This window comes from Streptomyces sp. NPDC007945 (assembly GCF_042958885.1).
Classification (GTDB): Bacteria; Actinomycetota; Actinomycetes; order Streptomycetales; family Streptomycetaceae; genus Streptomyces.
Genome location: NZ_JBIBJV010000004.1, coordinates 336360 through 393734 on the forward strand (window position 1 = coordinate 336360; position 57375 = coordinate 393734).

The following is a 57375-nucleotide window of genomic DNA, read 5'->3' on the forward strand; positions in this document are numbered from 1 at the left end:
GACCTCGTACAGGTCGGTGGTCGTCACCTCGGACATGCTTCGAGCATGCGCGGCCGGACGGCGCCCCGCACGCCGCCGGGGAGCGGGGGCGGGCGCGGCCGGCTCTCGATCAGCGATCACCTTTCCTTTACAGTGGTGTAGAAGATCGCGGGGCCCGCCGGCCCGGGCCCGTTCGGATCACGTCCCGTTCGGATCACCACCCCAGGACGAGAAGGAGCGAGCGACCCGCAATGGGTGAGCCTCCCCGTACGCGCGCCGTGCCACCCCCCGCTCCCTCGCCCCGACGCGTCGAGCCGGGGGAGCGGCAGGTGGCGCGGGTGACCGAGGCGCTCCTCCCCCCACCCGCCCCCGCCCTCACGCGTGCCGCCCGCGTCGCGGTCGGTGGTGAGCGGCACGCCGGCCGAGCCGTCCCCGTCCGCGCCCTCACCGTCCCGCGCGTCGCCGGACGCCACCCGGCCGCCGTCACCGGCGCGTCCGGCACCCTCCTCCGCCACGTGACGATGGAGGGTGTCCTGGAGGAGGCGGCGGAGCCCGCCACCGTGTGACCACCGCCGGCCCGCACCGCGGGCCGGCGATCCCGTGCCGTCCGTCCCGTACCCCCGCCGACCGCAACCGTCCGCACCACGAAGGAGCCCCTGCTTGTCCGCCAGAACGACGCGTCCCGCCCGCCCGAAGGGACGCGACCGCCGATGAACGCCGCTCTCGGCCTGCTGGCCGTCCTCGTGCTGACCGCCGGCACCGGCTACTTCGTGGCCCAGGAGTTCGCCTACGTCGCCGCCGACCGGATCGCCCTCGCCCGCGAGGCGGAGGCCGGCGACACGCGCGCGGCCCGCGCCCTGAAGGTCCTCGGACGCCTCTCCTTCATGCTCTCCGGCGCCCAGCTCGGCATCACCGTCACCGGCCTCGTCGTCGGCTTCCTCGCCGAGCCGTCCGTCTCCGCCCTGCTGAAGCCCGCGCTGGACGGGACCGGCCTGTCGGACGGGGCGGTGTCGGCGATCTCCGTCGTCCTCGCCTTCGTCCTCGCCACCGTCCTCCAGATGGTCCTGGGCGAACTCGCGCCGAAGAACCTGGCGCTGGCCGTGCCCGAACGGCTCGCCAAGTCCCTGGCCCCCTCCACCCTCCTCTACCTGAGGATCGTCGGACCGGTGGTCCGCGTCTTCGACGGCGCCGCGAACAGGCTGCTGCGGAAGGTCGGTATCGAGCCCGTCGAGGAACTGCACCACGGCGCCACCCTGGAGGAGCTCAGCCACCTCATCGGCGAGTCCCACGAAAAGGGACAACTGCCCGCCGACACCGCCGAACTCCTCGACCATGCCCTGGAGTTCTCCGAGCGCACCCTGGACGAGGTGATGGTGCCGCGCGCCGACGCCGTCTTCGTCCGCAAGGACGCCACCCTCACCGAGGCCGTCGAGCTCATCGCGCGGCACGGCCACTCCAACTACCCCGTCCTCGGCGACCACCCGGACGACGTGGCGGGCGTCCTCGGCGTCCGGGACCTCGCCCGGCTCGCCGCCGACCGGTTCGACGCCCTGACCGCGGGCGAGGCCGACCGGGCGCCGCTGCTGCTGCCCGACACGCTCCCGCTCCCGCAGGCCGTGGCCCGGATGCGGGAGGCGGACGACGAGTTCGCCGTCGTCCTGGACGAGCACGGCGGCGTCGCCGGCATCGTCACCTACGAGGACATCGCCGAGGAACTGGTCGGCGACATCGCCGACGAGACCGACACGGTCGTCGCGCTCGCCGTCCCGGACGGGAACGGCTGGCGCGTCGACGCGGGACGCCGCCTCGACGAGATCGAGGACGCCACCGGCATCGCGCTCCCCGGGGACGACGACTACGACACCGTCGCCGGCCTGATCATCGACCGCCTCGGCCGCTTCCCCACCATCGGCGACCACCTCACCGTCGACGACGTCCGCATCGACGTCCTCACCCTCGACCGCCACGTCCCCGGACGCGTCCGCGTCGAGTACGTCCGGACCACCACCGCCGAGGAGGACCGGGCATGAGCTTCCCCATGGCCCTTTTCGTCACCGTCCTGCTCCTCGTCGGCAGCGGCTTCTTCGTCGCCGCCGAGTTCGCGCTCGTCGCCGCCAAGCGCCACCGCATCGAGAAGGCCGTCGCGGGCGGCCGGCGCGGCGCCAGGGCCGCCCTCGCCGGCATGCGGGAGCTCTCCCTCATGCTCGCCGGCGCCCAGCTCGGCATCACCCTGTGCACCCTCGGCCTCGGTGCCATCTCCAAGCCCGCCATCTCCCACGAGCTCGACCCGCTGCTCGTCAGGCTCGGCCTGCCGGAGGCGCTCAGCTACGGCATCGCGTTCGCCGTCGCCATGATCGTCGTGGTCTTCCTCCACATGGTCCTCGGCGAGATGGCCCCCAAGTCCTGGGCCATCGCCCACCCCGAACGCTCCGCCATGCTGCTCACGCCGCCGTTCCGCGCCCTGGTCAAGGCCGTACGCCCGCTGATCTGGCTGCTCAACAAGGTCAGCAACGCGCTCGTCCGCCTGTGCCGCGTCCAGCCCCGCGACGAACTCGCCGCCGTCCACAACCGCGAACAGCTCACCCACCTGGTGGAGGAGTCCGAACGCCTCGGCCTCATCAACAAGACCGACTCGCAGCTCATCACCCGCTCCCTCACCGAGCCGCAGACCCCGGTCGCCGCGCTCCAGACCCCGGCCGCCGCCATCGTCGCGGTCGACGCGGGGGTCGGACTCGACGCGATCCTCGCCCAGGCGTCCGAGGCCGACCGCTCCCGCCTCCTCGTCCGCGACGGCGACCGCGTCCTCGGCTCGGTCCACGCCCGCGACGTCCTCGTCGCCCGCACCCGCGGCAGGGAGCTGACCGCCGCGGCCCTCGCCCGCCCCGTGCCGGAGCTCGCCGACACCACCACGGTCGCCGACGCCATCGAGCACCTCCGCCGGCGCCGCGCCTCCCTCGCCCTCGTACGCGACGCGGACGGCGGGCTCACCGGCCTGGTCAGCCTGGACGACCTGCTGGTCCGGATCATGGGCCCGCAGACGGCGGCCTGACCCCGCGCGCCGCCCGGTCCCGCGCCACCTGATAACTTCTACAGAAATGTAGAAGTTGGGTTTCGCCCGGTCCTCCACCCCGTCGGCCCGGGCGGCCCCCCAAGCGCGTGAGGGAGTTCTCGATGGCTCTGTGGGACCGCATCAAGGAATCCGCGTCGACGATGCAGACGCAGCTGACGGCGAAGAAGAACGACCTCAAGTCCGGTGCGTTCCGGGACGCCTCCATGGCGATGTGCGCCCTCGTGGCCGCCGCGGACGGCACGATCGACCCCGCCGAGCGACAGCGGGTCGCCCAGCTGATCGCCGCCAACGAGGTCCTGCGGAACTTCGACGCGGCCGACCTCCGGCGCCGGTTCGACGACAACCTGGACAAGCTCACCGCCGACTTCGACTTCGGCAAGGTCAGCGTGCTCCAGGAGATCGCCAAGGCGAGGAAGAAGCCGGCCGAGGCGCGCGCCGTCGTCCAGATCGGCATCGTCATCGGCGGCGCCGACGGCGACTTCGACAAGACCGAGCAGGCCGTCGTCCGCGAGGCGTGCTTCACGCTCGACCTGCCGCCGCACGAGTTCGACCTCTGACGGCCGCCAGGGGAATCGACGGGATCGAACGGAGCATCGGGGTCGGTCTCGCGGCGACCGGCGTGGCGGCCCTGGAGCGGGTGCGAGGCACGCGCCTGGAGCGGTGGATCCGGGGCGCCGCCCTGAGGGGCGGTGCCCCCGTACCGCAGGACAGGGGCGCCGCCCGATTCATGGCCGACCCCGCCGGCACGTCACCGGCCCGGTACGACGGCGAGGAGTTCGGCGAGGCCCCGCCGGGTGGCGGCGACGACGACCCGGTCGCGGGACCGGAGGACGTAGCCGGGGTGGAGGTCCCACAGGAGCTGGGGGTCTTCGCCTCCGTGCGGGGTGGAGGCGAGGTCGGGACGGCGAGCGTCCGGTTCGGCGGTGTCGAGGGCGACGACGCGCCACGCGTTCGGGCGGAACGACTCGGCGACGGTGCGGCCTTCGAGCTGGGGGTGGCCGGCGACGAGGAGCGCGGCGAAGAGCAGCACCTTGCGTTCGACGGGGATGGCGCCGAGGATCTGTCGGCCCATCATGGCGCCGGCGAAGGCGGGGGCGGCGAGGTGGGAGACGCTGCGGCTGCGGGTGACGGCGTCGGGGTGGGCGGAGCGCAGGGTGCGGTAGACGGCGGTGGCGAAGTCGTCGTCGTAGAGCCGCAGGACCGTCCGCAGGTCGTCCTTGAGGGCCCGGGCGGTGAGGACCGCCTCCAGGTTGGTGGTGTCGGAGCTGGTGAGGGCGAGCAGGGCGTCGGCCTGGTGCACGCGGGCCGCGTCGAGGACGCCGTCCTCGGTGACGTCGCCGAGGATCACGGGGACGCCGAGGTCGCGGGCGAGGGGGATGCCGCGGGCGTCGGGGTCCTGCTCGACGCAGACGACGGGGACGTCGTACTCCCGCAGCCGGGCCAGGACGCGGGCACCGATCCGGCCCAGCCCGAGCAGCACGATGTGGCCGGACAGCCCCCGCGGCGGACGCCGCAGCGCGCCGGACGCGCGGAACGTGCCCAGCGCCTCCAGGCCCCCGGCCACGAGCAGGGGCAGCAGGGCGAGACCGACCAGTCCGGAGAGCAGTTGGAGGACCTGCCGGGTCGTCGAGTCGTCGAGCGCGGGGTCGTTGATCGAGAAGAGGTCGAGCAGCGTCAGGTACGCCGCGTGGGTGGGGTCGGCGTCGGTCAGGACGGCCGCGGCGGCGGTCAGGGCGAGGACCGCCGCCACGACGCCGGCGACCGCCCACCGCAACCGCGAGGAGAACACCTCGCCCAGCGGCGCTCCGCGCCGCGCGAGCCGCCGGGGCGGCAGTCCGGGCCCGGACCGGCCCACGGCTTCCAGGACGACGGTCCCGCGCCCCCGGGACGCCTGCACGCTCCGGTCGTCGGGAAGCAGCTCGGGTCCCTGCACGCCGCTGCTGTCGGAGCCTTCGGCCCCCGCGGGGTCCCCGGCGGTGGAGGACAGCAGGGCCAGGGTGCACAGGCCCGGGTCGGGCGCCTCGCCCCGGTCGGGAGCCGGGCGCTCCGCCGCGCGGAGCAGCAGTCCGTCGGCCTGGACGACCTTCCGGGTGTCGGCGATGGCGGTCGCCACGAGCGCGGGCGCGGCCGTGTCCGCGTCCGACAACACGGTCGTGGACGCGTCCAGGGCGGTCCGGTCCGCGGCGGACGCGGCGACGAGGGCGGCCTGGTCGAGGAGTTCCTCCAGGTGGTCGCCCAGCTTGCGGTTGTACATGCGGACGACGAGCCGCACCCCCGGGTTGAGCCGGCGCGCCGCGAGCGCCGCCCGCAGGTTCGTCTCGTCGTCCTCGTAGAGCAGGGCGAGCGCGGCCGCCCCGTCCACCCCGGCACGCCGCAGGGCCTCGCGCGTCGGCGCCGAGGCGGCCACCTCCCGGAGCGACGCAGCCGCCCCGGTACGGCCCTCGGCGGCCGGCTCCGTCCCCGCTCCGCCCGCCCGGCCGTCGGGCACGACGAGGACGACGTGCCGCCGGTAGAGGTCGCGCAGCTCGGCGGCCAGGCGGTGGGCGAGCCCGTCGTCGCCGCAGACCACCATGTGACCGTCGGTCCAAGGCCCTTCCCGGTAAGGCGGTGCGGTCATCTCTTCCCCTCCGTGGCCCCGGACGGACCGGTCCGTCGCCGTCCGACGGCGTGCGCGCCGCCTCCCCCGCGTCCGTCGAGCGTTCGAAGGGTGTCATGACCCGGGCAGCGCGTCGCCTGCCCGACTCCGGCAATCTCGTCGCCTCTTCGGTGCCGGGCCCGCCGGATTCCCGCCGGCCCTACCGGGCCGCGTCGCTCTCCGTCCGGGAGGGCAGCCGCCCCGCCGCGTCGAGCCGGGAGAGGCGCCGGTGTTCCCGGTCGGCCCAGCGCCGGACCCGGTCGGGTTCCAGTGAGGTGCCGTGGCCGACGTGGAGGCGGGTCGGGTTCAGGGCGAGCATTTCGCGCAGGCTCGCGAGGTTGCCCAGGCGATCGTCGTGGAACGGGGGGTTGGCGGGCCGGCCCCGGACGAGACCGAAGAAGGAGTTGGCGATCAGGTCGCCGGCGACCAGGTCCCCGTGGCCGGTGAGGACGGAGACGGAGCCGGCGGTGTGTCCTGGGGTGGGCATGATGCGGGCCGACACCCCGAAGTCCTCCAGGTCGGTCTCGCCGGTGACGAGGACGTCGGGTTCGAGCGGTTCCACCTTGAGGTGCAGGTTCCGGTGCCTGGCCATCAGGCGGCCCATGGGTCCGGTGGGCAGGTAGGGCTCGCGGGCCCGGCCGCTGCGGTAGGGACCGAGGTCGGCCACGTGCCCCGCCACGGGGGCGCCCGTCAGGCGCTGCAGCTCGGCGGCGGACCCGAAGTGGTCGATGTGGCCGTGGGTGAGCACGATCAGGGCCACGTCGGTGGGGTCCACCCCGTGGTCGGCGATCCGCTCGTAGATCCTCCGGCCGCTGCCGGGCGTTCCCGCGTCGACGATGACGGGGCGGCGGCCCAGCAGCAGATACGCGTTGATGTGGTGCCGGCCGATGACCGGGAGGGGGACGACCTTGGTTCGGGACACGGTTCTCTCCTTGGGCATGACGGTCCTCCGCCGCGCGGTGGGACGTGGAGCGGGCGGTGGGACGAGGGGGCGTGATTCAGTGGAAGCGGCGCCGGTACGCGGCGGGGGTGGTCCCCAGGCGACGCCGGAACGCCCGGTGCAGGCTCTCCACGGAGCCGAGGCCGCTGAGCGCGGCGATCTCGGGCAGGGTGTGGGTGCTGTCCTGGAGCAGCCGGCGGGCGGCCTCGATCCGGACCGACTCGACGTACGCGGCCGGCGTCGTCCCGGTGCGGCGCCGGAACAGCCGGGAGAGGTGGCGCACGCTCAGGTGCAGACGTGCGGCCAGCGCTTCGGCGGACAGGTCCTCGGCGGGGTGCTCGCCGATCCACGTCCGCAGGTCGTCGATCGGGTCGCCGGGGTCGGCGGGACGCGCGAGCGGGACGCTGAACTGGCTCTGGCCGCCCGCCCGTTTGACGTACATGACCATCGTGCGGGCCGTGGCGAGGGCGAGTCCGGGACCGTTGTCTTCGGTGACCATGGCCAGGGCCATGTCCATCCCCGACGCGATCCCGGCGCACGTCCACAGTCGCCCCTCCCGGATGAAGATGGGATCCGGATCGACGGAGACGAGCGGATGGTCGGCCGCCAGCCGCGCGGCGGTCCGCCAGTGGGTCGTGGCGGAAAGGCCGTCGAGCAGGCCCGCCGCGGCCAGCAGGTGCGCGCCCGAACAGACGGAACCCAGCCGGTGCACACCGGGGCCCACCGCGCGCAGCCAGTCGATGATCCCGGGATCGAGGACCGGTTCCACGTCCTGGTCGCGCACCCGGACGGCACCCGACACCAGCAGGGTGTCCACCTCGCCGGCCACCTCGTCCAGGGCGAGGTCGGCCATCAGCCGGATTCCGCTGGAGGTCGTCACCGGCTCGCCCCGGGCCGTCGCGATGCGGACGGTGTAACCGGGTCCGCCGCTGCCCGCGACCCGGGTCGCGACGGAGAACACCTCGGCCGGACCCGTGACGTTGAGCAGTTCGACGCCGGGGAAGGCCGCGACGACGACTCTGTGCGGTGGAAGCATGCGTCGATCATGTCCGCCCGCCGCGAGGGCCGCAATGACCAGGTTCTGTCACATCCGGCCCTGCGGGCGCCGCCCGCCCCGCGCCCCCGCCCGCCCCGAGCCCCGTTCTTCCCGCCCCCAGCCGGGGGCGCGTTTCCGGTCGATCGTCGAGCGCGGGGTTTGAGTCATTCCGGTGGGTCGGAGGCGGGTGAGAAGCGTGTCGTCAGGGCACCGAAGCGCGTATTACATACTATTGCGCCAATTGTACGATCCGTACATTTTCTGAAACGCATCGGGTCGAGGTGAGCGGCGGCGGCGGACTCGGCAGACTCGCGCTCGCCGTCCCGGCACGACCTGCCGGCCGGCGACACCCTCGAATCGAGCGTAAGGACGCACACCATGCGGAACACCGCGCGCTGCGCAGCGGCCCTGGGCCTGGCGGCCACCGCCGCCTTCGGCCCCCTCACCGGAGCCGCCACCGCGGCCCCCGAGACCTCCTCCCTGGTGCTGACCGCCCGGTACGGAGACACCTCCGTCACCCTCCCCACCGACCCCGCCGCCGGGTGGTTCAGCGAGGCCACCCTCACCTGTTCTCCCTCCGCCTCGGGCACCCACCCGAACGCCACCTCGGCCTGCGCCGAGCTGCGCCGCGTGAAGGGCGACCTGGACGCCCTGCAGCCCGCGCCGGGTGTGATGTGCCCGATGCACTTCGACCCCGTCGTGGTCACAGTCAACGGCGTCTGGGAGGGCCGGAACGTCTCCTATGAGCGCACCTTCGGCAACACCTGCGTGAAGAACACCTACGGCAGCGTCTTCGCGTTCTGACGGGCCGGGCGGCCGTCCCGGTCGTCCCCACCCCCCGTGGCCCCGCGTCCTTCCTCGGAAGGGTGCGGGGCCATCGGCGTACCCGGCGCCTTCCGGGTGGGCCACCCGGGCCCGCCCCCGCGTCCGGCGCGCCACGAGGAGCCCGAACGCGGTTCCGTCAGCTGCCGTTGTCCAGGTCGTCGGAGCGGTCGACCGTCCGGATGGGTGTGCGGCCCGGCGTGCCCACCGTCCAGGGACGGGCAGAGGGCGGGCGTCCACGCCGGAGAGCCCTCAGGCCCTCGTGCCGCTCACCGCCCACGATCAGGCCCGCGAGGAGGGAACCGGTGCACGGGGCCACACCGGTGCACGGGGCCACACCGGTGCTGTTCGCCGAAGAACGCCCGCACACTCCGGTGCTCTTCGCTCCGGCGCGCGGCATCGGTGCCCTCGGGGAGCGCCCGGCGGGCGCGGCGGAACGGGCCCTGACGGGACTCATGGGAGTGACCAGGGCCGCACTGCTCACACCACGCTCGAAGCACCCGCGTCGACGGTCGAGTCGAGCCGGCGGACCGGCTGGAGCAGCGCGACCGTGTCGTACCACCTCGGCATCCTGCTGCGGGCGGGTCTGGTCGATCGGCACCGCTGAGGTCGCCTCGTCCTCTACGCGAGAACCGACCTCGGGACAGCGCCCGCGACCTCGTCGGAGGATGCCCGGACGCCCCGCGCCGAGCGGCCGACCACGGCCTACCCCGGCAACGGGCCGCCGCCCGCCCCCCGCCGATCCCGCCACCCGGCCGGCCGTAGGCGGCGTCCTGCCGACGCCGCCCCGAGCCGGATGAGCGGCGAGCGATCGGGCCCCCGTGGCCAGGGACGGAAACCCGATCCTCCGTCTTCGCGGCATACGAGGGGTTAAGGGCCGAAACATGGGCAAGCGCGGACGGGAGGGAAAACTGAAGCTTCGATCGACCAGGAGGAGCCTTGAGTGACTTCCAGGAATCGAGCCGCCGACAAGACAGCAGCACGGCGGCGGTAGCGCAGACGGCCCAGGAGAAGGCGGGCGAGGGTGCCGCGCTGGTCGGCGGGAAGGCCGCCGAGGTGGGCGGGACGGCCAAGGAACAGGCGGCCAACGTCGTCGGCGAGGCCACCGCCCAGGCGCGGAGCCTCGTCGACGACCTGCGGGGCCAGCTCCAGGGGCAGGCGCGGTCCCAGACCGAGCGCTTGGCGGAGAACGTGCGCCGGCTCGCCCAGGAGCTGCGGGAGATGAGCGAGGGCGGCAAGCCCGACTCCACCATGGCGGGCGTGGCCCGCCAACTGGCGGACGGCGGTGAACAGGCCGCCGCCCGCATGGAACAGCGGGGCCCCGAGGGGCTGGTCGGCGATCTGCAGGACTTCGCCCGCCGCCGCCCGGGCGCCTTCCTGGCGGGCGCCGCGGTGGCCGGGTTCCTGGTGGGCCGCACCGGCAAGGGAGTGGGCGCGGCCTCCTCCACCGGCACCGGCGCCGCCACCGACCCCGGACGCGACGGATCCGCCGCCCCCGAGCGCACCGCGGGCGGCGTGGCACCGGCCGCCCGCTCCGGCGTGCCCGCCGGCTACGAGGACCTCACGGACACCTACGGCCAGTCGCAGCCCCCGCACGTGGTTCCGACGCCGCCGTCCTATCCGCCGTCCGGCGGCACGCCTCCGTACGGCGGTTCGCCGCGCCCGGGAGAGGGGAGGTGACCCGTGGCCACCGCGTACCAGGAACGGCCCACCCGTCCCGCACCGCAGCCGCCGCCGACGGCGGCGGAGCCGTCGATCGGTGAGCTGGTCAGTGAGATCGGCCAGGACCTGACAGGCCTGGTCCGCACCGAGATCGAACTGGCCAAGGCCGAGCTGAAGCAGGAGACGGCGAAGGCCGGCAAGGCGGCCGGGATGCTGGGCGGCGCGGGCTACGCCGGTCACATGGTGCTGCTGTTCGGCAGCCTCACCGCCGTCTTCGCCCTCGCCCACGTCCTCGACATCGCGTGGGCCGCGCTGATCGTCACCGGCCTGTGGGCCGCCGCGGGCGCGGTGCTCTACGTCCGCGGACGCGCCGGCTGGCGCAACGTCCATCTCAAGCCCGAACAAGCCGTGGAATCGCTGAAGGAGGATGCCCGATGGGCCCGACACCCGACGAGCTGAGGACCGACGCGGAGTACCGGCGCGCCCACCTGGCGCACCACGTCGACGCCCTCGCCGACAGGATGGCCCCGCGCAGGGTGGCACGGCGCAAGGTCGACTCGGTGCGCGACCGGGTCAGCGGAGTGAAGGAGCGTGTGATGGGAAGCGCACAGGGCGCGGCAGGCGGTGCGTCCGAGAGCCTGAGCCAGGCCACGGACAGCGTGACGGCGACCGCCAGAGAGCTCGGCGGAACGGTGGGCGAGGCCGTCCAGCAGGCCCCGTCGCAGGTGAAGCGGCAGACCCAGGGCAGCCCGCTGGGCGCGGGACTGATCGCCTTCGGCGCCGGCATGCTGGCCGCGGCCCTCCTGCCGACCACGGAGGCGGAGGAACGCGCGGGACAGAAGCTGCGCGAGCACTCCGGCGACCTGCTGGAACCCGTCAAGCAGACGGTCGTCGAGGCGGCCCAGGAGGTCAGGGAAGAGATGCGGGAGCCCGCCGCCCAGGCCGTCGAATCCGTGAAGGACACGGCCCAGGAAGCGGCGGACACGACCAAGGAGCACGCCCGGAGCGCAGGCCAGGAGACAGCGCAGGGCCTGCGCCAGGTGGGCCAGGACGCCGCCGAGGAAGTGCGGCACAGCCCGGGCGGCTCGGGTACGTCGGATACCTCCGGTACATCGGGTGGCCCCGGCATCTCCGGCACCTCGGGTACCACCGGAAACTCGGGTGCACCCGGTACGGCGGCCTCCTGATCACTCTCGGTTCAGCAACTCCGCCAGGGCAGGGGCGGGCCTCCACAGGCCCGCCCCTGCCCTGGCGCGTGGCCCCCCAGGGCGCGCCCGCCCCGCCGGCTCGCGCGGACGGCGTCTCCCGCATTCCGCCCCCGAGGACGCGGACTAACCGGTCCAGACGGTGCCGCGGGCCTCGTACTCCAGCATCGCCTCCAGGCCGAGTGCCGCGTCGACGCCCAGCTCGCGGCGGACCAGCCACAAGGCGAGGTCCAAGCCGGAAGTGACGCCGCCGGCGGTCACCAGATCGCCGTCGTCGACGACCCGCGCCTTCTTCAGGACGCCGCCCTGCTGCTCAAAGGCCGACCCTCCGTCGAGCGCGAGAACCGCAACGATGTGCATGCGTCCGAGGTCACGTATCCCCCGGACGAGCCCCGCGCGGCCGCCGCGCGACCCCCGGACAGCTCCCGTACGGCTTCCGCACGGCGCCCGCATGGCTCCCGACCCTCCTGCGCACTCCGCGCACCCCGGCCCTCCCGCGCGTTCCGCGTCCCCTCCGTGACCTGCCTCCATGTGCGGCACGGAACAACCCCTGCGGCGGGCATCCCACCGCTGGAGCTTCGTTCCCGCCCACCGAGGACGTACGGAGCGGGGGCCCTCACCGAGGGACGGGGGCCGGCGTGCGGGCCGCGTAACCCGTCCCGCCCGGAGGGCGTGATCGGCCGGAAACCGGATCTTCCTAACGTCGTCCCCATGGGAGAGTTCCCATGTCGGAGACGGTGTCGGTACCGGTGGGAGGGGTGCACGTGGGGTCGCCGGAAGCGGAGGACGGAGGGGTGCGTACGGCCTGCTCGTACTGCGGCGTCGGATGCGGCATCGTCCTCGACGTCGTGACGGACCCGGCGACGGGGCGCCGCCGGGCCGTGAAGGCGTCCGGGGACAAGGCCCACCCGGCGAACGCCGGCCGGCTCTGCACGAAGGGGGCCACGAGCGCCGACATGCTGGCCGCCCCCGGGCGGGCGACCACGGCACTGGTGCGGCCGGAGCGCGAGGCCGCACCGGTCGCCACCGACGTCGACACCGCCGTCGCCGACGTGGCGCGCCGCCTCCGCGCCCTCCTGGACGAACACGGCCCCGACGCCCTCGCGTTCTACGTTTCCGGCCAGATGTCCCTGGAGGCCCAGTACCTGGCCAACAAGCTCGCCAAGGGCTTCGTGCGGACCCCTCAGATCGAGTCCAACTCCCGTCTCTGCATGGCCTCCGCCGGAACCGGCTACAAGCTGTCGCTCGGCGCCGACGGGCCGCCCGGATCGTACGAGGACTTCGACCACGCCGACGCCTTCCTCGTGATCGGCTCCAACATGGCGGACTGCCACCCGATCCTCTTCCTCCGCATGATGGACCGGATCAAGAGGACCGGGGCGAAACTGATTGTCGTCGACCCGCGGCGCACCGCCACCGCCGACAAGGCCGACCTCTTCCTCCAGATCCGGCCCGGCACCGACCTCGCCCTGCTCAACGGCCTGTTGCACCTCCTCGCGGAGGAGGGCCGGCTCGACGAGGAGTTCATCGCCGCCCACACCGACGGCTGGGACGCCATGCCCGCCTTCCTCGCCGACTACCCGCCCGCGCGGGTCGCCGAGCTCACCGGCGTCCCGGAGGACGACATCCGGCGCGCCGCCCGCTGGATCGGCGAGGCCGGTGCCTGGACGAGCTGCTGGACCATGGGGCTCAACCAGTCCACGCACGGCACCTGGAACACCAACGCCCTGGTCAATTTGCACCTCGCCACCGGCGCGATCTGCCGGCCCGGCGCGGGCCCCTTCTCCCTCACCGGCCAGCCCAACGCGATGGGCGGGCGGGAGATGGGCTACATGGGCCCCGGCCTGCCCGGGCAGCGGTCGGTGCTCGTCCCCGCGGACCGCGCCTTCACCGAGGACCTGTGGGGCATACCGGAGGGGTCGCTCCGCGAGGACGCGGGCCGCGGCACGGTCGAGATGTTCGAACGGATGGCGGCCGGCGAGATCAAGGCCTGCTGGATCATCTGCACCAACCCGGTCGCCTCCGTCGCCAACCGCAAGACCGTCATCGCCGCCCTCGAAGCGGCCGAACTCGTCGTCACCCAGGACGTGTTCGCGGACACCGAGACGAACGCCTACGCCGACGTCGTCCTCCCCGCCACCCTGTGGGCCGAGTCCGACGGCGTCATGGTCAACTCCGAGCGGAACCTCACCCTCGTCCGGGGCGTCGTCGACCCGCCCGGCCAGGCCCTCCCCGACTGGCAGCTCATCGCCCGCGTCGCCTGCGCCATGGGATTCGCCGAGGCGTTCACGTACGCCTCCGCCGAGGAGGTCTTCGAGGAGCTCAAGCAGGCCTGGAACCCGCAGACCGGCTGGGACCTGCGCGGCGTCTCGTACGAGCGGCTGCGCGCCACCCCCGTGCAGTGGCCCGCCGCCAGCGCCGACGGCCCCGACCGCAACCCGATCCGCTACCTCAACGACGGCGTCAGCCGGACCCTGCTGGAGCGCCCGGACGGAACCCGCCCCCGCCTCGCCTTCCCGACGCCCGACGGACGGGCCCGCTTCTTCGCGCGCCCGCACCTCCCGGCCGCCGAACTCCCCGACGACGACTACCCGTTCGTCCTCAACACCGGCCGACTCCAGCACCAGTGGCACACCCTCACCAAAACCGGCAAGGTCGCGAAGCTGACCAAGCTGAACCCCGGCCCGTTCGTCGAGGTCCACCCCGACGACGCGGCGACCCTCGGCGTCCACGAGGGCGACCACCTGGAGATCGCCTCCCGTAGAGGCCGCGCCGTCCTGCCCGCCGTGGTCACCGACCGCGTCCTGCCGGGCACCTGCTTCGCCCCCTTCCACTGGAACGACCTCTTCGGCGAGTACCTCAGCGTCAACGCCGTCACCAACGACGCCGTCGACCCCCTCTCCTTGCAGCCTGAGCTCAAGGTGTGCGCCGTGAGCCTGACGAAGACCCCGGCGCCGCTTCCGGTGGCGGGGCGGCTTCCGGTGGCGGCCCTCCCGACTCCCGCGGCCGCCACCCCCGCGGCCGCCACCCCCGGGACCGCTTCGCAGCCGGCTCCGGGGAACGCTTCGGAGTCGGATCCCGGGAGGGACGCGGAGCCGGAGCGCGGGACGGACCCGGAGGCGGATCCCGGGACGGACCCGGAGTCGGGTCGTGGGTCCGCCTCGGAGCCAGGACCGGGGACCGCGCCCGCGGCCACGGCCCTCGCCGCCCTGTTCGGCGTCGCGGAGCTCGTACCGCCGCCGCTGACCGAGCCGGAGCGCCGCTATCTCGCCGGGTACCTCTCCGGGCTCGCCGCGGCCCCCGCCGACGGACGGGTCCCGGTCCTGCCCGCCACCGCGCCGTTCAGCTCCGACCACGGCCGCTGGGTCGACGGGGTCCTCGCCGGGATGTTCTCCCGGACCCGGCCCCGGCCCCGGACCCGGACGGACGCGCCCGCGCCGCTTCCGGCGCAGCGGGCCTCCTCCGCCCCGGTGGCATCGGAGGACCGAGCCCGGCAGCCGGCGCCCTCCACCCGCCGGCTCCTGGTCCTCTGGGCCTCGCAGACGGGCACCGCCGAGGAGTTCGCCGCGACGGCCGCCGCCCGGCTGGCCGAGGCAGGGCACCGGCCGGAGCTCCTCCCGATGGAGGGCGCCGACCTCGCGGAGCTCCGCCCCGAAACAGACCTGCTGGTCGTGACCAGCACCTTCGGCGACGGCGACGCCCCCGACAACGGCGCCGCCTTCTGGGCGGCCCTGAGCGCGCCCGAGGCCCCGCGCCTCCACGGCCTGCGCTACTCGGTCCTCGCCTTCGGGGACTCCGCGTACGACGACTTCTGCGGCCACGGCCGCCGACTGGACCAGCGCCTGACGGAACTCGGCGCCGGCCGCCTCCTCCCTCGTACCGACTGCGAACCCGACCACGAGGAGTCCTCCGACGCCTGGCTCACGGCCCTCCTGCCGCTCCTGACCACCGAGGAGGCGGAAGCCGCCGCACCGGCCACGCCCGCCGCCGAACGGTGCCGTACCGTCCCGATGCCCGCCGCCGGTGCGCACACCCGCCCCCCGGTGTACTCGAAGTCCTCGCCGTTCGCGACGCTCCTCGTCGGCAACCGGCTGCTCAGCCTGCCCGGTTCGCAGAAGGAGGTGCGCCGCTTCACCTTCGACACCCGGGGCGGCGAGCTCGCGTACGAGGCGGGCGACGCCCTCGGCGTCTGGCCGGCGAACAGCGGCGAGCTGGTCGCGGAGTGGCTGGCCCTCACGGGCCTCGACCCCGCCGAACTCGTCACCACGGGCACGGGAGCGGAGGCCGACACCCCCCTGCCGCTCGCCGAAGCCCTGCGAACCCGCCTCGACATCGCCCGCATCACCCCGGATCTGCTCCGCTTTGTCGCCGAGCGCACCGGAAGCCAGGAGCTCAAGCGGCTGCTCCGGCCCGGCCACAAGGACGAACTCGCCAAGTGGAGCTGGGGGCTCCAGGCCCCCGACCTGCTCGCGGCCCACCCGGTCCGCGCCTCGGCCGCCGAGTGGACGGGGGTCCTGAGGCGGCTCCAGCCGCGCCTGTACTCGATCTCCTCCAGCCCCCTCGCGCAGCCGGGCGAGGTCAGCCTCACCGTCTCCGTCGTCCGCTACGCCAACGACCGGGGCCGGGAGCGTACGGGAGTCTGCTCCGCGTATCTCGCCGACCACGCCGACGACGGCCCGGTGCAGGTCTTCGTCCAGCGCTCCCCGCACTTCCGCCCGCCCGCCGACCCCGCCGCCCCGCTCGTCATGGTCGGGCCGGGCACGGGCGTGGCGCCCTTCACCGGCTTCCTGGAGGACCGCCTGGCCCGTGGCCACACGGGCCGCAACTGGCTCTTCTTCGGCGAACAGCGCGAGGCCACCGACTTCTACTACCGGGAGGAGCTCGAAGCCCACCTGGCGACCGGGCACCTGGACCGCCTCGACACCGCCTTCTCCCGCGACCAGCGCGCCAAGGTGTACGTCCAGGACCGCATGCGCGAGCACGGCGCCGCCCTGTGGTCCTGGCTCCAGGACGGCGCGCACGTCGCGGTCTGCGGCGACGCCGCCCGCATGGCGAAGGACGTCGACCGCGCCCTGCGGGAGGTCGTCGCCCGCCACGGGCGCATGACCGAGGAGGAGGCGGCCGCGTACGTGAAGCAGCTGGCCACGGAGAAGCGCTACGTCCGCGACGTCTACTGACCCGCGCCCGTCACCGCGCGGTAGGGGGCTCGGGGGCAGCCGACGCGGGTGACGCCCGGGCTCGGCGCCTGTCCGACACGGCCGCCGGGGCCACGGGAGCCCCGTGCCGGGTCGCACCGCGCCGCGTTGCGCCGCGCCGCGTTGCGCCGGGCTGCGTTGCGCCGGGCCGGGATGGGTCGCGTCCGTCCCCGAGAGGGCCCGAGTTAACGATCTTGGGCGAGGCCGGTCACGGACCCGACGGCCCGGAGGGGACCCAATGCGCGGTCTTTCCCCGCAGCGGATGAATCGTTCAGCCTTTTCGCCCCCAGCCCGCAGCCCGGGCCGCTCCCGGACCGTTAGGACAGCAGGAAACCTCCTTCCTCAGCTCCCCCTCCCACCCCCCCGTACCTCGTCGCGCGCCCGCACCGAAGCAGTGCCCGGCGCAAGCGCCTCCGGAGACCTTCATGACCACCGCCCCGGCTCCCACCCGGGCCCGGATCGCGGCAGCCTGCCGCGCCGTGACCGAGGCCCCCGCCTTCTCCCTCGTCGTCCTGACCGCGATCCTCCTCAACGCCGTCCTCCTCGGCGCCGAGACCTACCGCGGCTTCGTCACCGACCACGCGGCCCGCCTGCACGGAGCCGAACTCGCCTGTCTCGCCTTCTTCACGCTGGAGATGCTGCTGCGCCTCGGCGCGCACGCCGACCGGCCCAAGGAGTTCTGGCGGGACGGCTGGAACCTCTTCGACCTGGTCGTCGTCGCGTGCGCCTACCTCCCCTTCGTGCGTGAGAACTCGACCGTCCTGCGCCTCCTCAGGCTCGTACGCGTGCTCCGCACGGCGCGGTTCTTCCCGCAGCTGCGCATCCTCTTCATCGCCGTCTCGCGCAGCCTGCCGGGAACCGTCAGCTTCCTCTTCGTCGGCGCCGTCATCCTCTACGTCTACGCCATGATCGGCTGGGTCTGCTTCGGCTCCCACGACCCCGCGCACTTCGGCTCCCTGGGCCGCGCGCTGCTGACCCTCTTCCTGCTGATGACCCTGGAGGGCCTCCAGGACGCCATCTACAACGGCCTGGCCCTCTCGCGCCTTAGCCTCCTCTACTACGGCTCCTACGTCCTGCTCGCCTCGTTCGTCCTGGTCAACGTCCTCATCGGGGTCGTCCTGAACAGCCTGGACGAGGCGCGCGAGCTCGACACCGCCGCGTCGGCCGCCGAAGGCAAGGGTCCCCGCGCCGGGGCGGGAAAGGAGGCGGGGACGGGGACGCGCGTGAGCGCGGCCGTGACGGCTCCCGAGGACCCGCGGCCGGCGGACCTCGCGGAACGCATCGCCGACCTGCGGCAGAGCCTCGACCTCCTCGAACGGTCCCTGGCCACCCCACACCGCCCCGCCGCCGGCGACAAGGACCGCATGGCGACGATCGCCTGACCGGCCGTCTCCCCTCCGGCCATCTCTATCTCCAACCTCTGTTGTCATTAGAATGGCCGGATGGAGGACATCGAAGCGATCGCGGCGTTGCAGGATCCGGTACGCCGCCGCCTGTACGAGTACGTGGTGGCGCAGGGCCGGGAAGTCGGGCGCAACGAGGCCGCGGAGGCGGCGGGCGTGGCGCGGACGCTCGCCGCGCACCATCTGGACCGCCTGGCGGAGGCGGGGCTGCTGGAGAGCGGCAGCCGTCGCCTCACGGGCCGCTCGGGCCCCGGCGCGGGCCGCCCCGCGAAGGTCTACCGACGGGCGCCGGGCGAGCGGTCGGTGTCCCTGCCCGCCCGCGACTACCGCACGGCGGCCGAACTGCTCGCCGAGGCCGCCGAACTGGCCGGCCTGGACGCAGGCCTCTGCGCGGCCGCCCGCCGTCGGGGCGAGGCCCTGCGCGAAGCGGCCGGGCCGTGCGGGAGCCTTGAGGAAGCCATGGAGCTGCTGGCGGCGCGAGGTTACGAGCCGCACCTCGAAGCCGCCGAGGGTGCGGCTGACGCTTCTGCCGAAGTCGCCGAAGGCATGGCTGACGCCCCCGTCGGGGCCACCGCCGTCGTCCGTATGCGCAACTGTCCCTTCCATGCCGTGGCGGAGCGCTTCCCGCCGCTCGTCTGCGGGATGAACCTGGCTCTGCTGGAGGGGTTGTTGGGCGAGTCGGACGTCGTGCGGGCCCGGATGGACGCCAGGCCGGGGGAGTGCTGCGTCGTGATCGAACCTTCTAAAAACGATGATCATTGACATAGAAATGGGTGCCGTGTTGGGATGAGCCCATGACCGCATCCCCGCGCCCGCCCGCCGGTGTCCACCACCTCGCCCAGCTCAACGTGGCCACGCTCCTCCACCCCCTCGACGACCCCCGCATGGCGCCGTTCGTGGAGATGCTCGACCCGATCAACACCGCCGCGGACGGCGCGCCCGGTTTCGTCTGGCGGTTCGTGGAGGAGGGCACGTCCGACGCCACGGGCGCGCGCCCCGCGGGCGAGGACGTCATCGTGAACCTCACCGTCTGGGAGACCCAGGAAGCGCTGTGGGACTTCACCTACCGCAGCGGGCACCTCGAAGTGATGCGGCGACGGCGCGCGTGGTTCCAGCGGCACGTCGAGGCCCACCTGGTCCTCTGGTGGGTCCCCGCGGGCCACCGCCCGACCACGGAGGAGGCCGTGGAGCGCCTGGCGGAGCTGCGCGCCTACGGTCCTTCCCCTCGCGCCTTCACCTTCGCCTCGGCCTACACCGCCGCCGAGGCGGAGGCGTCCGCGGCGCACGCCACGCCACCCCGCACGGAGGCCCCGACCACGGGGCCGCGTCGCGGCGGTGACGTCGACGAACCGTGAGTCTCAGGGGCGGGGGAGCTTCGGGGGAGTAAGCGCACCGACCGAGAGGACGGAGGGGAAGGGGCAGCGGATCGGCGCTGCGAGCCACGCAGCGGGATGACCTCACAGGATCTGGAGCGCCGCCCCGATCGCCTCGACGACGCCTCCGTGCGCGGTCGGCGCGGCCCGAACGCCGCGACCCACGGGTACGGGCGCCTGCCGCGGAAGCGGTTGAACCCCTCCCGGGAGCCGCACAGGGCCCGATCCGATCCAGGATCCGGGCGAAGTGCTTGTCGGCCGTCAGGACCACGTCGCAGTCCGACAGCGCGCAGAGCGACGCGGGCCCCGACCCGGTCGGCCCCGGTGGCGTCCTCGTGCCTCAGCACCGAACGGCGGCCCACGGCCCCCGCGTCGGGCACCGCGCGCACCCACTCGGCGCGAAGGCGTCATCGGACCCGTACGCCACCGCCACTCGGGGCGGCGGCGACGGCACTCCGAGTGGCGCTCCCCGCCCCCCGGTACGTGCCCGGCTGCGGCATGCTGGGGCCTGTGTCGACACCGTTCATCGTTCCCCGGATCGCCGCGAGTGACAGCCTGGTGCTGCGGCCCTGGCGTCTCGACGACCTGCCCTTGGTTCGGGAGGCGGCCGAGGACGCGTACATCCCCTTGGTCACCACCGTGCCCAGCCCCTACACCCACGCCGAGGGCGTCGCCTTCATCGCCCGCCAGGAGGACCGGGCGCTGAGCCGCAAGGGTTATTCGTTCGTCATGGCGGAGGCGGCGGGGGACCGTGGCCTCGGCATGATCGGCCTGTGGCCGGACGTGGCCGGCGAAGGACGTGCCTCCGTGGGCTACTGGGTGCCGGGCTCCGCCCGCGGTCGGGGCATCGCCACGGTGGGCCTGCGCGCGGTCTCCACGTGGGCGCTGCGCGACCTCGCCCTCGCGCGGGTGGAGCTGTACGTCGAACCCTGGAACACCGCCTCCCGCAAGACGGCCGTCCACGCGGGCTTCACCTATGAAGGCCACCTCCGCAGCCACCAGTCGGTGGGCGGTGAACGACGCGACATGCTGCTCTACTCCCGGATCACCGCGGACCTGACCGACGCCGACGGCTGAGCCGGCGGCGCCCTCACCGACCCGGAAACCGGCGCACGGCGAACGCCTCACGCGCTACAGACCTTCGGTGAGCACCCCGGCCAGCCGTTCGGCGAACTCGGTCAGCGAGTCCAGCCGCGGACCGTCACGGGCGACACGGAAGCCGTGCCGACGGCCCCAGAACGCCGCCTGGACGGCGTGGAACTGCGCCCATCGGCGCACCCGTTCCCGGTCCAGTTCCGCGGCCTCGGCGAAGACGTCGAGCACTCGGCCGGCCGCCCCGCGCAGGTCGTCCGCCCCGACGAGCGCCAGTGCCCGCGACTTCAGCAGCGTGCCCCCGTCGTAGGCGGGATCGCCCGCGTACCCCTTGGGGTCGACGGCCAGCCACGGCTCCCGTTCGGCACGCAGGATGTTCCGGGCGTGCAGATCACCGTGGACGAGGACGTCGGGCTGCTCCCGGCCCAGTACCCGTACGGTGTCCACGGCCGCGTCCAGCACGCTCCGGGGCATCGCGTGCGACAACCGCTCGGCGTCCTCGCGGAGTCCGGCCTCCCACGCCCCGGCCCGGGTGCTCAGCCGGGGCAGACCAGGCGGCGCGGGAACGGCCAGACGGCGATTGAGCCTTCCGGCGACCGCCGCGACCTCGTCCCCGTCCTCCACCTCCGCCAGGGTCGTCGACCGAGCCCGTTCCAACAGCATCGCGAACCGCTCGTCGTCGCGCTCGTACAGCAGCACGGCCCCGCGCCCGCCCCACGCGACGAACGCGTCAGGCTCATGGACGTTCCCGGGATGGGGGAACGACACCTTCACCACCGCGCTCTCCCCGGACCGCCGCCGCACCGGAACGATGACACCGACACCCCCGTGCATCACCTCGCCGTCCGGGACGCACCGCCACCGCCCCAGCAACTCCTTCACTAGAAGAGGCAGTTGGACGAGCCAGGCCACCCCGGCCTCGCCCTCGCGGTCGATGGTGCTGCGGGCGAATTCCTCCGGCACGACGATCATCCCGGCACCATACGCGCCCGGCACGTCAGCGACGAACCGGAGGCGGCCATCGCCGGCTGCTTCGGCGTCGGGCGGGGTGGAGAAAACGAACGCCGTGGGACTTCGTCACGCGGCACACCCCGACGCCCGCGTCCGAGCCCGGGTCCCGGCGCTCCTGCGGAGCCCGGCCACCCCTCGCGCCCCTCTCGACGCGGCGGTCCGCGCCGCCCTGCTCGTACTCGCCGGGGATGCGATCGGACGGGTGGGGCAGCCGTCTCACCCCGCCTACGAACACGACCACCAGCTTTCCGCGTTGCTTTGCTGGGAGAGAAGCTGATCCGCGACCGGAGCCCGTTCACCGGAGGCTGCGGTGCGTGCAGCCCGGCAGGCCGGACGGGAGCGCACCCCAGGTTCGCGTACGGCCGGTGACCGCTCTCCACCGCAGCCGACTCACGAGCAGCGCAACGCCCTTCAACCTGGGGGTGTCCGGCGGTCAGCGCTCCGCCACCACGAACGGATCGGTCAGGTGGGGGGTCGCCAGGTGGAGGGTGTGGGTGGCCCGGGCGCGCAGCACCCGCTCGCGTGAGGTCCTGGCCTGGAGCGGGTCCATCTCGTGGGCGTAGGGGAGTTCCGGGTGGAGCAACTGGATCGCGTGGACGAGCAAGTCACCGGTCACGGCCAGGAGTTCCCCGCCCGATTCGACGAGAACGCTCTGGTGGCCAGGCGTGTGGCCGGGCGTGGCGATCAGGCGCTCGCCACCGCGCAGCGTGGCCTCGCCGTCGAGCAGCCGGAGCCGACCGGCCGACCGCAGCGGGTCGATCACGCCGGCGCGCAACGGGGGGTTGATCCGGTCCAGGGCGTCGAACTCCGCCCGCTGGAGCAGGTAGTCGGCGTTCGGGAAGAACGGGCGGGCGTTCTCGCCGCCGACGACGGCCCACCCCACGTGGTCCGTGTGGAGGTGCGTGAGCACCACGGTGTCCACCTCGGACGGATCGATGCCCGCCGCGGCCAGCTCCGCCGGAAGCGCTCCGGGCACGGGTGCCCAGCCGGCCGCCGGGCTGTCGGCCGGCCCGATGCCCGCGTCGACCAGCGTCACGCCCCGGTCGCCGCGGATCGCGAACGCCCGGAACCGGAGCAACCAGCGTCCTTGGGCGTCGAGCGCACCGGGATCGAACCGGTCGGCGGAGGCCCACTGAGCGGCGGTGGCGTCGGGGAACGCCTCCGTCCTGGGGGAGAAGAAGGGACCTTCGCCGTCCGTGAGGGCGGTGACGGTGTAGGGGCCGATCTGGAGGGAGGGCAGCATCCCATGGATGCTGCCACGGCCGGCGGGCCGCAGGTCGAGCGGGGCCCTGCGACCTCTGGGCATCGCGTGGACCGCGGATCGATGAGCGTCGCGGCAACCGCCGTCACCGCCCTGCGTCCCCGTGCCCGCGGGGGTGTAGCGGGCCGGGATGCCCGCGCCTCCCGCCCGCGGCCGCTCCGCGAGCGTGCCCTGCGGTACGAGCTCGACCTCCAGTTCCCCGCTCAGGTACCGGCGGGCGAACTCCTTGTTCTCGCCGGCGTACGAGCTCGTCACCTGGGGATCCGGGCAATCCGGCCGACCGCCGGCAGTAGTTCGAGCTCATGAGGACGGATCCCTTCCCTCGGGCAGCCGGACGGCCTGGCCGGTCGGAACCGGTGCCGGTACCAGCGACGGGCACCGCCCCCAGGGAGCGGGTGTCGGTGGCGGCCATGGCTGTCGTCCGCACACCATGCGGCTCCCGTAGGGCGCACCTCGCCGCCCCCGCCCGCCGGGCCGGTGCCGCGGCGCGCGGCGGGGCGGGAAGGGTGGTGGTGGCGCCCACCGTACGGCGCGGGACGGTGGGCCGCGCAGCCATGTCGGGCGGCCCGACGGCGGCATAGCCTCCCGCGAGTCCGCTACCGACACGCCCCTTCCACCCGTCCCTCCCGCGCCTCCGTGACCTCGCTCGTCCGGCCGCTCAGGAGGGACGGGGACGGGCGCCCCCGAGCTCGGAGGTACGCACCCATGCGTCGTCGACCCACGTTCCGCGCCTCGCCACGCCCCAGGCGGCGAGGCGCACAAGCGGCCCTGGCCGTGGCCGCCCTGGCACTCACCACCGTCCCCGCCGCCGAGGCCGCCCCGGCCCCGGCCCCGGGAGCCCACTGCGCCCGTCAGGCGCAGCTCCGCGTCCCGGGCGCGGAGCACCAGCGGTCCGCCTGCCTCGACGAGCTCACGACGGCCGGCACCGTCGCCTCGGGCCACACCGATCCGGCCGACTGGGCGGGGCTCACGCCGAAGGACCTGGCCGTGCCCAGCGGGGTCCCCGGCATCCAGATCGACGGCTACTTCCCCGACACCTCCGCCACCAACACCAACCACGGCTGGCGGCACGACGCCCAGTTCGTCATCCGGCTGCCCGACCGCTGGAACGGCGGTCTCGTCGTCGCCGGCACGCCCGGCAACCGCGAGCAGTACGCCAACGACCGGGCCATCGCGGACTGGGTGCTGGCCCGGGGGTACGCGTACGCCGCCACGGACAAGGGCAACACGGGCCTCGCCTTCCACCGCGACGGAAAGGCACCCGGCGACGCGATCGCCGAATGGAACGACCGCCTCACCCAACTCACCCGAGCGGCGCGGACGGTGGTGGCACAGCGCTACCACCGGCCAACCGCCCGCACCCTGGCGACCGGCATGTCCAACGGCGGCTACCTCGTCCGCTGGCAGCTGGAGAACCACCCCGAGCTCTACGACGGCGGCGTCGACTGGGAAGGCACCCTCTGGCGGAGCGACGGCCCCAACCTCCTCGACTTCCTGCCGAAGGCGATGCGTGCCTACCCGGTGTTCGCCGCGGGCGGCGCGGGCGCGGAGGAGGCCCGCCGGGAGCTGCACGCCGCCGGCTTCCCGGCCGGCACGGAGTTCCTGTGGCCGTACCACCACCAGGTCTACTGGGACCTGACCCAGCGCATCTACCGCGAGGAGCTGGACCCCGGCTTCGACGGTCCGGCCGAGGCGGGCACACCGTACTGCCCGCCGGGCACGCCCGCGTGCGACGCCGACTACGACTACGCGACCCGGCCCGCCGAGGTACGGCAGGCCGTGCGGAAGATCGCCCTCACCGGCCGGATCGGAAAGCCGCTGATCACCCTGCACGGCACCCTGGACGCCCTGCTGCCGATAGGCCGGGACTCCGACGTGTACGCCCGCATGGTCCGCGAGGCCGGACGCGGCGCGCTGCACCGCTACTACCGCGTCGAAGGCGGCACCCACACCGACTCGCTCGTCGACGTCTTCCCCGACGGCGGGCTCCGGCCGCTCGCCCCCTGCCACCGCACGGCCTTCACGGCCCTGGAGGGCTGGCTCGCCGGCGGACACCGCCCACCCGCCTCGCACACCGTCGCGCGGCCCGTCGGCCAGGACGCGGTGACGCTGGCGAACACGTGCGCCCTTGACACCGGGAGGGCCGCCGGCGCTCCGTCCTGAGCCGTGCGGTCACCGGACAGCGGCGATGCATGGGGACCGACACCATGGGAGCGGCCCGCACTGTGGCGGACTCACCCATGTGCCGACCCCTGAGCCCTCCCTACTGTTCGGGCCATGACGCACACACTTCCCACCCCGGACCGGCTGCCGTCGCCCGCCGGCGCGCTCGACCTGAGCGGGCGCACCGCGCTGGTGACCGGCGGCGGCAGCGGCATCGGCCGCGCCTGCGCCCTCGCCCTGGCGCAGGCGGGGGCCTTCGTCCACGTGGTCGACCGGGACGCCGACTCGGCGAAGGCCGTCGCCGAGCTCGCCGGCGGCCGGGCCCACGTCGCCGATCTCGCCGACGCGAGCGCCATCGACCTGCTGCCCGCCGAGGCCGACATCCTCGTCAACAACGCCGGCCTCCAGCACGTCGCCCCGCTGCCGGAGTTCCCCCCGGACCGGTTCGAGCTGATCCAGAAGGTGATGGTCACCGCCCCGTTCCTGCTGATCCGCAGGACGCTCCCGCACATGTACGGCAACGGGTGGGGACGGATCGTCAACGTCTCCAGCGTCCACGGGCTCCGCGCCAGCGCGTACAAGGCCGCCTACGTCGCCGCCAAGCACGCCCTGGAAGGCCTCAGCAAGGTCGCCGCCATCGAGGGCGCGCCGCACGGGGTCACCAGCAACTGCGTGAACCCCGGCTACGTCCGCACCCCGCTGGTCGAGGGCCAGGTCAGCGCCCAGGCCGCCGCGCACGGCATCAGCGAGGGCGACGTGCTGGCCGACGTGATGCTGGCCCGCTCCCCCCTGAAGCGCCTCCTGGAGACGGAGGAGGTCGCCGCGGCGGTGCTGTGGCTCTGCGGCCCCCACTCCGGCTACCTCACCGGCACCTCCCTGCCCCTCGACGGCGGCTGGACGGCCGGCTGACCACGCCGCGCCCCGTCCCCTCGTCCTCCCGGGGACAGGGGCCAGGGGTCAGTGGCGCCAGGTGTCGTTCAGCGTGATCCTGCCGTCGGCGGGGACGGTGGCCGTGCGGTCGGCGCCGCTCTCCCAGGTGACGTTGCCGGAGGCGTCCTTGCGGATGTACTTGTACGTGAAGGACGTGCCGGCGGGCAGCTTCACGTCGAGCTTCCACACCGGGTAGGCCGCGGGGTCCAGTTTGAGGGCCGCGGCGGGCGCCCAGTTGCCGAGGGCGGTGTGGCCGCCGACGACGTAGATGTTCTGGCCGGGCACGGTGGTGGCGTCGACCGCGAACGACGCGCCGGTCTCGTTCTGCTGGGCGCCGCAGGGGTTGCCCGTGCCGACGGTGCCGTCCTTGACCGTGACGTCGCCGGTGCCAAGGGCGTAGTCGGCGCCGTTGTTGCTGTCCCAGGTGCCGGCGCCGTTGTTGAAGGCCGCCTTGAGGCCGGTGGCGGAGGTGAGCGTGACGGTTTTCTTCACCCAGCCGGGGCAGGCGGGCTCCATGGCGACGCCGGGGGCCGTGGTCCAGGCGCCGCCGGTGGGGGCGTAGTGGAGGTGGTGGGCGGTCCAGTTCTTGCCGGTGCCGTAGTACACGGTGGCGGTGTTGTCGCCCGGCTTGTCGCCGAGCTTCGCGCCGATGTGGAGGGCCACCGCGTCGTTGCCGCCGATGGTGGCGGTGAACCGGCCGTCCGCGCCGACGGCGTACGTGGTGCCGGTGCAGCCGCCGCCGGTGGTCGGGTCGCCGTGCTGGACGTCGCAGTAGGTTCCGGCGGGGAGGGAGGTCTGGAAGGTCCGGGTGAGCGACCCGGCCTCGTGGTTGACGGCGACGAACGCCTTGCTGCCGCGGCCGAAGGCGATGGCGTTGTTGCCGTTGTCCCACCAGTCGGTGAGGCCGGTGCCCTCGGAGGCGTTGCGGAAGGCCACCATGTTGGCGATCTGGCGCCAGGCGTGCTGACAGCTCCAGCCGTCGCTGTGACAGGCCTTGACGTCGCCCCCGTTGGGGGCTCCGGCGTCGCGGTTGCCGAACTCGTACCCGGAGTGGACGGACGGGGCGCCGTAGGGGTGGGCGAGCATGAAGACGTGGGCGAGCGTGTAGGCGGCGCCGTCGCGGTAGCTGAGGCTGGAACCGTTGCGCTCGGTGTCGTGGTTGGCGACCATGGTGCCGCTCTTGCCGGAGGCCATGTAGCCCCAGGCCTCGCCGAAGTTCTTCAGGTGGGACAGCTTCTCGCCGGTCAGTATCCGCTTGAGGTCGGTGGTGTAGCGGAACTCCTGCACGTCGCCGGTGGTCAGGTACTCGCTGGGCGAGACGGCTTCGCCCGCGCCGTGGATGGCCTCCTGCATCCAGTGCACGCTCGGGTCGGTGAGCTTGCCGCGGATGGCACCGAGGTCGGTGGCCGGTACGTGCTTGACGGCGTCCATGCGGAAGCCGTCCACGCCGAGCGACAGCAGGTCGTTGAGGTATCCGGCGATCCTGCCGCGGACGTGGTCGCTGCTGGTGTCGAGGTCGGAGAGGGAGGGCTGTCCGGTCTCACCGAGTTCGCAGTGCTGGACGTTGTAGCGGTCGGTGTAGTTGCCGCCGATGGGACGGCGGCAGGTGTTGAAGTCGGCGTCCGTATAGGTCCCGGGGTAGTCGTACTTGCCGTACCGCGTGCCGGCGGTGCCGGTGCCCGAGCCGGACGTCATGTGGTTGAGCACGGCGTCGACGACGACCTTCACACCGGCACCGTGGCAGGTGTCGACCATGTTCTTGAAGGCGGTGCGGTCGCCGAGCGGTCCCTGGATCTTGTAGCTGACCGGCTGGTACGCGGTCCACCATGTGCTGCCCTGGATGCGCTCCTGCGGCGGGGAGACCTGAACGTATCCATAGCCCTTGGGGCCGAGGGTGCGCGTGCACTCGCGGGCGATCGAGTCGAAGTTCCACTCGAACAGGACGGCGGTGACCTTCTTGTCGCCGTTGGCGGTCGGAGCGGCCACCGCCGGCTGGGCGGACGCGGTCAGGGCAGTGGTCAGGCCCAGGACCAGGCCGGCGCCCGTCAGGGCGGCGGAGATTCGTCTGGGCGCAGGTGCTGTCGAGCTCATGCGGCGGCTCCTGGAGGGGTGGGGGCGGGGATACGAGTCGCGGAGGTTACGGTTCCCACGTTGCGCAAAACATTGCTGTAACTTTCAGCAAGCGTCTGAAAGTTAGGATGCCGGCCGTACCGGGTCAAGACCTCCGGCGTGACCATTTCCGTGACTGACGCCGGAGCAGGGGCTTTGCCGCCGACGTGCGGAGCCCGGAGGGTGAGGCGGCGCTGCGGGCCGAGGTCGGGGCGCGCCCTGAGGTGCCCACGGAAATCGGGTCTGCCCGCCTGTCGTCCACTCTCGGTCCTGCGGCTCCGCCGAGCCGCACCGGACGGGCCGGCGGCATGACGTCGGTGGCCGAGAGCGTGACGCCGCCCCGGCCGTGCGGCACTCGCGGCGCCGGGGGGACGCACCGGGCCGGCTTTGCGCAATCACCTGAAAGTTTTTGCGCGAGAAGGTTGACCGGCTCTCACCCGGGAGAGAGGGTCTACCCCATGCCCGCACACGTACCGCCCATCGCCGACGAACGCGAAGGCCTGCTCGCCTACCTCGCCCAACAGCGCCGGGCCCTGCGCGCCACCGCCCACGGACTGACGGAAGAACAGGCGAGGATGAGGCCCACCGCCAGCGAACTGAGCATCGGCGGCCTCATCAAGCACGCCGCACGGTGCGAGGCCGGTTGGACCGACCTGGTCCTCCAGCGGGAGCGCGGCCGACGGCGGACCGCGGACGAGAGCGACTCCGCCGAATTCGTTCTCGCCGACGAGGAGATACTCGCCGACGTGCTGGACCAGTACGAGGCCGCAGCCCGGGAGACGGACGCGGTGATCGCCGAGATCGCCGATCTCGGCCGGGCCGTACCCGTCCCACGGGGACTGCCGTGGTTCCCCGCCGACGTGGAGAACTGGTCCGTTCGCTGGGTGCTGCTGCACCTCATCGAGGAGACGGCACGGCACGGCGGTCACGCCGACATCATCCGCGAGACCATCGACGGCGCCACCCTGTTCCCTCTGCTGGCCGCCGCCGAACAGTGGCCCGACCCGTGGTTCCAGCCCTGGCAGGCTCCGACCGGCTGAACAGCCGTGGAGCGGCCGACGATCCCGCACGTGCCGCCGGTCCGGCACGCGCGGAGCAGGCTCACGGTGCCGCCACCGTGAGCCTGCGGCGTTGCACGGATCGGTCGATGGCGTCGACGACGTCCCCGAGGTCGACGAACTTCACGTCGCTTCCTGGGTGGTGACCTTCAGTCAGCAGGTGAGGCTTCGGGGTGCCGGTGCAGGACACCGCGATGTTCGACTGGGACAGGGATTCGACCGGGACAGTGATCTGCCGTCGGCGGCGGGGTTGTCCATCCGGCGCATGTAGCCGCCGGGCATGTTGAGCTTCTCGCCGATGCAGTAGTCGCCCGGGTCGCCGGTGTTGCCGGCGGAGAACTCGACCATGGCCCCCAAGCTGTCGGGCGCGGGGCGGAAATGTCGTCGAGGCGCCCGTCGTGGGCGGAGTCACCGGGTCGGCCGTCGGGAGGCGCAAGATCCACCGCATGGGGCGACGGCGTGGTGCGGAGGTGACGAGGCAACCCCCGCACCACGCCGTCCATCGGAGGTGTCAGGTCTCAGGCGCCGCTGAGGGGGTCGCAGGTGCGCACCCCCGTGACGTAGTTGCCGTCCGTCCCGTAGCCGGCGAAGGTCGCCCACTGGCCCGGCCCGATCACGCGGCACGGGGCCCACTGGCCGTTCGTGTACTCGACCGTGACGGAGACGGTGTCGCCGCAGCCGTTGTGGACGTCGGTGTACCGCCAGCTCTGGAAGTACTCCACGCACGCCGGCGCCGGCGATCCGGTGGCCGCGGCTGCGGACGGAGCGGCGGCCAGGGCCATCAGAAGTCCCGCCGTGGTCGTGGCGGCGAGGGAGGCCGGGCGCGCTATGCGCTTCATGAGGTTTGTCATGTCCCGAATCTTCGAGGCAGATGAGGCCCTTGCGCAAAATCTTGCAAAGCTTTTCAGTCACTCCCACTGTCTGATCATTAACATGCAGGTCATGCGCGCTTCCCGCAGCTGTAAGAAGTTGCATTCTTTACGGCCACTGGGCGCGGTAAAGACCCCTGATGTCGCGTGCGGCAGCCCTTCTTTACGGCCTCGACCACGGCCGAGCTCACCGCGGCCCCGGGTGCACAGTGGCCGAGATTCGACGACTCACGGCTGCGGCCGAGGGGACGGCACGGGCCCCAGGAGCGTCCGGCGTGCTCCCGCGCTGAACGGCCGCCCCGGAGGGTCGGGCCCGATGGCCTGGTTGTGCGCTGTCGTGCCAACCTCTGAGCGCGAGCTGTCAATTCGGTCGGCCGTGTCATTCGTAGCTTGAGGAGGTGCCGAGCCGCGGAGGCGGTGGGCACGTCACCGACAGCTCCGGAAGGACCCCTCATGTTCGACATCGCCAAGGTGCAGGCCGCCCCGAGCAAGGACCTGCTGACGCCTGACAACTCGGTCATGCTCTTCGTCGACCACCAGCCGCAGATGTTCTTCGGTACCGGCAGCGGCGACCGTGCGGCGATCATCAACAGCACCGTGGGTCTCGCCAAGGCGGCGAAGGCGTTCGACGTGCCGGCCGTGCTGACCACGGTCGCCGCCGAGTCCTTCTCCGGTCCTCTGCTTCCGCAGCTCGCCGAGGTGTTCCCCGAGAACGAGATCGTCGACCGCACGACCATGAACGCCTGGGAGGACGAGGCGCTCGTGGCGGCGGTCAAGGCGACCGGGCGCAAGAAGATCGTTCTGTCGGGTCTGTGGACCGAGGTCTGCCTGGTGCTGCCCGCGCTCTCCGCGCTCGAGCAGGGCTACGAGGTGTACGTCGTCACCGACGCCTCCGGCGGTGTCAGCCCGGCCGCCCACGAGCACGCCCTGCAGCGGATGGTCGCCGCCGGCGCCGTCCCGGTGACCTGGGTGCAGGTGCTGCTGGAGCTGCAGCGCGACTGGGCGCGCCAGGAGACGTACGGCGCGGTCATGGAGATCGTCAAGGCCCACGCGGGCGCGTACGGCCTGGGCGTCGTGTACGCGCAGAGCGTCATCGGCGCGCACGCGGCGGGCTGACCTCCGTGGACACCGGCATTCTGATACTGCGTCTGCTGGTGGGACTGCTCGTTGCCGGGCACGGGGTGCAGAAGGTCAGTTCGCACCTCGGCGGCAAGGGACTCCAGGGCGGGACGGAGGAGTTCCGCGCCGACGGCTTCCGGGGTGGCGTCCTCACCGCCCTGGCGGCGGGCGTCGGCCAGATCGGCTCGGGCGTGCTGCTCGCCGCCGGCCTCCTGACCCCGCTGGCCGCGACCGGCACCATCGGGGTCATGACGGTCGCGCTCACCGTGAAATGGCGCCGCGGCCTCTGGGTGCAGAACGACGGATACGAGTACCCGCTCGTCCTCGTCGGCACCGCCGCCGCCCTCGCCGCCACCGGCCCCGGAGCCTGGTCCCTCGACGCGGCCCTCGGCCTCACTCCGTATCCGCTGTGGTGGGCCGCCCTCGCGCTCGCGGTCGGGCTCGGCAGCGGACTCCTCACCCGGCTCGTCCTGCACCGGCCCGCCGCCCCGGCCACCGCCGGGCGCTGAGCGCGCGTCCCGCAGACCGGGTCCGGCCGCTCCTGGACCCCCGACCGGGCGGCCGGGCCCTTCCCACCCCTTCCCCTCAGGAGCACTCGATGGACACCCTCACGACCCCGCACGGCGGCGGTCAGCCGCTGCTGCACCAGAAGGGCTCCGAGACCCAGGCGTTCGGCACGCTCAAGCAGCTGCCGATCGGCCTCGGCCACGACACCCGCATGTACGCGTGCCAGCGGCTGAACCGGGTCCTCGCCGACACGCAGATCCTCTACTCCCTGTACAAGAAGCACCACTGGCTCATGCGCGGTGCGACCTTCTACTCCCTCCACCTCATGCTGGACAAGCACGCGGAGGCCCAACTGGCCATCGTGGACGCGCTGGCCGAGCGGGTCCAGAGCCTCGGCGGCGTCGCGGTCGGCGACCCGCGCCACGTCGCCGAGCTGACGGGGATCCCCCGGCCGCCGGACGGCGTGGAGCCGGTTCCCGTCATGCTGTCGCGACTCCTCGACGCGCACGAGCGGATCCTGATCGACGCCCGGGACGCCGCCGCCCGGATCGCGGCGGAGGGCGACGAGGGCAGCACGGACCTGCTCGTCTCCGAGGTCGTCCGCACCGGCGAGGCACAGGTGTGGTTCCTGGCCGAGCACCTCGTGGACACACCACTGGTGCGCGGCTGATGGACACCTACGACGCCGTCGTGATCGGCGGCGGACCGGCAGGCGAGGTCGTCGCCGACCGACTCGTGCGGTCCGGGCTGACCGCCGTCGTCGTCGAGGCGGAGGCCGTCGGCGGCGAGTGCTCCTACCGTGCCTGCGTGCCGAGCAAGGCCCTGCTCCGCCCCGGCGCCGCCCGGGCGGAGGCCCGATCGGTCGACGGGGCCCGGCAGACGGTCACGGCGGCCCTCGACCCGGCGCACGTCCTGGCCCGCCGCGACCGCTTCACCGGACGCGGCGACGACACCGGCCAGGCCGACTGGCTCGACGGCGCGGGCATCAGCCTCGTACGGGGCCACGGGCGGCTCGTCGGTGAGCGCCGGGTGGAGGTGACGGGGGCCGACGGCACCGTCCGTACCCTGCGGGCCCGGCGCGCGGTCGTGGTCTGCACCGGCACGGAGCCCGCCCTTCCGCCGGTCGAAGGGCTCGACCGGATCGGCGTGTGGACCAACCGGCAGGCCACCACGGCAGAGGCGGTGCCCGGGCGGCTCGTCGTCATCGGCGGGGGAGTGGTGGCCTGCGAGATGGCCACCGCGTGGCGCTCGCTCGGTTCCTCCGTCACCCTGCTGGTCCGCGATCGGGCCCTGCTGACCGGCTGGGAGCCGTGTGCCGGCGAAGAAGTCACCCGGGGGCTGAACGACCTGGGCGTCACCCTCCGCTTCGGGGTGACGGCCGTCCGGGTCGCCCGCGACGACGACACCCGCGCGGTGACCGTGCACACCGACGACGGCGCCGCCCTCGTCTGCGACGAGGTCCTCGCCGCCGTAGGGCGCCGCCCGCGGACCTCGGACCTCGGCCTCGACTCCGTGGGACTGCCGGCCGGCGACTGGCTCCAGGTCGACGACACCTGTCGGGTCACCGCGGTCGAGGGCGACTGGCTCCACGCCGTCGGCGACGTGAACCGCCGTGCGCCGCTGACCCACATGGCCAAGTACCAGGCCCGTGCCTGCGCGGCGGCGATCGCCGAGCGGGCCGCCGGCCGCCCGGCCCTCACCGGCGGCCGGCAGCCGTGGAGCGCGGAGGCCGACCGCTTCGCCGTCCCGCAGGCCGTCTACACGCGTCCCGAGGTCGCGAGCGTCGGCCTCACGGAACACGCGGCACGCGAAGCCGGCCTGACGGTGCGCACGGTGGAGTACCGCGTCGACGACGTCGCCGGTGCCGCGCTCCACGCGGACGACTACCGCGGCCTCGCCAAGCTCGTCGTCGACGAGCGCCGACGGGTCGTCGTCGGCTGCACGTTGACCGGGCCGATGGCGACCGAGCTCATCCACACGGCCACCGTGGCCGTCGTCGGCGAGGTCCCCCTGGAACACCTGTGGCACGCCGTGCCCGCCTTCCCGACGGTGAGCGAGGTCTGGCTCCGGCTCCTGGAGGCGTACGGCCTCTGAGGCGGAACCCCGCCCGACCGCCACACCCGCCGGGCCCGACCCCGCACCGCTGGGCCCGCCCGCGTACCACTGGGCTCGCCCGGCGCCCCCTCGGTGAGCCCACCCGCGCGACCGCCGTACCCCCCTGGGCCCGGCCGCCGCCTGTGGGGCCCGCTCGGCGCGCGCTCCCGCCCGACCGAGCACACCCGACCCCGCACATTCCGAAGGAGAGCCCCTCATGAGCAACCGTCCGGTCCTCGAACCCGCCGCCCAGGCGTTCGCCGAGGCCACCGCCCAGCCGCCCTACCTCTACCAGCTCCCCGTCGCCGAAGGCCGGAAGGCCGTGGACGACGTGCAGAGCGGCGAGGGGGTGCACCTGCCCGAGGTCGACGAGGAGTGGGTCACCGTCCACGGCGGCCCGACCGGCGACGTCCGCGCCCGGATCGTCCGTCCGCGCGGCGTCACCGGCGCGCTTCCCGTCGTCCTCTACATCCACGGCGCCGGATGGGTGTTCGGCAACGCCCACACCCACGACCGGCTCGTCCGCGAACTCGCCGTCGGCACGGGGGCGGCCGTGGTGTTCCCCGAGTACGACCTCTCGCCCGAGGCGCGCTATCCCGTCGCCATCGAGCAGAACTACAGCGTCGCGCAGTGGGTCGCCCGCGAGGGCCACCACAAGGACCTCGACGGCACCCGTATCGCCGTCGCGGGCGACTCCGTCGGCGGCAACATGAGCGCCGCCCTCACCCTCATGGCCAAGCAGCGCGGCGACGTGAGGCTCGTCCAGCAGGTCCTCTTCTACCCGGTCACCGACGCGAGCTTCGACACCGACTCGTACCACCGGTTCGGCGAGGGGTACTTCCTGCGCCGCGACGCCATGAAGTGGTTCTGGGACCAGTACACGACCGACGAGGCCGAGCGCGCGCAGATCACCGCCTCCCCGCTGCGCGCCTCCGCCGCGCAGCTCAGCGGCCTGCCGCCCGCCCTGGTCATCACGGCCGAGGCGGACGTCCTGCGCGACGAAGGCGAAGCGTACGCGGCCAGGCTCCGTGCCGCCGGCGTCCCCGTCACCGCTCTGCGCGTCCAGGGCGCCATCCACGACTTCGTGATGCTCAACGCGCTGCGGGACACCTGGGCCGCGGACCTCGCCATCGGCCTCGCCACCGACATCCTCCGCAAGGCCCTCGCATGACCGGCCCGTCGACCGGCATGCCAGTGGCGGGCCTCGTGCCCGCCCCCGTGCGGGAGTCCGCACACGCCGATCTCCTCGTCCGCAACGCCAAGGTGTTCACGGGTGACCCCGACCACCCCGAGACCAGCGCCGTCGCCCTCCGCGACGGCCGGGTCGCCGCCCTCGGCGACGACCAGGACCTCGCCCACCTCGTCGGGCCGGACACCAAGGTCGTCGACGCTCTCGGCCGCCGGGTGATCCCCGGCCTGAACGACTCGCACCTGCACGTCATCCGGGGCGGACTGAACTACGTCCTGGAGCTGCGCTGGGACGGCGTGCGAAGCCTCCGCCAGGCCCTGGCGATGCTGCGCGAGCAGGCCGGCCGCACGCCGAAGGGACAGTGGATCCGGGTCGTGGGCGGCTGGACCGCGGAGCAGTTCGCCGAGCGCAGGATGCCGACCGTCGCCGAGCTGAACGCCGCAGCCCCCGACACTCCGGTCTTCGTCCTGCACCTCTACCAGTCGGCCCTGATGAACCGGGCCGCGGTGAAGGCCGCCGGATTCACCCGCGACACCCCCGATCCCCGCGGCGGGCAGATCGTCCGGGGCCGGGACGGCGAACCCAACGGCGTCCTCCTCGCGGCGCCGAGCGCGCTGATCCTGTACTCGACCCTGGCCAAGGCACCGGCTCTCGACGAGGCAGACAGGCGGACGTCGACGCGCCACTTCCTGCGTGAGCTGAACCGCTTCGGCCTGACGTCCGCCGTCGACGCCGCCGGCGGGTTCCAGAACTTCCCCGACAACTACGCCACGGTCGTCGACCTCGCCCGTTCGGGGGAACTGTCCCTGCGGATCGCCTACCACCTCTTCCCGCAGACGGCCGGGCAGGAGCTCGCCGACCTGAAGCGCTGGACCGAGATGGTCAGGCCCGGGGACGGGGACGAGTGGCTCCGGCTCAACGGCGCGGGCGAGAACCTGACCTGGGCCGCCGCCGACTTCGAGAACTTCTCCGAGCCGCGGCCCGAGCTCGCCGCGGGGTACGAGACCGAATTCGAGCAGGCCGTAAGGCTGCTGCTCCAGAACGGCTGGGGCTTCCGGCTCCACGCGACCTACGACGAGACGATCCGCCGCGACCTGGCCGTCTTCGAGAAGCTCGCCGCGGAGGGACTCTTCCCCGACGGCAACCGCTGGCTCTTCGACCACGCCGAGACCGTCTCCGACGGCAGCCTCGACCGGATCGCCACCCTCGGCGGAGCCGTCTCGGTCCAGAACCGGATGTCCTTCCAGGGGGCCGCCTTCCTCGACCGCTACGGTGCCGAGGCCGCCGCCCGCACCCCGCCGGTCCGGGCCATGCTCGACCGGGGCCTGACCGTCGCGGCCGGAACCGACGCCACCCGCGTCTCCTCGTACAACCCGTGGGTCGCGCTGCACTGGCTGGTGACCGGGCGCACCGTCGGCGGCACCGCGCTGTACCCGGCCGCGAACCTGGTCGACCGGGAGACCGCCCTCGGCCTCTACACCCGGGGCGGAGCGCGGCTCACCGGCGAGGAGGACGTCAAGGGAACCCTGCGAGAGGGGTCCTACGGCGACCTCGCGATCCTGTCCGACGACTTCCTCACCGTGCCCGAGCACGTCATCCCCGACATCGAGTCCGTCCTCACGGTCGTCGGCGGCCGGATCGTCTGGGCAAGCGCGGAGTACGAGGGACTCGACGAGGCCGTCCCGCCGGTGCGGCCCGAATGGAGCCCCGTGGCCCACTTCGGGGGCTACCAGTCGGGCCAGGGGGGTGCCCACCAGGCCTTGCTGGTGGCCGAGGCCGTCGCCGAGTCCGAGCAGCACCGCCGGTGGCGCGTCGCGCGCGGCTCCGTCCGCGAGACGACGCCGTCCTTCGTCGACCCCTGCTTCGACCACTGAAAGAGAGACACCTCATGACTGCCGCCCCCTCGGCCGCCGACGGCGGCGAACAGGACCCGGCCGCCCCTCAGGGACGCCGTTTCGAGCCGGACCTCCGGTCGATGACCCGGATCACCCTGCGCCCCATCGCCTCTCCCATGCCGCTCGGCTTCTTCACGATCGCCCTCGCGTCCGTGATGACGGGCTGCCTTCAGCTCGGGATCCTCGGTGAGGAGGCCCGCGCCGCCGTCGCCTTCACGGTGCTGCCCGCCTTCGTTCTCCAACTCCTGGTGAGCTTCCTTGCTTTTGGCGCCCGTGACGTGATCGCGGCCACCCTGATGGCGGTGTTCGCGGGAAGCTGGCTGCCGTACTCGCTCATCATGCTCAGCGGCGCGGCCGACGGCCCGAAGGTCCTCGGCGTCCTCAACCTGGCACTCCTCTGCTTCGGCGCGCTGATGACCGCCGTGACCGGGCCCAAGCGGGCGCTGTGGCTCGTACTCGCGGTCTCCCTACCCCGGTGGGCGGCCACGGGCCTCGCGGGCGTCACCGGGGCCGAATGGCTGACGCGCACGTCCGGGGCGCTCGGCCTCGTGGTGGCGCTCGTCGCGATGTACACGGCGTTCGCGCTGATGCTCGAGGACATGCGCGGCGAGCAGGTCCTGCCCATCGGCCGCAGCGGCCCCGCCCACCTCGCCGTGGAGGGCGACCTCGCCGTCCAGCTCCGCAACCTGGAACGCCAGGCGGGCGTGCGCCGCACCCTCTGACCGCAGCCACCGACCCCGTCGCACCCCCATTGGACAGGAGCACCCATGGACCCCCAGATCGTCGACCGACCCGAGAAGTCCCGGTACGAGATCGTCGCCACTGACGACGACAACGGCACCGACACCGCCGGCTTCGCCGAGTACCACCTCTCGGAGGGCGAGATAGCCTTCCTCCACACCGAGATCGATCCCCGTTTCGGCGGCCGGGGCCTGGGCGGGCTGCTCGCCCGCGGCGCCCTGGACGACGCCCGGGACCGCGGCCTGCACGTTCTGCCGTACTGCCCCTTCATCCGCGGCTGGATCGGCAAGCACCCCGACTACGCCGGCCTCGTGCCCGAGGCGCGCCGCGGCCGCTTCGGCCTGTGAACCACCGGCACCTACGTCTCGGTGGCCGTCGACCGGTTCCCCGCCCTTTTCGCGGCGGACGTCGCCCCGGGCCTCGCCGCGGTGCTCGCCGTCTCCCCGCGTCCGCGCATTGACCCGACGCTTGAACATCGAACGATTGGTCTCTGTCGTTCGAACGAGGTAGCTTTCCGACACGCCCGCCGAGAACACGCGGCGGACGATCGGAGGAAGCACACCCATGAGGTACGGCGCGAGGCTCGCGCTCGCCGTCATCACCCTCGCCGTCACCACCACGGCCTGCGGCACCCCGCGGGACGGCGGTCCGCGGTCGCACACCACCGCGGACTGCGCACCGTACGCCCGGTACGGCCAACACCCCGGCACCGAGGTCACCGTGTACGCGGAGAACCGGGACCGGGAGGCCGACCTGTTCGAGGAGACGTGGGCGGACTTCGCCGATTGCACCGGAATCGACGTCCAGTACGAGGGCGACGGGGAGTTCGAGGCCCAGATCCAGATCCGCGTCGACGGCGGGAGCGCCCCCGATGTGGCGTTCTTCCCTCAGCCCGGGCTCCTGGAACGCTTCGCGCGGGCGGGGAAGCTGAAGCCCGCGGGTCCCGGGGTCGTGAGCCTGGCGAAGGAGGGCTGGTCGGCGGACTGGAACAGCTACGCGACCGTGGACGGCACCCTCTACGGCACCCCGCTGGTCGCCAACGTGAAGTCCTTCGTCTGGTACTCCCCGACGTTCTTCCGTGACAACGGACTGAGCGTTCCCCGCACGTGGTCCGAGCTGATGGCCGTCACCGAGGAGATCGCGGCGTCGGGAGTCACACCCTGGTGTGCGGGCATCGAGTCCGCCGAGGCGACCGGCTGGCCCGTCACGGACTGGATCGAGGACGTCCTGCTGCGCCAGCAGGGCACGGACGTCTACGATCGGTGGGTCGCCCACACGATCCCGTTCAACGACCCGCGCGTGATCAGGGCCATGGACACCGTGGGCTCCGTGCTCAAGAACGACCGGTACGCCAACGGCGGTTTCGGTCCCGCCCGTTCGATGGCGTCGATCTCCTTCCAGGAGGCCGGCACACCGGTTCTCTCCGGCGACTGCGCGATGCACCGCCAAGCCTCGTTCTACGCCGACATGTGGCCGCAGGGGACCGAGATCGGACCGGACGCGGACGTCTACGCCTTCCTCCTGCCGGGGGCCGACCCCGCCGCCCGGCCCGTACTGGGCGGCGGGGTGTTCACCGCGGCGTTCGCCGACCGCCCCGAAGTGCGAGCGTTCCAGGAATATCTGGCCACCGCGGACTTCGCGAACGCGCGGATGAAGAAGGGCCCGTTCGTCTCGGCGCACAGGAGACTGGATCCGGCGAACGCCGCGACCCCGGTCGACAGGCTCGCGATCCAGCTGCTCCAGGACCCGAGGACCCGGTTCAGGTTCGACGGTTCGGACCTGATGCCCGCCTCGGTCGGCGCCGGAACGTTCTGGAAGGGAGCCGTCGACTGGATCGGCGGCGCCGACACCCGGCAGGTCGCCGACTCCATCGAACGGTCCTGGCCGAAAAAGTGATGTCGTTCGACGCCGTCGCCCAGCAGCCGAAGCTGCTGTACCTGTTCCAGGGCGTCGCGGCCTTCGCGGCCGTCGTCTCCCTGGTCCTCCTCGCACTGCACCGGGGGCCGGTACGGAGGAGGGCCGCGGCCCTGATCCTGCTGACCCCCGCGGTGGTGCTGCTCACGATCGGTCTTCTCCTGCCCGGCCTGCGCACTCTGGCGCTGTCGTTCGCCGACGGCCGGGGAGACGCGTGGGTCGGCCTCGACAACTATCTGTGGACGCTCACCGACCGCCGAGCGCTGCTGGCGCTGCGCAACACATTGGCGTGGGTGGTCCTGGTGCCGCTGACATCCACCGCGGTCGGCCTGCTCTACGCGGCGGCCGTCGCACGGTCGCGGATCCGAACGCTCGCACTGTCGCTGATCCTGATGCCGATGGCGATCTCCTTCGTCGGCGCGGGCGTCGTCTGGAAGTTCGTCTACGCCTACCGTCCCGCGGAAGCCGGGCAGGTCGGACTGCTGAACCGGCTCGTCGTCGCGTTCGGCGGCGAACCGAGACAGTGGCTCGTGGACTCTCCCTGGAACGTCCTGTTCCTCATCGTGGCGATGGTGTGGACACAGGCCGGCTTCGCAGCCGTCCTGCTGACCGGCGCGATCCGAGCCGTACCCGCGGAGCTGACCGAGGCCGCCCGGCTCGACGGCGCGTCCCCCGGGCAGACGTTCCGGCGGATCACCATGCCCTCGATCAGGCCCACGCTCCTGGTCGTGCTCCTCGCCCAGGCGATCGGCACCTTCAAGGCCTTCGACATCGTCAAGACCATGACCGGCGGACAGCTCGACACGGGCGTCATCGCCCACGAGATGTACGACCAGGCCTTCCGCTACGGCGAGACGGGCCGCGGCGCGGCGCTCGCCGTGCTCCTCTTCCTCCTCGTCACTCCCTTCGTCGCCCACCAGGTCCGGGCCCAGCGGAGGAGGGGGTGAACGGCGTCCGGGAGCGGCTGGCCTCCCGTGCCGTCACGTCGATCGCCGTGGTGATCGCGGTCCTCTGGGCGACACCGACCCTCGGTCTTCTGATCTCCTCCTTCCGTCCCGAGGAGGAGATCAAGAGGACGGGCTGGTGGACCGTCTTCGGTACGCCGCACCTCACGCTCGACAACTACGGCGAGGTGCTGTCCGGCGGCGGGAACGGGTCGGGGCGGCTTGCGGAGCACTTCGTGAACTCCGTCGTCATCACCGTTCCCTCGGTGTTGTTCCCGCTCGTCCTGGCCTTCTTCGCGGCGTACGCCCTGGCCTGGATCGACTTCAAGGGGCGCGACGCGCTCGTCGTCGGCATCTTCGCGCTCCAGGTCGTGCCGCTCCAGATGGCGCTCGTCCCGCTCCTGAAGCTCTTCTCCCAGGGCTGGCTGTTCCTGCCCTCGTGGCACCTCACCGGTCCCGCGCGGTTCGGCCAGGTGTGGTTCGCCCATACGGCCTTCGCGCTGCCCTTCGCGGTGTTCCTCCTGCACAACTTCCTGGCCGCTCTGCCCCGGGAACTGATCGAGGCCGCCCGCGTCGACGGCGCGTCGCACGGGACGCTGCTGCTCCGGATCGTGCTGCCGCTGGCCCGCCCGGCCCTGGTCGGCTTCGCCGTCATCCAGTTCGTCTGGGTGTGGAACGACCTTCTCGTGGCACTGACCCTGTCGGGCGGAACGGCCGAGACCGCGCCGATGACGGTCCGGCTGGCGAGCCTGGCCGGAACCTACGGCAACGACTGGCAGCGGCTCACCGCCGGAGCCTTCGTGGTCGCGCTCGTCCCGCTGCTCGTCTTCTTCTCCCTCCGGCGGCGCTTCGCGGAGGGCCTGCTCGCCGGATCGGTCAAGGGATGAGCGGGACGAGCCCCCAAGGGCCCGACGGGCAGGGCACGGCGACAGGCCTGAGCCGGCCCGGGCTGCGGGGCCGCGAAGCCGAGCTGGAGCAGCTGCGCGCCCTGGTCGGAGCGGTGCGGGACGGTGAGGGAGGAGCGGTCGCGCTGCTCCTCGGCGAGCCCGGGATCGGCAAGACCGCGCTGCTGCGGGAGACCGTCCCGCTCGCACGCGCCCAAGGGTTCCTCGTCAGCCAAGGACGCGCCGAGGAACTGCACGAACTGGCGCCACTCGCCTCCCTGGCATCGGGGCTCCTGCACGGTGACCCGCCGCTGCTCTCCGGCACGGACCTGGAGGACCTCGCCGGCCACCACGACCAGCGCATCTGGCTCGTCGAACGGCTCGCCCAGCTGATCGAGGAACGCTCCGCGGGCAGACCCGTACTCATCGCGGTCGACGACGTCCAATGGGCCGACCCGCTGAGCCGCTTCGCCCTGAGCGTCCTGCCGGCACGGCTCCTCAGCTCCCCGGTGCTCTGGCTGCTCACCAGCAGGGAGGACCCGGAGCTGTACGGCCAGGGGCCGCTGACGACGACGCTCACCCTGCGGCCGCTGTCCGAGACGGCCCTGGCCGAGCTGGCACGGGACGTCATCGGCGGGGAGGTGCCGACGCGGGTCAGGGAGCTCCTCGACGGGGCGGGCGGCAACCCCTTCCTCGCGGCCGAGATGCTCTCGGGACTCGCGGCGACGGGCGCGGACGGGCCGGAGCCGCCCGAGCGGCTCGTCCTCGGCGTACGCGGCCGCCTGGCCGACCTCCGGCCGGACACCCTGCACTTCCTGCGGATCGGCTCGGTCCTCGGCCGTGCCTTCTCGCTCACCGACGCCGCGGCCCTGTGCGGCCGGCCCGCTTCGGGACTCAGCGCCGAAGTGGACGAGGCGATCGCGGCCGCCCTCCTCCACGACGACGGCGAACGCCTCCAGTTCCGCCACGACCTGCTCCGCCAAGCGGTGTACGCCGACCTCGCCCCCTCCGTACGCAGGGCCCTGCACCGGGAGGCCGCGAGCCGGCTCGTCGCCACGGGCCGGAGCTCCGGCGACGCCGTCCCGCACCTGCTGAAGAGCGCCGAACCCGGCGACATGGAGGCGATCGGACTCCTCGGCACGGCCGCCGAAGATGTGATCGCCGTGATGCCCGACCTCGCCGCCGACCTGGCCGTACGGGCCCTGGAACTCGTACCGGCCCGTGCGCCCGAGGCGTACGACGTGGGGGAGCGCGCCATCGTCGCGCTGACCCGCGCGGGCCGGTACACCCGGGCACGGGACATAGGCGACGCGCTGATCGCCCGGCAGCCGCCCCTGGACGTCTTCGCCCGTCTGCAGTCGGTACTCGGCGATACGCTCTGGCACCTCGACGATGTCCACGAGCTGACCCGCCGCACGACGACGGCACTGGCAGCCGTCACCGACCCGGCGGTCCGTGCCCGGTTGACCGCCCGGCAGGCTCTGGCCCGGTCCCGCGGCAGCGACCTCGCGGCCGCTCGGGAGACCGGCGAACGGGCACTCGCCGAGGCCGAGCGAGCAGGCGACCGCGAGGCTCGCGTCCTGGCACTCTGGGGCCTCGGCGAGATCGCCCTCAACGCGGGCGACTGCGCCGCGGCCGTCGAACACCACACCGCGCTCAGCGTGTTCGACTCGGCCTTCCTGCCCGAGGAGGCCATCGCCCTGATCCACATGGACGACTTCGACGCCGCACGGCGACTGCTCCGGACGGCGGGCGACCTCCCCCTGCGCCCCGCCATGCTCCACTGGACCCAGGGAACCCTGAACATGGGGCTCGGGCGGCTCGACGACGCGGACGCCGACTTCGTCACCGCCGAACGTCTCGAAGCGGACCTCCACGTGCCCGGCAACCTGGTCAACATCCGCGTCAACCGCGGCCTCCTCGCCATGCTGCGCGGCGACCGCGAGGCCGCGCGGGAACACCTGGACGTCGTGCGGGCGGCCGTGGCCGACCGGCCGAACACGGGCAACCACGCCACGCACCGGTACTTCGAGGCCGTCGTCGCCGACGAGGGAGGCGACCACGCGGCAGCGGCCGAACTCGTCCGGTCGGTGCAACGGGACCACCCCTTCCTCCGGTGGCGCCTCCTGCGCCCCCATGTCGTCCAGGCCGTGCGGATCGCCCTGCGCGGCGGGGATCGGAAGCTCGCCGAGGACCTCGCGGCACAGGCCGCCGCACACGCCGCCCGCAACCCCACCGTGCCGACCGCCCAGGGGACGGCCACGCACGCGTCCGCCCTGGTGAACGCCGACCGCGACCTCCTGGAGCGGGCGGTGGCCATGCTCCTGCACGGACCCCGGCCACTGCCCCTGGCAGCCGCGTCCGCCGACCTCGGGCGGGCGCTTCTGGCCTCGGGCGATGCCGCCGCGACACCCGCCCTGAGCAGAGCGCACGACATGTACGCCCGGGCGGGGGCCGACGCCGAGGCGGACCGGGTCCGGGCCGAACCGGAACGGACCGCACGCCGCCCCGGCCGGCGCACCGGACGTCCCAGGGCGCGCACCGACCAGGGCTGGGACGCGCTGACGGCCTCGGAACGGAAAGTCGCCCGGCTCATCGCCGCGGGTCACACCAACCGCTCGGCCGCGGAAGCCCTCGTCGTCTCGCCGCACACCGTCAACACCCATCTGGCCTCGATCTTCCGCAAGCTCGCGGTGCGTTCCCGGGTCCACCTGGCCAGGATCGTCCTCGCGGAGGACGACCGGGGAACGGCCGACGACGACTGAGCACGAGTTCTGCGCCCCCGTGCAAGGTGTGGTGCGCCGTACGGCAACGGGAGGCACGGGGCCGGTCCTAGCGTGACGGGCACACCGCGCCGCTTCGACGCGCGGACCAGCCACCCCGAATCGAGGAAGCATCCCCATGCCGTACATCACCGTGGGCCAGGAGAACACCAACCCCGTCGAGCTGTACTTCGAGGACCAGGGCGCCGGGCAGCCGGTCGTCCTCATCCACGGATTCCCGCTCGACGGCCACTCCTGGGAGCGGCAGACCGCCGCGCTGCTCGACGCCGGGCACCGTGTGATCACGTACGACCGTCGCGGGTTCGGGCGCTCCTCGCAGCCGACCACCGGCTACGACTACGACACCTTCGCGGCAGACCTGAACACCGTGATGGAGACCCTCGACCTGAACGACGCCGTCCTCGTCGGCTTCTCCATGGGCACCGGCGAGGTCGCCCGTTACGTGTCAACGTACGGCTCCGCCCGCGTCGCCAAGGTCGCCTTCCTGGCCTCGCTGGAGCCCTGCCTGCTCAAGACCGACGACAACCCGGACGGCGCGGCCCCCAAGGAGTTCTTCGACGGAGTCGTCGCCGCTGTCAAGGCCGACCGCTACGCCTACTACACCGCCTTCTTCAACGACTTCTACAACCTCGACGAGAACCTGGGCACCCGGATCAGCGAGGAAGCGGTCCGCAACAGCTGGAACACCGCGGCCGGCGGCGGCTCCTTCGCCGCCTCAGCGGCCCCGTCGACCTGGTACACCGACTTCCGCGCCGACATCCCGTCCGTCGACGTGCCCGCCCTGATCCTGCACGGCGCCGCCGACCGCATCCTGCCCGCCGAGAACACCGCGCGCCCCTTCCACAAGGCGCTGCCGTCGGCCGACTACCTCGAGATCGAGGGCGCCCCGCACGGTCTGCTGTGGACCCACGCGGAGGAGGTCAACGCCGCGCTCCTCGCCTTCCTGGCGAAGTGACCCCCACCGCTGAACCACCGGCGTGACGCCGCGGCCGAGCACCGCGATCGGCGCGGTCACGGGCGCCGACGGCCTGATCGTCGTGACGCCCGTGTTCGCGCCTCCTACAGCGGACTCTTCAAGTCCTTCTTCGACGTGATCGACCCCGACGCCCTCATGGCGGCCCGCCCGGTCGGGGAAGAGCCCGAGGACGACGTCACCGTCCTCGAACGACGACTCGCCGACCTGCGCTTCGACTGAGGCGCGCCATCGGGCGGGGCGTCGCCGGGGTGTCGCACATGGTTCATACTGATCCGCCGTATGAGCGTGAACCCAGTGACGACAAGGACCGCGCCCGAGAGGCCCCGCGGCGTACGGACACCCCTCCGGGGCAGGGACGCCGCGATGGCGTTCATCGGCGAACGGCTCGACGCGCTCGGCCCGGGCCAGGGCGGGATCGTCCGCGTCGAGGGCCCCGCAGGCATCGGCAGATCCAGGATCCTCGCCGAAGCCGCGGCGTCCGCGAGGCGGCGCGGGGTGCGGGTGTTCGAGGGAGCGGCGGACCCCGACCAGCAGTTCGTACCGCTCGGCCCGCTCCTCGAAGGCGTACTCTCCGGCGAGGAACCGCTGCCGGGCGCCCCACGGCTCCGGGACCTCGCCGCCACACCCGGCCAGCGGTTCTGGCTGCTCCAGGAACTGGGGGACCGCCTCCGGGAAGCGGCCCGGAACGGACCCCTGCTCGTCGTCCTCGACGACCTCCAGTGGTGCGACGACCTGACCCTCCTCACCTTCCACACCCTCGCGGCGGGACTCTCGTCGCACCCGATCATGTGGCTGGTCGCCGTGCGCGCCGGCAGCGTGCCGTCCGGGGTGCGCACCACACTGGACAGGATCCGTCAGGCGGGGGCACGCGAGCTGGTCCTCGAAGCGCTGGACGACCGCGCGATCGCCCGGATCACCGGAGACGTCCTCGGCGCCCGCCCCGACCCGGACGTCCTCCGCCTCGCCCGCCGCGCCGAGGGCGTGCCCCGACTGCTCGTCGAGCTGCTCGGTTCGCTGCGCGAGGAGGTGGTGACGATCGAGAACGGCTGGGCCCGGCTGCCGGCCGGCCCCCCCGCCCCGCGGCAGCTCCCCTCCGTCGCACGCCGCCTCGACCAGCTGTCCGACGACGCGCGGGAGCTGGTGCAGACGGCGGCCGCCGTGGGCGGCACGGTCACCGTCGCGCTGCTCGCCGAACTGCTCGGCAGGCCCTCGGCGGCGCTCATCACGGCCGTACGGGAATCCCTCGACGCCGACCTGCTCGCAGAGAGCGGCGATCTCCTCGCCTTCCGCCACGACCTCGTCCGCGAGGCGGTGGAAGCCGGCCTCCCGCTGCCCCTGCGGCAGGCCCTGCGCCGACGTGCCGTCGGGCTGCCGCCGGGCTCGCCGCCGGCCGACGTGACGGAGGCCGGGAGCGCGACCCCTGGAGCAGCGGCGGAGGTCGACCGGCTGCGAACCGAAGCGGCGGAACTCGCCGGAACCGCCCCCGTCGCCGCCGCCGAACGCAGCCTCAGGGCCCTGGAGCTCATCGCGGCGGACGCTCCGGAGCGGCCGCGGGTGGTGGCCGAGACGATTCCGCTGCTCTGGCAGACGGGCCGGGCCGCCCAGGCACGTGAGCTGGGAGCGACCGCCCTGGCGGCCGGCGGTCTCGGACCCGAGGACGAGGCGTTCATACGCCTGGCCCTGGCACGCCTTTTCGTACAGTCCGACTTCTCCGAGGCGGTCAGGCAGTCCCGCGCCGGGGCGGCACTGCCCGGGATCTCCTCGACCGCGAGGGGGCGACTGCTCGCCATGCTCGCCGTCGGCCTGTCCATGTCGGGCGAACACGCGGTGGCCGAGCAGGTCGCCGCGCAGGCGTGGGAGACGGCGGAAGCAGCGGGGGACCGCACCGCCGAGGCCACCCTGACGACGGTCCGCTCGGCCCTGGCCTTCCACCGCATGGACCTCGCCGAGGCGTTCCGGCAGGCCGAGCGGGCCGCCGCGCTGGCCGACGCCCTGGGCGTCAGCACCTCGCAGTGGGTGCCGGAGGCCCTGTGGCACGCCCTCCTGTCGAACACCACCGGACGCACCGCGGAGGCCCTCGCCGTCGCCGAGGAGGGCATCCGGACCACCGGGCAGCAGGGCCGGACGGCCGCCACCCGCATGTGGCTCATGACCCGCACCCGCATCCTCCTCGAAACCGGACGGCTGACGGACGCCCAAGCCGACGCGGAAGCCGCTTCCCCGGCGGCCGAGGAACCCGGCCCGGGCAACCTCGCCGACGTCACGCTCCGGTACGTGATGCTGCGCGTCGCCCTCCACACCGGCGACCGGCGGACCGCGGAGGCGTACGCGGCGGAGGCGAGGCGCATGCGAGACGACGACGCCCTCGTCGTCCGGCACTTCGGCACCTGGATGCTGGCTCTGGTGGCCGACCACGAAGGCCGGCCCGATCGCGCCATGGCCGAACTCGACGCGGTGATGACGTCACCCGCCGCGGACCGGCCCGCCTACGCCGGCCTGATCGATCCGGCCGACGCCCCGGTGCTCGTCCGCATGGCGCTGCGCGCGGGCAGGCACGAACGGGCCGTTCAGGCGGTCGCCATGGCCGAGAAGCGAGCCGTGCTCAATCCCGGTCTGCCGTTCCTCGCCGCCACCGCCGCGCACGCCCGGGGGCTCCTCGACAACGACCTCGCCCCTCTCGTGCGCGCCGTCCGACTGTACGAAGACTGCCCCCGGGTGCTGGCCCGGGCCTCGGCGCTGGAGGACGCCGGACGCAAGCTGGCGGCCACCCGCACGCCCGAAGCGGTGCCGTACTTCGAGAAGGCCCTCGCGCTCTACACCGGGGCGGGCGCCGAACGGGACGCCGCCCGGGTGCGCCGACGTCTGCGGGCCGGCGGTGTCCGCAAGCGGCCCTCGCCGGCCGGACCGGTCGGTGAATGGCCCGAGCTGACGGCCGCGGAGACACGGGTGGTACGGCTCGTGGCCGAGGGGTTGACCAACCGGCAGGTGGCCGCACGGCTCTCCCTCTCGCCGCACACGGTGGGTTCGCACCTGCGCCGGGCCTTCACCAAGCTGGACGTCACCTCGCGCGCGGAGCTCACCCGGCTGGTGAAGCCCGGCGACAGCGGAGAGTAGTCGCTTCGCATCCCCCGTGCGCGTCACGGCAATGGACGATTCATGCGATGTGCCGACGTCGTCGATTCCTCAGACTGATCAAGAACCGCGGAAGGGAGAAGCCCGCGGGGACAGGCGATCGAGAGAGGAACAACGCATGACCGGAAGGCTCCAGCGAGCCCGCCCCGGCAGCCCCGAGCTCCAGGCACTCGTCGACGAGCTCGCGGAACGGCTCGGCCGGTCCGTCGCCGTCGACGACCCGCTGGTCCGCATGGTCTGCACGAGCCGCCACTTCGGCGACGAGGACCCGGTGCGCATCGGCACCCTGCTGCAGGGCCGCGCCGACAACGCCGCCATCCGCTACGTCCTCGCCCAGGGCGTGACCCAGTGGTCGAGGCCCGGTTTCATCGACGGCCGCGACGATCTCGGACTGCTGCCCCGGTACGTCGTGCCGCTGCGCGAGCGCGGGCATCTCCTCGGTCTGCTCGTGGTGGTCGTGCCCGAGAAGACGCTGGTGGAACAGGAGACGACCGCCATCGCCCGGGCCGCGGACGCCATGTCGGCCCAGATGTACGGAGAGCAGATCGCCGCCGACACCCGGAAGTCCGAAGTGCGGGACCTGACCCTCGAACTCGTCGGCGCCGACGCCGCCGCACGCACCGCCGCGCGTCGGCGCGGCAGGGAACTGGGGTTGCTCGGCGAGGCGGAGCACGTCCTGGTCACCGTCGTCCGGCTGAGCTGCGGGGCAGAGCTCGCGCGCCGGCCCGAGGCCGCTCTGTGGGCGGCGCTGGAGGGGTACCGGCAGACGCGCTCCGCCCAGGGCCTCATCGCGATCGGCAAGGAGCGGGCGATACTGCTCCAGCTCCGCGACCGGCCGCCGCACCGGGACGAGGTCGCCGCCCAGTCCGCCCGCATCCTCGGCGAACTCCGCACCTTCCTGGACCCGTCGGCGGACCCCGTGGTCGGCGTCGGGGGCCGGCACGCCCGCCTGGACGACGCGTGGACGTCGTACGAGCAGGCGCTCGTGGCGGCCCGCGCGGCACGCCGACTGCCCTCTCTGGAGAAGACCGGTGACTGGGAGGCCCTCGGTGAGCTCGCCGTGCTGCTCCAGCTCCCCGAGCACGCCTTGAACGCGTCGCTGGTCCCGAAGCCGCTCCGGACCCTGACCGACGCTCACGGCGGTGACCGCCTGCGGGACACCCTGCGCTGCTTCCTCGAACACGCGGGGTCGGTCCCCAGGACCGCGGAGACGCTGGGCATCCACCGCACCTCGCTGTACTACCGCCTGCGCCAGATCCAGGAGATCACCGGTCTCGACCTCGACGACGGCGCCCACCGGCTCACTCTGCACCTCGGTCTCAGGGTCGGCGAACTCCTCCACGCAGGTGCCGACGGGTCTGTCTGACCCCGATGCGCTTCGACAGAGCGAGGAGGATCCACAGCCCGATTCCTACAGCTCGCGGTGGTGCGGGCGACGGGCCCGATTCGATGATGTACGGGACGGGCGGGGACCGCGTACCGCCTCTGACCAGGGGAGAGGTCATGGAGCAACTGATCGCGACGGACGGCGCACGGCTCGCGTACCAGGACACCGGCGGCGACGGCGTCCCGCTGGTGATGCTGCACGGCTGGGGGCAGACGCAGGCGATGTTCCGCCACCAGATCGAGGGTCTGGCGCCCGGTCGGCGCGTCGTCACCGTCGACCTGCGCGGCCACGGAGAGTCCGGCAAGCCGCGTCACGGGTACCGCATCGCCCGGCTCTCCCGCGACGTACTCGAACTCGTCGACCATCTCGGTCTCGACCGCTTCGACGCCCTGGGGTGGTCCATGGGCGTCTCGGTGTGGTGGAGCTTCGTCGACCAGTACGGAACCGGACGGATCCGGCGCTTCGTCGCCGTCGACCAGCCCGCGGCGGTCGCCGCCGTCCCCTGGATGACCGAGCGGGAACAGCGGGAGTCCGGCGCCATCTTCGATGTGTCGGGGCTGTTGTACCTGGGTGCGGCCCTCGCGGGGCCGGAGGGCGACACGGTCCGCGCGGAGTTCGTGCGCGGCATGTTCTCAGGCGAGCCCGACCCCGCGGTACTGGCCTTCGTCGCCGAGGAGATCGGGTCGACACCCGCCCACGCGGGCGTGCCGCTGCTGTTCGACCACTGTGCGCAGGACTGGCGGGACGTGCTTCCCCGGATCGACGTGCCGACCCTCGTGATCGGCTGCGAGGGAAGCCATGTGCATCCCGACTCGCAGCGCTTCGTCGCCGAGCGGATTCCCGGCGCGCGCCTGCACGTCTTCGCCTCCGACGTGGCGAGCTCGCACTTCCCCTTCCTGGAGAATCCGCCGGCCTTCAACGCCGTGGTGGAGGAGTTCCTTTCCGAGGAGCCGGCGAGAGGGGCGTGAGCCCCGCCCTCCCCCCGCACGAACCCACCGCTAGGAATTGCCATGCCCCTCACACTCGTGTCACGTGCGCCCGAACGGGTGCCCCGGCAGCCGGCCGCTCCGGCCTCGCCCTCCTCCCGCTCGGGGCGGCTGGTCCAGGTGCTCTCCGAGATGCCGGACACGAAAGACCGGAACCACGTCTACCTCGGCGTCCACGTCCGTGGGGCCGTCACCGTCGTCCGCGAGCGTGCCAGGACCCTGCTGGAGCCGAGCGACCTGATCTTCTGCGACCCGGCCCGACGGCACCTCCTGCGGTTCGGCGAGGACTGCCGGATGATCTTCTTCCAGGTGCCCCGTTGCTATCTGGGCGTCTCGGAGTCGGAACTGGACCGGGTGCTCGGCGTCCCCGTGAGCGGCGGGGAGGGCCTCGGGGCGCTCGCGTCCGACTTCCTGGCCGCGCTCGCCGCCGAGGCGGAGTTCCGCCGGTCCACGATCGGGGACCGGCGTGCCCGGACGGCCGTACAGCTCCTCTCCGTCCTGGTCATGGAGCTCCTCGAAGCGGAGACGGCGGACGCGGCCGACGAGGCGCTCGGAGCCGGCAACGAGATGCTGTCCCGCATCCACGCCCACATCGAAGAACACCTGATGGACCCGGACCTCTCGCCGGAGTCGATCGCACGCGCCCACCACATCTCCGTCCGGTACCTGCAGAAGCTGTTCCAGAACGACGGCAGCACGGTGAGCCAGTGGGTACGGCAACGCAGGCTCGAATCCTGCCGGTTCGAGCTGGGCCGCTCCACCCGCAGAACCACGATGGCCGCGGTGGCCCACCGCTGGGGCTTCAGCAGCCCCTCACACTTCAGCCGTACCTTCCGCGGGGCCTACGGCATGAGCCCCAGTGAATGGCAGGCCCTGGCGACCTCGGCCTTCGCACCGATGCGCACTGACGCCCAGGACGATCCACGACGCTGAGACACGTGCGCTCCGTCATGCCCGACACCGAGAAGAGAGCTCGCATGCCCCACCCCACCGTCGTCCTCGTCCATGGTGCCTTTGCCGACGCGACCGGCTGGATGGGCGTCATCGCGGAACTGCGGAGCAGCGGTATCCCGGTGATCGCCCCGCCGAACCCGCTCCGGGGCCTGACGTCGGACGCCGCCTATCTCGCCTCCGTCCTGACGCAGGTCGAGGGGGCGGCCGTACTCGTCGGGCACGCGTACGGAGGTGCGCTGATCACCGTGGCCGGCGCCGCGGAGAACGTGGTGGGGCTCGTCTACGTGGCCGCCTACGTCCCCGACGAGGGCGAGAGCCTCGGCCGGCTCCAGGAGGGATTCCCCGTCCCTCCGCTGACGGACAGCCTGAAGGAGTGGACCTACCCGCTCCACGACGGCGCCCCCGCGGTCGAGGTCACCATCGAGGAGCAGGCGTTTCCCACCGTCTTCGCGGCGGACGTGCCCGAGGACATCGCCGGCGTCCTGGCAGCGGCCCAACGCCCGGTCGCCGCGGCCGCGTTCACCGAGACGGCGGCCGTGGCGGCGTGGCGGACGAAACCGTCCTGGGCCCTGGTGGCCGGGGCCGACCGCACGATCGGCCCCGAGGTCCAGCGCTTCGGCGCCGCCCGGGCCGGCGCCCTCGTCGCCGAACTCCCGGCCGCTTCCCACGCCGTCGCCCTTTCCGAGCCCAGCAGGGTCGCCGACCTGATCAAGGCGGCGGTACGGGCGACGAGCTGCCCGCCCGCCCGCCGACCGACAGATGGACAGACGGACCGGGCCCCTCGGCCCCGGCTTTCCGACCAGGGCGTCCGGCAGCCGTGAGCGTCGCTTCCGGCTTCTCCTACCGTACGGTCTTGATCCTCACGAACGTGACCGAGTGGGCGGGGAAGGTGTACGTGAAGGTGCGCCCCACGCCTTCCAGGATCGATTCACGAGGCCGGACGGGGGAGGCGTCGGCGCTGTTCACGGCGTCCGGCGCGCCTTCCAGTGTCGTCACCCGGGCGGTCGGGGCGACCTTGGAGGTGCCGAGGTCGATGCTCGTGCGGGCCGCGGAGGCCTGGGCGTTGACGACTTTGACGATCAGATCGCCCTTGTCCCGGGTCACCACCTGGCGGAAGGGCTCGGCGGCCTTGTCGTCGGTGAAGGAGCCCCACCTCTGCCCGTCGAGGTAGAGGGTGACCTGGCGTCCCCGCACCTGGACGCGAATGTCGTAGGTCCGCCCCGTCTCGATGGTGGTGGGCTGCTCCAGAAGGGTCTGCTTGCCCCCGTCGACGGCCTTCTCGACGGCGGAGCGGGTGTTGCCCCAGCCGCCGAGGTTCCACCAGTAGTGGTTTCCGGTGTCGCGGACGCCGAAGGCGACCAGGAAGCCTTCCTTGCCGGACTTCTTCGTGGCCCTGACCTTCAGGTCGTAGTCCTGCCAGCCCGGGTCGCCGGCGGTGACCAGGGTGTCCTCGGCGGCCTCGTCGGTCTGGGCGTACGCCCCGTCCTTGACGGCCCAGGTGCCGCGCCCGGCCGCCGGCGTCCATCGGGTGGCCCCGGCGGAGAAGTCGTCCTTCAGCAGGGTGGCGCCGTTCGCCGCGGTGACCTCGACGTCGTCGTAGGCGGCGCTGGTGGCCCAGGTGGACAGGCCGACCGCACCGGTGATCGGTCCGGAGACGGACGGGGTGGTGGAGGCGCGGCTCGGCACGACCCGGTCGCCGGTGTTGTTCATGAACAGTTTCTGGACCTCGTAGCTGGTGGAGCCCCAGGAACGGTTGTTGTCGAACCAGATCATGTCAGGCCGCCACTGGTTCGCGTGCACGTCGGCGAGCAGCGGTGCGTAGGAGGCGAGCTTGACGACGTCGGCGTTGCGCTCCAGGCCGGTCATGAACGCCGCCTCGGACAGGGCGTTGGCGAAGCGGTTGTCGCGGGAGGCGTACTCGCCGAGGAAGACCTTGGGGCCGTTGCGGTCGTAGGAGTCGTAGCGGTTGTTGTTCTCCAGGAACCACTGAGGGGAGTTGTAGTAGTGCTCGTCGACCATGTCGACGCCCGCCCGGCGGTTGAGGTCCCACAACCGTTCGAAGGTGGCGCCGCTGGAGGCGGGGCCGGAGTTGGAGACGATCCTGATCTCGGGGTGCTCGGCCTCGATGGCCTTGCGGAACTCGGTGAAGCGGGTGAAGAAGGCGTCGGGCAGGTTCTCCTCGTTGCCGACGCCCAGGTGGGTGAGGCCGAAGGGCTTCGGGTGGCCCATCTCGGCGCGCTTGCGGCCCCAGGTGGAGGTGACCGGGCCGTTGGCGAACTCGATCAGATCCAGGGTGTCCTGTACGTGCCGCTTCAGCAGGGCCGGGTCGTCGGTGGCCTGGTTCTGGCCGCAGCCGGTGACCAGGGCGGGCACGACGGGCAGCGGCATCGCGCCGATGTCCTCGGCGAACTGGAAGTACTCGTAGTAGCCGAGGCCGTAGCTCTGGTGGTAGCCCCAGAAGTTGGCGTTGACGGCCCGCTGCTCGACCGGGCCGATGGTGTCCTTCCACTGGTAGGAGCGGCGGCGTTCCCAGTTCGGCGCTTCGTAGGCGTGGTGGCTGCCGGTGTTGACCAGGCAGCCGCCGGGGAAGCGGAGGAAGCCGGGGTCCAGCGCGGCGATCTTTTCGGCGAGGTCCTTGCGCAGCCCGTTCGCGCGGCCCTTGAAGGTGTCGCGGGGGAAGAGCGACACCATGTCGAGGCGGAGGGTGCCGGAGCCGGCGGCCGTCACCGCGAGCCGTCCCGCGGCGGTGGTCACCTTGGCGACGAGCGTGCCGGTGTACCTGGTCCACCGGTCGCCGCGCACGGTGACGCCGAGCGGTGCGGTCAGGACGGTGCCGTCGGCGGTGCGCAGGTCGACCGTGAGGCGCGTGCCGGCCGGGTTGTCCGTGCGCGCCCAGACGGAGAAGTCGTACCGCCTGCCCTCCTTGAGGGCGATGCCCGCGCCGTATCCGCTGTTGACGACGCCGAAGCGGCCGGTGGTGCCGCCGGTGCCGGCGAGGTCGAGGCGCAGATGGTTGCGGTTGCGCTCGTTCAGCCGCTCGGCGTCGTCGACGACCGTGAGGGTGCCGGTGGCACCGCCGGCCGCGGTCTGCTGCCAGGCGGTCATCGGGGTGTAGGACCGGTTGTCGACGGGGCTGTACTCAAAGGAACGGTTCTGTACGAGCTCGGCGTACAGGCCGCCGTCGGCCGCGTTGTTGATGTCCTCGAAGAAGACGCCGTACATCGTGGGGTCGATCGTCGGCCCCGTGCCGGCGGCGTCGACGGAGAGGGCGTAGTCGGTCACGGCGGGGTCCGCCGCCGCCGGGGTGTGGGCGAGGAGACCTGCGGCCAGCGAGGCGGCCAGTAGTCCGCCGGTGAGGACACCGGCTTTCCTGGTGGTGCGGTTGCGTGTGCGCAAGGCGGCTCTCCTTGAGGTGGACGGTGCTGGGCGTCGTACTCTCGGTGCGCAGTGCGGTATGCGTGGGCTCTGGCATTCGCCGCCACGCGGACTCCCCTCGCCGGGGCGGTCGCGTTCGCCTCCGTGGGGGTGTCACGGCCGCGGTGCGCGGATGCGCGCGTGCCGCCGTCGTGACGAGAGGGGCACAGCGCCGGAGCGTTGCCGTGGCGGGCATCCCGGGCCGTGCCACCGGGTCGAGGACAGGTCCTCGACGACGGCGTGGCGGTACGCGTGGGCCGGCGTACCGAGTTCGGCACCGTCCCGGGCCCCCACCACGACGACGCGGCTGGCGAGCGTGTCGAAGCCGACGCCAAGGATGTGCCTCGGGGTGGTCGCGGGCCGCAGGACCGGAAGGCCACGGGTGAGCTCACGATGCGGTCTCTCTCGTCAGGGGTAAAGGCGGGCGATGACGCGCCTGTTGATTGTTAGCGCTCACAGTTGAGTTCGACAAGGGTTGTGTACGCATCTGCTGCCCCTGCGAAGCCGTACGCCTCCGCGGTAAGGGCATCCCTCCCTCGGGGTGGACGCACACCCGTCATTCTCTGCTCGGCAAGAGGTCCCGAGCCCTGTGGCGGCGCACGCGTCTCACCAGGCATTTCAGAAGCATGGTGACCGTCTCCCGCCCGTGGAAGTCGCCGGCCCTCCACGGAAGCGCCAGGACCCGGCTCCACTCGCGCCGCCCGCCAGGTCGTCCCCCAGGTATTGACCAGACTCTTGTGAGCGTTAACACTCGGCGACGTCATTCGTTCCGCGAGGAGGAGGAAGCGTCGACGATGTGTCGCCCTCACGCCCGCACCGTCCGCCGGAACATCACCGGAGTCCACCCCCGACCCTGTGGGTCACGGCAGGTCCCACCGCCCGGCCGTCGCCGCACGCGCTCCTGTCCCCACCCGGTTTCCTGCCCTGACCGGCGACCTGCCTCCGCCCCGCCGATGCGCTTCGGCGACCGGAACTCGCTCACCGCCGGGCCTTCTTCGGCGAGGGCCTGATCGACGGCGTCCCGGATCCCTTAGATCCCGGGGCGCTCCGCGCGCCACCGGAACCACCGGCTGCGGCTCGACGCCTATGGGGCGGGCGAGCCGTACGCCTTCGACCGCCCCTTCCTCCTGATCCGAGTCGCGCGCACGTGTGCGCGGCATCACTCCTCCACGAGAAAAGGTGCACCATGTCCTCCTCCGTCAGCAGACGGCACCTTCTCCAGCTGACCGGTGCCACCGCGGTGGCTTCTGCCGTCGGCCCCTTCTTCGGCGGTTCCTCGGCGGCAGCCGCCGTACCTCCGGCCAGAACGGACATCGGGACCCTGGCCTCTCCCTTCGAGCTCGGCCAGGTCCGGCTCACCGCGAGTCGGTGGCTGGACAACCAGAACCGCACGCACGACTACCTCCGGTTCGTCGACGTGGACCGGCTGCTGTACAACTTCCGGGCCAACCACCGACTGTCCACCCACGGCGCTCTCCCCACCGGCGGGTGGGAAGCCCCTGATTTCCCGTTCCGCAGCCACGTCCAGGGGCACTTCCTCACGGCATGGGCGCAGGTGTACGCCGTGACCGGGGACACGGTGTGCCGGGACAAGGCCCTGTACATGGTGGCGGAGCTGGCACGGTGCCAGGCCAACAACCCGACCGCGGGCTTCAGCGCCGGGTACCTGTCCGGTTATCCGGAGTCGGACTTCACCGCCCTGGAAGCCCGGACGCTGTCCAACGGCAACGTCCCGTACTACACCATCCACAAGACCCTGGTCGGCCTGCTGGACGTGTGGCGCCACATCGGCAGCACCCAGGCCCGCGACGTGCTGCTGGCCCTGGCGGGCTGGGTCGGCCGGCGGACCGACCGGCTGAGCACCGCACAGATGCAGGCGATGCTGGGCACCGAGTTCGGTGGCATGAACGCCGTCCTCACCGACCTCTACCAGCAGACGGGTGAAGCGCGATGGCTCGCCGTCGCCCAGCGGTTCGACCACGCCGCGGTGTTCGACCCGCTGGCCGCGAACCAGGACAAGCTGGCAGGACTGCACGCCAATACGCAGGTGCCGAAGTGGATCGGCGCCATCCGCGCGTACAAGGCGACCGGCGCCACTCGCTACCGCGACATCGCCGCCAACGCCTGGGGCGTGTGCGTCGGAACGCACACCTACGCCATCGGAGGCAACAGCCAGGCGGAGCACTTCCGCGCCCCGAACGCCATCGCCTCCTACCTGCGCCACGACACGTGCGAGAGCTGCAACACCGTCAACATGCTCACCCTCACCCGGGAGCTGTTCGCGCTGACCCCGGACCGGGCCGAGCTGTTCGACTACTACGAGCAGGCATGGCTGAACCACATGATCGGCCAGCAGAACCCGGCCGACCCCCACGGCCACGTCACCTACTTCACACCCCTGAACCCCGGAGGCCGGCGTGGTGTGGGCCCGGCCTGGGGCGGCGGAACCTGGAGCACCGACTACACCACCTTCTGGTGCTGCCAGGGCACAGGGCTGGAGATGCACACCCGCCTGATGGACTCCATCTACTTCCACGCGGGCACCACGCTGACCGTGAACATGTTCGTGCCCTCGGTCCTCAGCTGGCAGCGACGCGGCATCACCGTCACCCAGACCACGTCGTACCCGGCGAGCGACACCAC

At 72.8% G+C, this 57375-nt stretch carries 46 protein-coding genes and 3 pseudogenes (2 of these 49 running past the window's edge); 37 read left to right on the forward strand and 12 right to left on the reverse strand.

The window, feature by feature from the left end:
• Positions 1-36, reverse strand: the 5' portion of a protein-coding gene (locus ACFZCF_RS15660) for a nicotinate phosphoribosyltransferase (protein WP_388447621.1). Its footprint begins 1299 nt before the window's first position; only the first 36 of its 1335 coding nucleotides appear in the window; its start codon is at positions 34-36; its stop codon lies beyond the left edge, outside the window.
• A gap of 281 nt (positions 37-317) precedes the next feature.
• Between ACFZCF_RS15660 and ACFZCF_RS15665 the strand changes: the two genes are divergently transcribed.
• The 4 genes from ACFZCF_RS15665 (at position 318) to ACFZCF_RS15680 (ending at position 3606) form a co-directional block, all read left to right on the forward strand.
• Positions 318-545 (forward strand): hypothetical protein, encoded by a 228-nt coding sequence (locus ACFZCF_RS15665; protein WP_391286884.1) that lies wholly within the window; start codon positions 318-320, stop codon positions 543-545.
• A gap of 144 nt (positions 546-689) precedes the next feature.
• Positions 690-2009 (forward strand): hemolysin family protein, encoded by a 1320-nt coding sequence (locus ACFZCF_RS15670; RefSeq protein ID WP_388447619.1) that lies wholly within the window; start codon positions 690-692, stop codon positions 2007-2009.
• The gene (locus ACFZCF_RS15675) at positions 2006-3028 is read left to right on the forward strand and encodes a hemolysin family protein (RefSeq protein ID WP_388447617.1); all 1023 of its coding nucleotides are present in this window, start codon (positions 2006-2008) and stop codon (positions 3026-3028) included. Before ACFZCF_RS15670 ends, ACFZCF_RS15675 begins: the two co-directional genes overlap by 4 nt.
• Before the next feature lie 122 nt (positions 3029-3150).
• Positions 3151-3606: a tellurite resistance TerB family protein gene (locus ACFZCF_RS15680; RefSeq protein WP_388447615.1), complete on the forward strand. Its 456-nt coding sequence runs from the start codon at positions 3151-3153 to the stop codon at positions 3604-3606.
• Positions 3607-3797: 191 nt separating this feature from the next.
• Here ACFZCF_RS15680 and ACFZCF_RS15685 read toward each other — a convergent pair whose 3' ends face one another.
• The 3 genes from ACFZCF_RS15685 to ACFZCF_RS15695 all read right to left on the reverse strand — a co-directional run bounded on the left by ACFZCF_RS15685 (position 3798) and on the right by ACFZCF_RS15695 (position 7660).
• On the reverse strand, positions 3798-5621 hold the full coding sequence (locus ACFZCF_RS15685; protein ID WP_391287093.1) for an NAD-binding protein: 1824 nt from the start codon (positions 5619-5621) through the stop codon (positions 3798-3800).
• 223 nt (positions 5622-5844) lie between these two features.
• Positions 5845-6606, reverse strand: coding sequence for an MBL fold metallo-hydrolase (locus ACFZCF_RS15690; RefSeq protein WP_388447611.1), 762 nt, complete (start codon positions 6604-6606; stop codon positions 5845-5847).
• A 76-nt stretch (positions 6607-6682) separates the two neighbouring features.
• Entirely contained in the window at positions 6683-7660 is a 978-nt protein-coding gene (locus ACFZCF_RS15695; protein WP_391286885.1) for a helix-turn-helix domain-containing protein, read from the reverse strand.
• 378 nt (positions 7661-8038) lie between these two features.
• Between ACFZCF_RS15695 and ACFZCF_RS15700 the strand changes: the two genes are divergently transcribed.
• The 5 genes from ACFZCF_RS15700 (at position 8039) to ACFZCF_RS15720 (ending at position 11331) form a co-directional block, all read left to right on the forward strand.
• Positions 8039-8464 carry an SSI family serine proteinase inhibitor gene (locus ACFZCF_RS15700; protein WP_391286886.1) on the forward strand — a complete coding sequence of 142 codons (426 nt, stop codon included), beginning with the start codon at positions 8039-8041 and terminating at the stop codon, positions 8462-8464.
• Between the two features lie 280 nt (positions 8465-8744).
• On the forward strand, positions 8745-9089 hold the full coding sequence (locus ACFZCF_RS15705) for a helix-turn-helix domain-containing protein (protein WP_391286887.1): 345 nt from the start codon (positions 8745-8747) through the stop codon (positions 9087-9089).
• Positions 9090-9421: 332 nt separating this feature from the next.
• Positions 9422-10162 carry a hypothetical protein gene (locus tag ACFZCF_RS15710; protein WP_388447603.1) on the forward strand — a complete coding sequence of 247 codons (741 nt, stop codon included), beginning with the start codon at positions 9422-9424 and terminating at the stop codon, positions 10160-10162.
• A 3-nt stretch (positions 10163-10165) separates the two neighbouring features.
• A complete protein-coding gene (locus ACFZCF_RS15715) occupies positions 10166-10603 on the forward strand; it encodes a phage holin family protein (RefSeq protein ID WP_388447601.1) in 438 nt (145 codons plus the stop codon).
• Positions 10579-11331: a DUF3618 domain-containing protein gene (locus ACFZCF_RS15720; protein WP_388447599.1), complete on the forward strand. Its 753-nt coding sequence runs from the start codon at positions 10579-10581 to the stop codon at positions 11329-11331. Before ACFZCF_RS15715 ends, ACFZCF_RS15720 begins: the two co-directional genes overlap by 25 nt.
• Positions 11332-11475: 144 nt before the next feature.
• Here the strand turns inward: ACFZCF_RS15720 and ACFZCF_RS15725 are convergent.
• Positions 11476-11664 (reverse strand): annotated as a pseudogene (locus ACFZCF_RS15725) (DJ-1/PfpI family protein); the annotation flags it as partial.
• Positions 11665-12074: 410 nt separating this feature from the next.
• Here ACFZCF_RS15725 and ACFZCF_RS15730 point away from each other — a divergent pair.
• The 5 genes from ACFZCF_RS15730 (at position 12075) to ACFZCF_RS15750 (ending at position 20397) form a co-directional block, all read left to right on the forward strand.
• A complete protein-coding gene (locus ACFZCF_RS15730) occupies positions 12075-16526 on the forward strand; it encodes a molybdopterin-dependent oxidoreductase (RefSeq protein ID WP_391286888.1) in 4452 nt (1483 codons plus the stop codon).
• 443 nt (positions 16527-16969) lie between these two features.
• The gene (locus ACFZCF_RS15735; protein ID WP_391286889.1) at positions 16970-17926 is read left to right on the forward strand and encodes an ion transporter; all 957 of its coding nucleotides are present in this window, start codon (positions 16970-16972) and stop codon (positions 17924-17926) included.
• Positions 17927-17986: 60 nt separating this feature from the next.
• Positions 17987-18709 (forward strand): helix-turn-helix domain-containing protein, encoded by a 723-nt coding sequence (locus tag ACFZCF_RS15740; protein WP_391286890.1) that lies wholly within the window; start codon positions 17987-17989, stop codon positions 18707-18709.
• A gap of 32 nt (positions 18710-18741) precedes the next feature.
• Positions 18742-19302 carry a DUF3291 domain-containing protein gene (locus tag ACFZCF_RS15745; RefSeq protein WP_391286891.1) on the forward strand — a complete coding sequence of 187 codons (561 nt, stop codon included), beginning with the start codon at positions 18742-18744 and terminating at the stop codon, positions 19300-19302.
• Positions 19303-19830: 528 nt separating this feature from the next.
• Positions 19831-20397: a GNAT family N-acetyltransferase gene (locus ACFZCF_RS15750; RefSeq protein WP_391286892.1), complete on the forward strand. Its 567-nt coding sequence runs from the start codon at positions 19831-19833 to the stop codon at positions 20395-20397.
• 54 nt (positions 20398-20451) lie between these two features.
• Here the strand turns inward: ACFZCF_RS15750 and ACFZCF_RS15755 are convergent, their stop codons facing one another.
• The 3 genes and pseudogenes from ACFZCF_RS15755 to ACFZCF_RS15765 form a co-directional block, all read right to left on the reverse strand.
• Positions 20452-21384, reverse strand: coding sequence for an aminoglycoside phosphotransferase family protein (locus ACFZCF_RS15755; RefSeq protein WP_391286893.1), 933 nt, complete (start codon positions 21382-21384; stop codon positions 20452-20454).
• 472 nt (positions 21385-21856) lie between these two features.
• Positions 21857-22666 (reverse strand): MBL fold metallo-hydrolase, encoded by an 810-nt coding sequence (locus ACFZCF_RS15760; protein WP_391287094.1) that lies wholly within the window; start codon positions 22664-22666, stop codon positions 21857-21859.
• A 123-nt stretch (positions 22667-22789) separates the two neighbouring features.
• Positions 22790-22939, reverse strand: a pseudogene (locus ACFZCF_RS15765) (CoA-transferase); the annotation flags it as partial.
• Positions 22940-23389: 450 nt separating this feature from the next.
• Between ACFZCF_RS15765 and ACFZCF_RS15770 the strand changes: the two are divergent.
• Entirely contained in the window at positions 23390-24847 is a 1458-nt protein-coding gene (locus ACFZCF_RS15770) for a tannase/feruloyl esterase family alpha/beta hydrolase (RefSeq protein WP_391286894.1), read from the forward strand.
• A gap of 114 nt (positions 24848-24961) precedes the next feature.
• Positions 24962-25756: a 3-hydroxybutyrate dehydrogenase gene (locus tag ACFZCF_RS15775; RefSeq protein ID WP_388447575.1), complete on the forward strand. Its 795-nt coding sequence runs from the start codon at positions 24962-24964 to the stop codon at positions 25754-25756.
• A gap of 48 nt (positions 25757-25804) precedes the next feature.
• Here ACFZCF_RS15775 and ACFZCF_RS15780 read toward each other — a convergent pair whose 3' ends face one another.
• Positions 25805-27868 (reverse strand): carbohydrate binding domain-containing protein, encoded by a 2064-nt coding sequence (locus ACFZCF_RS15780; protein WP_391286895.1) that lies wholly within the window; start codon positions 27866-27868, stop codon positions 25805-25807.
• A 476-nt stretch (positions 27869-28344) separates the two neighbouring features.
• On the opposite strand from ACFZCF_RS15780, the gene ACFZCF_RS15785 reads away from it, so the two are divergent.
• Positions 28345-28926, forward strand: a complete 582-nt coding sequence (locus tag ACFZCF_RS15785; RefSeq protein WP_391286896.1) for a DUF664 domain-containing protein — start codon at positions 28345-28347, stop codon at positions 28924-28926.
• Between the two features lie 171 nt (positions 28927-29097).
• Here the strand turns inward: ACFZCF_RS15785 and ACFZCF_RS15790 are convergent, their stop codons facing one another.
• Complete coding sequence (locus ACFZCF_RS15790; protein WP_391286897.1) at positions 29098-29292, reverse strand: hypothetical protein; 195 nt, start codon at positions 29290-29292, stop codon at positions 29098-29100.
• A 170-nt stretch (positions 29293-29462) separates the two neighbouring features.
• Positions 29463-29795: an alpha-amylase gene (locus ACFZCF_RS15795; RefSeq protein ID WP_391286898.1), complete on the reverse strand. Its 333-nt coding sequence runs from the start codon at positions 29793-29795 to the stop codon at positions 29463-29465.
• 471 nt (positions 29796-30266) lie between these two features.
• On the opposite strand from ACFZCF_RS15795, the gene ACFZCF_RS15800 reads away from it, so the two are divergent.
• The 19 genes and pseudogenes from ACFZCF_RS15800 to ACFZCF_RS15890 all read left to right on the forward strand — a co-directional run bounded on the left by ACFZCF_RS15800 (position 30267) and on the right by ACFZCF_RS15890 (position 52139).
• A complete protein-coding gene (locus tag ACFZCF_RS15800; RefSeq protein WP_391286899.1) occupies positions 30267-30929 on the forward strand; it encodes an isochorismatase family protein in 663 nt (220 codons plus the stop codon).
• 5 nt (positions 30930-30934) lie between these two features.
• Positions 30935-31441, forward strand: coding sequence for a DoxX family protein (locus ACFZCF_RS15805; RefSeq protein ID WP_388447563.1), 507 nt, complete (start codon positions 30935-30937; stop codon positions 31439-31441).
• Positions 31442-31530: 89 nt separating this feature from the next.
• A complete protein-coding gene (locus ACFZCF_RS15810; RefSeq protein WP_388447561.1) occupies positions 31531-32109 on the forward strand; it encodes a Dps family protein in 579 nt (192 codons plus the stop codon).
• Positions 32109-33533, forward strand: coding sequence for an FAD-dependent oxidoreductase (locus ACFZCF_RS15815; protein WP_391286900.1), 1425 nt, complete (start codon positions 32109-32111; stop codon positions 33531-33533). The genes ACFZCF_RS15810 and ACFZCF_RS15815 overlap by 1 nt, the downstream gene beginning before the upstream one ends.
• A 217-nt stretch (positions 33534-33750) precedes the next feature.
• Complete coding sequence (locus ACFZCF_RS15820) at positions 33751-34704, forward strand: alpha/beta hydrolase fold domain-containing protein (RefSeq protein WP_391286901.1); 954 nt, start codon at positions 33751-33753, stop codon at positions 34702-34704.
• Entirely contained in the window at positions 34701-36596 is a 1896-nt protein-coding gene (locus ACFZCF_RS15825; protein WP_391286902.1) for an amidohydrolase family protein, read from the forward strand. Before ACFZCF_RS15820 ends, ACFZCF_RS15825 begins: the two co-directional genes overlap by 4 nt.
• 14 nt (positions 36597-36610) lie before the next feature.
• Positions 36611-37339, forward strand: coding sequence for a GPR1/FUN34/YaaH family transporter (locus ACFZCF_RS15830; protein WP_391286903.1), 729 nt, complete (start codon positions 36611-36613; stop codon positions 37337-37339).
• Positions 37340-37384: 45 nt separating this feature from the next.
• Complete coding sequence (locus ACFZCF_RS15835; RefSeq protein ID WP_388447551.1) at positions 37385-37705, forward strand: GNAT family N-acetyltransferase; 321 nt, start codon at positions 37385-37387, stop codon at positions 37703-37705.
• 217 nt (positions 37706-37922) lie between these two features.
• On the forward strand, positions 37923-39254 hold the full coding sequence (locus ACFZCF_RS15840) for an ABC transporter substrate-binding protein (protein WP_388447549.1): 1332 nt from the start codon (positions 37923-37925) through the stop codon (positions 39252-39254).
• Positions 39254-40219 (forward strand): ABC transporter permease subunit, encoded by a 966-nt coding sequence (locus ACFZCF_RS15845; RefSeq protein WP_391286904.1) that lies wholly within the window; start codon positions 39254-39256, stop codon positions 40217-40219. Before ACFZCF_RS15840 ends, ACFZCF_RS15845 begins: the two co-directional genes overlap by 1 nt.
• On the forward strand, positions 40216-41103 hold the full coding sequence (locus tag ACFZCF_RS15850) for an ABC transporter permease subunit (RefSeq protein ID WP_391286905.1): 888 nt from the start codon (positions 40216-40218) through the stop codon (positions 41101-41103). Before ACFZCF_RS15845 ends, ACFZCF_RS15850 begins: the two co-directional genes overlap by 4 nt.
• Positions 41100-43865, forward strand: coding sequence for an AAA family ATPase (locus tag ACFZCF_RS15855; RefSeq protein WP_391286906.1), 2766 nt, complete (start codon positions 41100-41102; stop codon positions 43863-43865). The genes ACFZCF_RS15850 and ACFZCF_RS15855 overlap by 4 nt, the downstream gene beginning before the upstream one ends.
• Before the next feature lie 136 nt (positions 43866-44001).
• Positions 44002-44838, forward strand: coding sequence for an alpha/beta fold hydrolase (locus ACFZCF_RS15860; protein WP_391286907.1), 837 nt, complete (start codon positions 44002-44004; stop codon positions 44836-44838).
• A 43-nt stretch (positions 44839-44881) separates the two neighbouring features.
• A pseudogene (locus tag ACFZCF_RS15865) lies at positions 44882-45012 on the forward strand (NAD(P)H-dependent oxidoreductase); the annotation flags it as partial.
• 126 nt (positions 45013-45138) lie between these two features.
• On the forward strand, positions 45139-47973 hold the full coding sequence (locus tag ACFZCF_RS15870; RefSeq protein ID WP_391286908.1) for an AAA family ATPase: 2835 nt from the start codon (positions 45139-45141) through the stop codon (positions 47971-47973).
• A 136-nt stretch (positions 47974-48109) separates the two neighbouring features.
• Positions 48110-49357, forward strand: a complete 1248-nt coding sequence (locus tag ACFZCF_RS15875; protein ID WP_391286909.1) for a helix-turn-helix domain-containing protein — start codon at positions 48110-48112, stop codon at positions 49355-49357.
• A gap of 137 nt (positions 49358-49494) precedes the next feature.
• Positions 49495-50346 (forward strand): alpha/beta fold hydrolase, encoded by an 852-nt coding sequence (locus tag ACFZCF_RS15880; protein WP_388447536.1) that lies wholly within the window; start codon positions 49495-49497, stop codon positions 50344-50346.
• Between the two features lie 42 nt (positions 50347-50388).
• Positions 50389-51297, forward strand: coding sequence for a helix-turn-helix domain-containing protein (locus tag ACFZCF_RS15885; RefSeq protein ID WP_388447534.1), 909 nt, complete (start codon positions 50389-50391; stop codon positions 51295-51297).
• Positions 51298-51341: 44 nt separating this feature from the next.
• The gene (locus tag ACFZCF_RS15890) at positions 51342-52139 is read left to right on the forward strand and encodes an alpha/beta fold hydrolase (protein WP_391286910.1); all 798 of its coding nucleotides are present in this window, start codon (positions 51342-51344) and stop codon (positions 52137-52139) included.
• Positions 52140-52158: 19 nt separating this feature from the next.
• Here the strand turns inward: ACFZCF_RS15890 and ACFZCF_RS15895 are convergent, their stop codons facing one another.
• Positions 52159-54714, reverse strand: a complete 2556-nt coding sequence (locus tag ACFZCF_RS15895) for an alpha-L-arabinofuranosidase C-terminal domain-containing protein (protein WP_391286911.1) — start codon at positions 54712-54714, stop codon at positions 52159-52161.
• Between the two features lie 1204 nt (positions 54715-55918).
• Between ACFZCF_RS15895 and ACFZCF_RS15900 the strand changes: the two genes are divergently transcribed.
• Positions 55919-57375, forward strand: the 5' portion of a protein-coding gene (locus ACFZCF_RS15900; RefSeq protein ID WP_391286912.1) for a beta-L-arabinofuranosidase domain-containing protein. Its footprint extends 850 nt past the window's final position; 1457 of the gene's 2307 nt are visible here — the first part of the coding sequence; the start codon lies at positions 55919-55921; its stop codon lies beyond the right edge, outside the window.

Excerpts from the sequence above, each read along its gene's own strand:
- ACFZCF_RS15685 (WP_391287093.1), bottom strand. The coding sequence starts at position 5,621 with ATGGTGGTCTGCGGCGACGACGGGCTCGCCCACCGCCTGGCCGCCGAG.
- ACFZCF_RS15770 (WP_391286894.1), top strand. The coding sequence starts at position 23,390 with ATGCGTCGTCGACCCACGTTCCGCGCCTCGCCACGCCCCAGGCGGCGA.
- ACFZCF_RS15845 (WP_391286904.1), top strand. The coding sequence starts at position 39,254 with ATGTCGTTCGACGCCGTCGCCCAGCAGCCGAAGCTGCTGTACCTGTTC.
- ACFZCF_RS15840 (WP_388447549.1), top strand. The coding sequence starts at position 37,923 with ATGAGGTACGGCGCGAGGCTCGCGCTCGCCGTCATCACCCTCGCCGTC.
- ACFZCF_RS15785 (WP_391286896.1), top strand. The coding sequence starts at position 28,345 with ATGCCCGCACACGTACCGCCCATCGCCGACGAACGCGAAGGCCTGCTC.
- ACFZCF_RS15740 (WP_391286890.1), top strand. The coding sequence starts at position 17,987 with ATGGAGGACATCGAAGCGATCGCGGCGTTGCAGGATCCGGTACGCCGC.
- ACFZCF_RS15880 (WP_388447536.1), top strand. The coding sequence starts at position 49,495 with ATGGAGCAACTGATCGCGACGGACGGCGCACGGCTCGCGTACCAGGAC.
- ACFZCF_RS15720 (WP_388447599.1), top strand. The coding sequence starts at position 10,579 with ATGGGCCCGACACCCGACGAGCTGAGGACCGACGCGGAGTACCGGCGC.
- ACFZCF_RS15830 (WP_391286903.1), top strand. The coding sequence starts at position 36,611 with ATGACTGCCGCCCCCTCGGCCGCCGACGGCGGCGAACAGGACCCGGCC.
- ACFZCF_RS15730 (WP_391286888.1), top strand. The coding sequence starts at position 12,075 with ATGTCGGAGACGGTGTCGGTACCGGTGGGAGGGGTGCACGTGGGGTCG.
- ACFZCF_RS15875 (WP_391286909.1), top strand. The coding sequence starts at position 48,110 with ATGACCGGAAGGCTCCAGCGAGCCCGCCCCGGCAGCCCCGAGCTCCAG.
- ACFZCF_RS15890 (WP_391286910.1), top strand. The coding sequence starts at position 51,342 with ATGCCCCACCCCACCGTCGTCCTCGTCCATGGTGCCTTTGCCGACGCG.
- ACFZCF_RS15860 (WP_391286907.1), top strand. The coding sequence starts at position 44,002 with ATGCCGTACATCACCGTGGGCCAGGAGAACACCAACCCCGTCGAGCTG.
- ACFZCF_RS15675 (WP_388447617.1), top strand. The coding sequence starts at position 2,006 with ATGAGCTTCCCCATGGCCCTTTTCGTCACCGTCCTGCTCCTCGTCGGC.
- ACFZCF_RS15790 (WP_391286897.1), bottom strand. The coding sequence starts at position 29,292 with ATGGTCGAGTTCTCCGCCGGCAACACCGGCGACCCGGGCGACTACTGC.
- ACFZCF_RS15695 (WP_391286885.1), bottom strand. The coding sequence starts at position 7,660 with ATGCTTCCACCGCACAGAGTCGTCGTCGCGGCCTTCCCCGGCGTCGAA.
- ACFZCF_RS15885 (WP_388447534.1), top strand. The coding sequence starts at position 50,389 with ATGCCCCTCACACTCGTGTCACGTGCGCCCGAACGGGTGCCCCGGCAG.
- ACFZCF_RS15780 (WP_391286895.1), bottom strand. The coding sequence starts at position 27,868 with ATGAGCTCGACAGCACCTGCGCCCAGACGAATCTCCGCCGCCCTGACG.
- ACFZCF_RS15800 (WP_391286899.1), top strand. The coding sequence starts at position 30,267 with ATGTTCGACATCGCCAAGGTGCAGGCCGCCCCGAGCAAGGACCTGCTG.
- ACFZCF_RS15820 (WP_391286901.1), top strand. The coding sequence starts at position 33,751 with ATGAGCAACCGTCCGGTCCTCGAACCCGCCGCCCAGGCGTTCGCCGAG.
- ACFZCF_RS15680 (WP_388447615.1), top strand. The coding sequence starts at position 3,151 with ATGGCTCTGTGGGACCGCATCAAGGAATCCGCGTCGACGATGCAGACG.
- ACFZCF_RS15810 (WP_388447561.1), top strand. The coding sequence starts at position 31,531 with ATGGACACCCTCACGACCCCGCACGGCGGCGGTCAGCCGCTGCTGCAC.
- ACFZCF_RS15795 (WP_391286898.1), bottom strand. The coding sequence starts at position 29,795 with ATGACAAACCTCATGAAGCGCATAGCGCGCCCGGCCTCCCTCGCCGCC.
- ACFZCF_RS15755 (WP_391286893.1), bottom strand. The coding sequence starts at position 21,384 with ATGATCGTCGTGCCGGAGGAATTCGCCCGCAGCACCATCGACCGCGAG.
- ACFZCF_RS15745 (WP_391286891.1), top strand. The coding sequence starts at position 18,742 with ATGACCGCATCCCCGCGCCCGCCCGCCGGTGTCCACCACCTCGCCCAG.
- ACFZCF_RS15815 (WP_391286900.1), top strand. The coding sequence starts at position 32,109 with ATGGACACCTACGACGCCGTCGTGATCGGCGGCGGACCGGCAGGCGAG.
- ACFZCF_RS15835 (WP_388447551.1), top strand. The coding sequence starts at position 37,385 with ATGGACCCCCAGATCGTCGACCGACCCGAGAAGTCCCGGTACGAGATC.
- ACFZCF_RS15670 (WP_388447619.1), top strand. The coding sequence starts at position 690 with ATGAACGCCGCTCTCGGCCTGCTGGCCGTCCTCGTGCTGACCGCCGGC.
- ACFZCF_RS15870 (WP_391286908.1), top strand. The coding sequence starts at position 45,139 with ATGAGCGTGAACCCAGTGACGACAAGGACCGCGCCCGAGAGGCCCCGC.
- ACFZCF_RS15735 (WP_391286889.1), top strand. The coding sequence starts at position 16,970 with ATGACCACCGCCCCGGCTCCCACCCGGGCCCGGATCGCGGCAGCCTGC.
- ACFZCF_RS15775 (WP_388447575.1), top strand. The coding sequence starts at position 24,962 with ATGACGCACACACTTCCCACCCCGGACCGGCTGCCGTCGCCCGCCGGC.
- ACFZCF_RS15760 (WP_391287094.1), bottom strand. The coding sequence starts at position 22,666 with ATGCTGCCCTCCCTCCAGATCGGCCCCTACACCGTCACCGCCCTCACG.
- ACFZCF_RS15855 (WP_391286906.1), top strand. The coding sequence starts at position 41,100 with ATGAGCGGGACGAGCCCCCAAGGGCCCGACGGGCAGGGCACGGCGACA.
- ACFZCF_RS15700 (WP_391286886.1), top strand. The coding sequence starts at position 8,039 with ATGCGGAACACCGCGCGCTGCGCAGCGGCCCTGGGCCTGGCGGCCACC.
- ACFZCF_RS15825 (WP_391286902.1), top strand. The coding sequence starts at position 34,701 with ATGACCGGCCCGTCGACCGGCATGCCAGTGGCGGGCCTCGTGCCCGCC.